51 protein-coding genes (2 of these 51 only partly in view) are annotated in these 56,878 nt (G+C 69.6%); 31 read left to right on the top strand and 20 right to left on the bottom strand.

Going from position 1 to position 56,878, the window contains the following annotated elements; all coding sequences use genetic code 11:
• The 5 genes from tesB to NQK81_RS10165 all read left to right on the top strand — a co-directional run.
• Positions 1-677 carry the 3' portion of an acyl-CoA thioesterase II gene (gene tesB, locus NQK81_RS10185; RefSeq protein WP_126734854.1) on the top strand. The gene continues 223 nt to the left of window position 1, outside the view, so 677 of the gene's 900 nt are visible here — the last part of the coding sequence; its start codon lies beyond the left edge, outside the window; it ends in the stop codon at positions 675-677.
• Positions 678-1,127: 450 nt separating this feature from the next.
• Positions 1,128-2,042 carry a helix-turn-helix domain-containing protein gene (locus tag NQK81_RS10180; protein ID WP_192745500.1) on the top strand — a complete coding sequence of 305 codons (915 nt, stop codon included), beginning with the start codon at positions 1,128-1,130 and terminating at the stop codon, positions 2,040-2,042.
• On the top strand, positions 2,026-2,235 hold the full coding sequence (locus tag NQK81_RS10175) for a DUF397 domain-containing protein (RefSeq protein ID WP_257487992.1): 210 nt from the start codon (positions 2,026-2,028) through the stop codon (positions 2,233-2,235). Before NQK81_RS10180 ends, NQK81_RS10175 begins: the two co-directional genes overlap by 17 nt.
• Positions 2,236-2,395: 160 nt before the next feature.
• Positions 2,396-2,608 (top strand): hypothetical protein, encoded by a 213-nt coding sequence (locus NQK81_RS10170; protein WP_257487991.1) that lies wholly within the window; start codon positions 2,396-2,398, stop codon positions 2,606-2,608.
• A 63-nt stretch (positions 2,609-2,671) separates the two neighbouring features.
• Positions 2,672-5,695: a helix-turn-helix transcriptional regulator gene (locus NQK81_RS10165; RefSeq protein WP_257487990.1), complete on the top strand. Its 3,024-nt coding sequence runs from the start codon at positions 2,672-2,674 to the stop codon at positions 5,693-5,695.
• 201 nt (positions 5,696-5,896) lie between these two features.
• Here NQK81_RS10165 and NQK81_RS10160 read toward each other — a convergent pair whose 3' ends face one another.
• The 3 genes from NQK81_RS10160 to NQK81_RS10150 form a co-directional block, all read right to left on the bottom strand.
• A complete protein-coding gene (locus NQK81_RS10160) occupies positions 5,897-7,510 on the bottom strand; it encodes a succinic semialdehyde dehydrogenase (protein WP_257487989.1) in 1,614 nt (537 codons plus the stop codon).
• A gap of 117 nt (positions 7,511-7,627) precedes the next feature.
• Positions 7,628-8,416, bottom strand: a complete 789-nt coding sequence (locus NQK81_RS10155) for a hypothetical protein (RefSeq protein ID WP_257487988.1) — start codon at positions 8,414-8,416, stop codon at positions 7,628-7,630.
• A gap of 103 nt (positions 8,417-8,519) precedes the next feature.
• A complete protein-coding gene (locus NQK81_RS10150) occupies positions 8,520-9,128 on the bottom strand; it encodes a TetR/AcrR family transcriptional regulator (protein WP_126734848.1) in 609 nt (202 codons plus the stop codon).
• A gap of 111 nt (positions 9,129-9,239) precedes the next feature.
• Here NQK81_RS10150 and NQK81_RS10145 point away from each other — a divergent pair, with 111 nt between their 5' ends.
• Entirely contained in the window at positions 9,240-10,391 is a 1,152-nt protein-coding gene (locus NQK81_RS10145) for an acyl-CoA dehydrogenase family protein (protein WP_126734982.1), read from the top strand.
• A gap of 28 nt (positions 10,392-10,419) precedes the next feature.
• Positions 10,420-11,568, top strand: coding sequence for a CaiB/BaiF CoA transferase family protein (locus NQK81_RS10140; RefSeq protein WP_037343411.1), 1,149 nt, complete (start codon positions 10,420-10,422; stop codon positions 11,566-11,568).
• On the opposite strand, the gene NQK81_RS10135 is transcribed toward NQK81_RS10140, so the two are convergent.
• A complete protein-coding gene (locus NQK81_RS10135; protein WP_257487987.1) occupies positions 11,565-12,101 on the bottom strand; it encodes a GNAT family N-acetyltransferase in 537 nt (178 codons plus the stop codon). The genes NQK81_RS10140 and NQK81_RS10135 overlap by 4 nt on opposite strands.
• Positions 12,102-12,111: 10 nt before the next feature.
• Complete coding sequence (locus NQK81_RS10130) at positions 12,112-12,897, bottom strand: crotonase/enoyl-CoA hydratase family protein (RefSeq protein WP_257487986.1); 786 nt, start codon at positions 12,895-12,897, stop codon at positions 12,112-12,114.
• A 133-nt stretch (positions 12,898-13,030) separates the two neighbouring features.
• Between NQK81_RS10130 and NQK81_RS10125 the strand changes: the two genes are divergently transcribed.
• The 5 genes from NQK81_RS10125 (at position 13,031) to NQK81_RS10105 (ending at position 16,010) form a co-directional block, all read left to right on the top strand.
• On the top strand, positions 13,031-13,186 hold the full coding sequence (locus tag NQK81_RS10125; RefSeq protein WP_162182762.1) for a hypothetical protein: 156 nt from the start codon (positions 13,031-13,033) through the stop codon (positions 13,184-13,186).
• A 350-nt stretch (positions 13,187-13,536) separates the two neighbouring features.
• On the top strand, positions 13,537-14,019 hold the full coding sequence (locus NQK81_RS10120; RefSeq protein WP_257487985.1) for a helix-turn-helix transcriptional regulator: 483 nt from the start codon (positions 13,537-13,539) through the stop codon (positions 14,017-14,019).
• Between the two features lie 131 nt (positions 14,020-14,150).
• Positions 14,151-15,035: a lytic transglycosylase domain-containing protein gene (locus tag NQK81_RS10115; RefSeq protein WP_257487984.1), complete on the top strand. Its 885-nt coding sequence runs from the start codon at positions 14,151-14,153 to the stop codon at positions 15,033-15,035.
• 226 nt (positions 15,036-15,261) lie between these two features.
• On the top strand, positions 15,262-15,633 hold the full coding sequence (locus tag NQK81_RS10110) for a hypothetical protein (RefSeq protein WP_257487983.1): 372 nt from the start codon (positions 15,262-15,264) through the stop codon (positions 15,631-15,633).
• A gap of 23 nt (positions 15,634-15,656) precedes the next feature.
• The gene (locus NQK81_RS10105) at positions 15,657-16,010 is read left to right on the top strand and encodes a DUF3817 domain-containing protein (protein ID WP_034322453.1); all 354 of its coding nucleotides are present in this window, start codon (positions 15,657-15,659) and stop codon (positions 16,008-16,010) included.
• On the opposite strand, the gene NQK81_RS10100 is transcribed toward NQK81_RS10105, so the two are convergent.
• Positions 16,007-17,428 (bottom strand): MFS transporter, encoded by a 1,422-nt coding sequence (locus NQK81_RS10100; RefSeq protein ID WP_257487982.1) that lies wholly within the window; start codon positions 17,426-17,428, stop codon positions 16,007-16,009. The two genes, NQK81_RS10105 and NQK81_RS10100, sit on opposite strands and share 4 nt — an antisense overlap.
• A gap of 137 nt (positions 17,429-17,565) precedes the next feature.
• Between NQK81_RS10100 and NQK81_RS10095 the strand changes: the two genes are divergently transcribed.
• Complete coding sequence (locus NQK81_RS10095) at positions 17,566-18,135, top strand: TetR/AcrR family transcriptional regulator (protein WP_126734840.1); 570 nt, start codon at positions 17,566-17,568, stop codon at positions 18,133-18,135.
• 180 nt (positions 18,136-18,315) lie between these two features.
• Here the strand turns inward: NQK81_RS10095 and NQK81_RS10090 are convergent, their stop codons facing one another.
• Complete coding sequence (locus NQK81_RS10090) at positions 18,316-19,890, bottom strand: monocarboxylic acid transporter (protein ID WP_126734839.1); 1,575 nt, start codon at positions 19,888-19,890, stop codon at positions 18,316-18,318.
• Entirely contained in the window at positions 19,887-20,309 is a 423-nt protein-coding gene (locus NQK81_RS10085; protein ID WP_126734838.1) for a DUF485 domain-containing protein, read from the bottom strand. The genes NQK81_RS10090 and NQK81_RS10085 overlap by 4 nt, the downstream gene beginning before the upstream one ends.
• Before the next feature lie 978 nt (positions 20,310-21,287).
• On the opposite strand from NQK81_RS10085, the gene NQK81_RS10080 reads away from it, so the two are divergent.
• From NQK81_RS10080 to NQK81_RS10065, 4 genes are read left to right on the top strand one after another with little or no spacing between them, the layout of a single operon-like run.
• Entirely contained in the window at positions 21,288-24,695 is a 3,408-nt protein-coding gene (locus NQK81_RS10080; protein ID WP_257489732.1) for a sensor histidine kinase, read from the top strand.
• Positions 24,692-25,144, top strand: coding sequence for a roadblock/LC7 domain-containing protein (locus NQK81_RS10075; RefSeq protein ID WP_005166055.1), 453 nt, complete (start codon positions 24,692-24,694; stop codon positions 25,142-25,144). The genes NQK81_RS10080 and NQK81_RS10075 overlap by 4 nt, the downstream gene beginning before the upstream one ends.
• A 7-nt stretch (positions 25,145-25,151) precedes the next feature.
• Positions 25,152-25,898, top strand: a complete 747-nt coding sequence (locus NQK81_RS10070) for a DUF742 domain-containing protein (protein ID WP_185927429.1) — start codon at positions 25,152-25,154, stop codon at positions 25,896-25,898.
• Positions 25,899-25,926: 28 nt separating this feature from the next.
• Positions 25,927-26,490: a GTP-binding protein gene (locus NQK81_RS10065; RefSeq protein WP_007033694.1), complete on the top strand. Its 564-nt coding sequence runs from the start codon at positions 25,927-25,929 to the stop codon at positions 26,488-26,490.
• Positions 26,491-26,527: 37 nt separating this feature from the next.
• Here the strand turns inward: NQK81_RS10065 and NQK81_RS10060 are convergent, their stop codons facing one another.
• The 3 genes from NQK81_RS10060 to NQK81_RS10050 form a co-directional block, all read right to left on the bottom strand.
• The gene (locus NQK81_RS10060) at positions 26,528-27,085 is read right to left on the bottom strand and encodes a dihydrofolate reductase family protein (protein ID WP_126737626.1); all 558 of its coding nucleotides are present in this window, start codon (positions 27,083-27,085) and stop codon (positions 26,528-26,530) included.
• 569 nt (positions 27,086-27,654) lie between these two features.
• On the bottom strand, positions 27,655-28,308 hold the full coding sequence (locus NQK81_RS10055) for a DUF899 domain-containing protein (RefSeq protein WP_257487981.1): 654 nt from the start codon (positions 28,306-28,308) through the stop codon (positions 27,655-27,657).
• Positions 28,301-28,639 (bottom strand): ArsR/SmtB family transcription factor, encoded by a 339-nt coding sequence (locus NQK81_RS10050; protein ID WP_257487980.1) that lies wholly within the window; start codon positions 28,637-28,639, stop codon positions 28,301-28,303. Before NQK81_RS10050 ends, NQK81_RS10055 begins: the two co-directional genes overlap by 8 nt.
• 135 nt (positions 28,640-28,774) lie before the next feature.
• Between NQK81_RS10050 and icmF the strand changes: the two genes are divergently transcribed.
• Genes icmF through NQK81_RS10035 form a run of 3 tightly spaced genes read left to right on the top strand, consistent with a single transcriptional unit; the run spans position 28,775 to position 33,886 of the window.
• On the top strand, positions 28,775-32,011 hold the full coding sequence (gene icmF, locus NQK81_RS10045) for a fused isobutyryl-CoA mutase/GTPase IcmF (RefSeq protein WP_257487979.1): 3,237 nt from the start codon (positions 28,775-28,777) through the stop codon (positions 32,009-32,011).
• Positions 32,012-32,054: 43 nt separating this feature from the next.
• Positions 32,055-32,900, top strand: a complete 846-nt coding sequence (locus NQK81_RS10040) for an LLM class F420-dependent oxidoreductase (RefSeq protein WP_257487978.1) — start codon at positions 32,055-32,057, stop codon at positions 32,898-32,900.
• Positions 32,897-33,886: a TIGR03557 family F420-dependent LLM class oxidoreductase gene (locus NQK81_RS10035; RefSeq protein ID WP_034322416.1), complete on the top strand. Its 990-nt coding sequence runs from the start codon at positions 32,897-32,899 to the stop codon at positions 33,884-33,886. The genes NQK81_RS10040 and NQK81_RS10035 overlap by 4 nt, the downstream gene beginning before the upstream one ends.
• Positions 33,887-34,187: 301 nt before the next feature.
• Here NQK81_RS10035 and kstR read toward each other — a convergent pair whose 3' ends face one another.
• A complete protein-coding gene (gene kstR / locus NQK81_RS10030) occupies positions 34,188-34,835 on the bottom strand; it encodes a cholesterol catabolism transcriptional regulator KstR (protein WP_038523880.1) in 648 nt (215 codons plus the stop codon).
• Between the two features lie 145 nt (positions 34,836-34,980).
• On the opposite strand from kstR, the gene NQK81_RS10025 reads away from it, so the two are divergent.
• The 3 genes from NQK81_RS10025 to NQK81_RS10015 all read left to right on the top strand — a co-directional run bounded on the left by NQK81_RS10025 (position 34,981) and on the right by NQK81_RS10015 (position 41,121).
• Complete coding sequence (locus tag NQK81_RS10025) at positions 34,981-37,056, top strand: acyl-CoA dehydrogenase family protein (RefSeq protein WP_257487977.1); 2,076 nt, start codon at positions 34,981-34,983, stop codon at positions 37,054-37,056.
• A gap of 115 nt (positions 37,057-37,171) precedes the next feature.
• Complete coding sequence (locus NQK81_RS10020) at positions 37,172-39,937, top strand: SCO1167/SCO6262 family helicase (RefSeq protein WP_257487976.1); 2,766 nt, start codon at positions 37,172-37,174, stop codon at positions 39,935-39,937.
• Positions 39,937-41,121: an SWIM zinc finger family protein gene (locus tag NQK81_RS10015; RefSeq protein ID WP_257487975.1), complete on the top strand. Its 1,185-nt coding sequence runs from the start codon at positions 39,937-39,939 to the stop codon at positions 41,119-41,121. Before NQK81_RS10020 ends, NQK81_RS10015 begins: the two co-directional genes overlap by 1 nt.
• Before the next feature lie 223 nt (positions 41,122-41,344).
• On the opposite strand, the gene NQK81_RS10010 is transcribed toward NQK81_RS10015, so the two are convergent.
• On the bottom strand, positions 41,345-42,592 hold the full coding sequence (locus tag NQK81_RS10010) for an alpha/beta hydrolase (protein ID WP_257487974.1): 1,248 nt from the start codon (positions 42,590-42,592) through the stop codon (positions 41,345-41,347).
• A gap of 66 nt (positions 42,593-42,658) precedes the next feature.
• On the opposite strand from NQK81_RS10010, the gene NQK81_RS10005 reads away from it, so the two are divergent.
• The 7 genes from NQK81_RS10005 (at position 42,659) to NQK81_RS09975 (ending at position 49,495) form a co-directional block, all read left to right on the top strand.
• A complete protein-coding gene (locus NQK81_RS10005; RefSeq protein WP_257487973.1) occupies positions 42,659-44,050 on the top strand; it encodes a WS/DGAT/MGAT family O-acyltransferase in 1,392 nt (463 codons plus the stop codon).
• Positions 44,051-44,138: 88 nt separating this feature from the next.
• Positions 44,139-45,203, top strand: coding sequence for an acyl-CoA dehydrogenase family protein (locus tag NQK81_RS10000; RefSeq protein WP_257487972.1), 1,065 nt, complete (start codon positions 44,139-44,141; stop codon positions 45,201-45,203).
• 4 nt (positions 45,204-45,207) lie between these two features.
• On the top strand, positions 45,208-46,380 hold the full coding sequence (locus tag NQK81_RS09995) for an acyl-CoA dehydrogenase family protein (RefSeq protein WP_257487971.1): 1,173 nt from the start codon (positions 45,208-45,210) through the stop codon (positions 46,378-46,380).
• On the top strand, positions 46,377-47,291 hold the full coding sequence (locus tag NQK81_RS09990; RefSeq protein ID WP_257487970.1) for a bifunctional MaoC family dehydratase N-terminal/OB-fold nucleic acid binding domain-containing protein: 915 nt from the start codon (positions 46,377-46,379) through the stop codon (positions 47,289-47,291). Before NQK81_RS09995 ends, NQK81_RS09990 begins: the two co-directional genes overlap by 4 nt.
• Entirely contained in the window at positions 47,288-47,683 is a 396-nt protein-coding gene (locus tag NQK81_RS09985; RefSeq protein ID WP_126737613.1) for a MaoC family dehydratase, read from the top strand. Before NQK81_RS09990 ends, NQK81_RS09985 begins: the two co-directional genes overlap by 4 nt.
• Positions 47,683-48,852, top strand: a complete 1,170-nt coding sequence (locus NQK81_RS09980) for a lipid-transfer protein (RefSeq protein WP_257487969.1) — start codon at positions 47,683-47,685, stop codon at positions 48,850-48,852. Before NQK81_RS09985 ends, NQK81_RS09980 begins: the two co-directional genes overlap by 1 nt.
• Before the next feature lie 73 nt (positions 48,853-48,925).
• Positions 48,926-49,495 carry a DUF5134 domain-containing protein gene (locus NQK81_RS09975; RefSeq protein ID WP_257487968.1) on the top strand — a complete coding sequence of 190 codons (570 nt, stop codon included), beginning with the start codon at positions 48,926-48,928 and terminating at the stop codon, positions 49,493-49,495.
• Positions 49,496-49,714: 219 nt separating this feature from the next.
• Here NQK81_RS09975 and NQK81_RS09970 read toward each other — a convergent pair whose 3' ends face one another.
• The 7 genes from NQK81_RS09970 to kstD all read right to left on the bottom strand — a co-directional run bounded on the left by NQK81_RS09970 (position 49,715) and on the right by kstD (position 56,035).
• Positions 49,715-50,173, bottom strand: coding sequence for a riboflavin kinase (locus tag NQK81_RS09970; RefSeq protein WP_257489731.1), 459 nt, complete (start codon positions 50,171-50,173; stop codon positions 49,715-49,717).
• A 101-nt stretch (positions 50,174-50,274) separates the two neighbouring features.
• Positions 50,275-51,024: a class I SAM-dependent methyltransferase gene (locus NQK81_RS09965; protein WP_257489730.1), complete on the bottom strand. Its 750-nt coding sequence runs from the start codon at positions 51,022-51,024 to the stop codon at positions 50,275-50,277.
• Between the two features lie 52 nt (positions 51,025-51,076).
• Positions 51,077-51,940 carry an enoyl-CoA hydratase ChsH3 gene (chsH3, locus tag NQK81_RS09960; protein WP_257487967.1) on the bottom strand — a complete coding sequence of 288 codons (864 nt, stop codon included), beginning with the start codon at positions 51,938-51,940 and terminating at the stop codon, positions 51,077-51,079.
• 9 nt (positions 51,941-51,949) lie between these two features.
• On the bottom strand, positions 51,950-52,975 hold the full coding sequence (locus tag NQK81_RS09955; protein WP_257487966.1) for a ferredoxin--NADP reductase: 1,026 nt from the start codon (positions 52,973-52,975) through the stop codon (positions 51,950-51,952).
• Positions 52,972-53,232: a hypothetical protein gene (locus NQK81_RS09950; RefSeq protein WP_126737608.1), complete on the bottom strand. Its 261-nt coding sequence runs from the start codon at positions 53,230-53,232 to the stop codon at positions 52,972-52,974. Before NQK81_RS09950 ends, NQK81_RS09955 begins: the two co-directional genes overlap by 4 nt.
• A complete protein-coding gene (locus NQK81_RS09945; RefSeq protein WP_257487965.1) occupies positions 53,229-54,368 on the bottom strand; it encodes a 3-ketosteroid-9-alpha-monooxygenase, oxygenase component in 1,140 nt (379 codons plus the stop codon). Before NQK81_RS09945 ends, NQK81_RS09950 begins: the two co-directional genes overlap by 4 nt.
• Positions 54,365-56,035, bottom strand: a complete 1,671-nt coding sequence (gene kstD / locus NQK81_RS09940) for a 3-oxosteroid 1-dehydrogenase (RefSeq protein WP_257487964.1) — start codon at positions 56,033-56,035, stop codon at positions 54,365-54,367. The genes NQK81_RS09945 and kstD overlap by 4 nt, the downstream gene beginning before the upstream one ends.
• Before the next feature lie 99 nt (positions 56,036-56,134).
• Between kstD and NQK81_RS09935 the strand changes: the two genes are divergently transcribed.
• Positions 56,135-56,878, top strand: the 5' end (the start) of a protein-coding gene (locus tag NQK81_RS09935; protein ID WP_257487963.1) for an FAD-binding protein. The gene runs 855 nt beyond the window's last position; 744 of the gene's 1,599 nt are visible here — the first part of the coding sequence; it begins with the start codon at positions 56,135-56,137; its stop codon lies off the right edge, out of view.

The following is a 56,878-nucleotide window of genomic DNA, read 5'->3' as shown; positions in this document are numbered from 1 at the left end:
AGGTCCACTCGCTGCACGCGTACTTCATCCGCGGCGGCGACCCGAGCGTCCCGATCGTCTACGAGGTCGACCGCATCCGCGACGGCCGCTCCTTCACCACGCGCCGCGTCGTGGGCATCCAGCACGGCAAGGCGATCTTCTCCCTGTCCGCCTCGTTCCAGAAGGACGAGGGCGGTATCGAGCACTCCGAGACCATGCCGGACGTCCCCGATCCCGAGTCGCTCCCGACGCTGCAGGAGCGGGCCGAGGGGTACTTCATGGGCCATCTCGACCGGCCGCGCCCGATCGACCTGCGCTACGTCAACGACCCGCCGTGGGTGACCAGGAAGTCGGGCGACCGGCCCGCCAGGAACCAGGTCTGGATGCGGGCCGACGGCAAGCTCCCGGACCAGCAGCTGCTGCATGTCTGCGTGCTGACCTACGCCTCCGACATGACCCTGCTGGACTCGGTCCTCGCACGCCACGGCGTCTACTGGGATCTCGACAAGGTGCTCGGCGCGAGCCTCGACCACGCGCTCTGGTTCCACCGCCCGTTCCGGGCCGACGAGTGGTTCCTCTACGACAGCGCGTCGCCGACCGCGTCGGGTGCCCGGGGGCTGGCGACCGGCCGGTTCTTCGCCGCGGACGGAACGCATATCGCCACCGTCGTGCAGGAAGGTCTGCTCCGAGTCGTGTGACGTTCCGCATCGGAGTTCTCTTCTCGTCCACCCTTTAGAGGGAATGACGAAACGCTTTAACATCTGGAGCCAGAGCATTACGGGAATGCGGGCATAAAGGGAGGGCCGGAACCGATCGGGGGACGGCTCCGGCCCTGCACCGGGGGTGAATCCGGCTTCGACGGGTATCCTTCCGAAAGCCCATCGGTGCAGCTCGCGGCCCCGCGCCCGTGCCGCGAGCGGATCCGCTGCCGCCGGTGAGGGCGGGCGTACCGCGTTGCACAATGCTCAACCTACAACGGCAATCTGCAAATTGCAGGATGAAAATCGACGCGTGGGTGAAAATGGTCGTGTGACCATCTCACCGAATGTGTCTCGGGCTGGTTAGATGTGCTTCGTGCGGGGTTCCTGAACACTGTTCTCCGCGATGTCGCGATCGTTGGTGCTCGGACAGCTTGTGGAGGTGCCGTGATGACGAGAGGTCAGGGACCCACCGTGCGCCGCCGGCGGCTGGCGAGCGAGCTGAGGCGGTTGCGCGAGGCGGCCGACCTCACCATCGACGAGGTGAGCGAGAAGCTCGAATGCTCGGCGTCGAAGGTCAGCCGGATCGAGACGGGGCACGTCGGCGTCACCCCGCGCGACGCGCGCGACATGCTCGAGCTGTACGGCATCGCGGGCGACGAGCAGGAGGCGCTCGTCCAGCTGGCGAGGGAAGCCCGCAAACGCGGCTGGTGGCACGCGTATAACGAAGTGTTCACCGGCACGTTCGTCGGCTTGGAGGCGGACGCGAGTTCGCTGCGAGCGTTCCAGGCGCTGCTGGTGCCGGGCCTCCTGCAGACCGAGCGCTACGCCAAGGCCGTGATCAGGGCGATGCGGCCCGACGCCGAGGACGCCGAGATCAGGCGCCGGGTGGCGGCGAGGATGGCGCGGCAGGAGCTGCTGACCGATCCCTCGCCACCGGAGTACTGGGCCGTCATCGACGAAGCGGTCCTGCACCGCGTTGTCGACGGGCCCGAGGTCATGGCGGAACAGCTGTACCGGATGGTCACGATGGCGGGGAGGGCGAACGTGACCGTCCAGATCGTGCCGTTCGGCGCGGGTGCCCATCCCGGGATGGAGGGTCCGTTCCTCATCATGGGCTTCCCCGAACTGGCCGACACCGACGTGGTCTACGTCGACAGCACCTCCAGCGGGCTCTACCTGGAGGAACCCCCGGACGTCCGGCGATACGCGTTGATGTTCGACCATCTGCGTGCCGCCGCGTTGAAGCCGGACGACTCGGTCGAGGTGATCGCCGAGGCCGCCGGGAGGTTCGCCGAACAGGCGGCCCTTCCGGAAAGTCACTGGAAACAAGTAAGGAGTGGGGAGCATGACGCCCAACGATGACCTTTCCCAGGCCCGGTGGTTCAAGAGCAGCCACAGCGGTGGCGGCAACGACTGCGTCGAGGTCGCCTTCACCGGTTCCGGTGCCGCGCTGAGGGACTCCAAGGACCCTGAGGGAGGTGCCTTCCGCCTCTCCCCGCAGGCTTGGCGGGGGCTGCTCGGCGCTGTGCGCACGAGTGGCCCGGATCACGGCTAGAGACCATCGAACTCGACCCCTTACGCCCCCCGAGCAGGGGATGGGCCGGCGTAAGGGGTCGAATCACGTCCGGGTGTAGGTGATCACCCGATGCCTCAGGGCACCCCTCAGGACGAATCTCGTCACTACCAACAAGGCAGTGAGTTCCTAAGGGGAAAAGATGAACACGAATGACGCTCTGCTCACCGGCGTACTGGCCGAGGTCGAGTACCGGCGCGAAGAGCTGCAGCGAGCGGGCCGCAGCGTATGGGTCGACCGGGCCCGCCGGGCGGGCAAGCGGATGCGCGCGCAGCGTGCCGAAGTCCGGGTGCCCGCCCAGGAGCGCCGAGAGGTCCGGCAGGCGCCCGCCCGCAGCGGCGACGTCACCCGGTAGAGGTCGAGTGCGATGAAGCTCTCGGCGAAAACACAGGCGAAGTTGTCGGCCCGGTAGGCAAGAATGCACCTCGTGCCCCGTCTTGGCTCCGGAATCCCGATCGTCGCCCGCACTCAGGAGATGCGGCAGCTCCGCGCCGCCTTCGCCCGTGCAGAACGGGGCGAGGCCGGCGCGGTGCTGCTCTCCGGTGACGCCGGCGTCGGCAAGACCCGCCTCCTGACCGCGCTCGGCGAGTACGCCGCCGGCACCGGCGCCCTGGTGCTCACCGGGCGCTGTATCGACGTCCATGAGGGCGGTCTTCCTTATCTTCCGTTCGCCGAGGCGCTGGCGCCGCTGGCGACGACGTCCGATCCCGCGGTCACCGCCGCGCTCCGGGCCCGGCCGGCGCTGGGCAGGCTGCTCCCGCAGATGCAGCAGGCGGAGGACTACCCCGCCATCGAAGACGGTCAGCTCACCGCGAGCGAACGCGTGTCGACGCAACGCCTCGGGCCCGAACGGGACCTCGGCCAGCTCCAGCTGTTCGACGCGGTACTGGGGGTGCTGACCGTCATCGCGCAGCGCCGGCCCGTGGTGATCCTCCTGGAGGATCTGCACTGGGCCGACGGCTCCACCCGGAACCTCCTGTCCTTCCTCCTGACCAGGCTGCGCACCCAGCGGTTGCTGGTGGTGGCGAGCTACCGCGAGGAGGACGTCCACCGGCGGCATCCGCTCCGGGCGGTGCTGTCCGAGGTGGTGCGGCTCGGCGCCGTCGAACGCGTCGAGGTCAAGCCGTTCGGCGCCGAGGACGCGCGCGCGTTCGTCGAGGCGCTGGCCGACGAGCCGATCGGCCAGGACTTGATCGCCGACATCGTCACCCGGTCCGAAGGCAATCCGTTCTTCGTCGAGGAGCTGCTCGCGTCCGCGAAGGACTGCCGCGAGCTCCCCGCCGGGCTGGCCGAAGTACTCCTCGCCAGGGTGGAGCAGCTTTCCCAGATCACGCGCCGGGTGCTGCGCGTGGTCTCGGTCGCGAAGGACGCGGTGGCGCACGCCGCGCTCGCCGAGATCTCCGGGCTGGACGAGCTCGAACTCGACGAGGCGCTGCGCGAGGCCGTGCAGCATCACGTGCTGGTGATCGAGAACGGTTTCTACACCTTCCGCCACGCGCTGCTGCAGGAAGCGGTGTACGGCGACCTGCTGCCGGGGGAGCGGGTGCGCATGCACGCGGCGTACGCGGCCCGCATCCGCGACCGGGCACAGGGCCGCGGCCAGGACGCGCGGCTCGCGCACCACAGCATGGAGAGCAAGGACTTCGTCACCGCGCTGGCCGCGCTGCTGCGCGCGATGGAGGAGGCGGAGAAGCTGGGCGCGCCCGGTTCCGCGCTGCGGCACGTCGAGCAGGCACTGTCCATTTGGGACGCCGTCCCCGCGGCGGACCGGCCGCCGGGTGTCGACGAGCTCCGCCTCCTGCACGAGGCGTCGTATTTCGCGAGCACGTCGGGGGAGCCGGAGCGCGCGGTGGCCTACTCGCGGTCCGCGACCGAGGCGCTCGGCCCGGACACCGGCAACGAACGGGCCGCCAAGGTCTGGCGGCGGCACGCGGAAGCGCTGCTTTCGGTCGACGGCACGATCGACGAGGTCGTCGAGGCGATCGACAAGGCCTGGAAGCTGGTCGAGCACACCGAGGCGAGTGCCGCGCGGGCGTGGGTGCTCGCCACCCGCGCCGGGATCCTGCGGCTGATCGACCGGCACGACGAGGCGCTGCAGTGCGCGCTGGCCGCGGTCGCCGACGCCAGGGCCGTCGGCGCGGGCGGGGCGGAGGCGGCGGCGCTGGTCTCGCTCGGGACGCTGGCCGATTCGGCGGGCGACGTCGAGGAGGCGCGGGAGCGGCTGCGCGAGGCCGAGCGGAAGGCCAGGGATTCCGGCGCGCTCAACGGTGAGCTACGGGCCCTGCATTTCCTCGGGCTGAGCTACGACGACCGGGCCGAGATCCGGTCCGCGCTGAAGTACTACGCCAAGGGCATCAAGCGGGCCAAGGAGACCGGGCTGACCTGGAGCTCGTTCGGCATCGAGCTGCGGACCAAGCACCTCACGCTGCGGTACGTCAGCGGCGATTGGCCGGAAGACGACGACGCGGGCCGCGCGGGCCGCGGTGTTTCGAGTGTCGTCGCCGGGCGGTTCCTGAGCATCTGGGCGCAGTTCGTCGTCGGCAGGGGCCGGTTCGCGGACGCGGACAAGATCCTGCCGAGCCTGCGGCAGCACTGGAGCGCGGACTACTCGATCGCGCTCGCGTCGGCCGACGCCGCGATCCAGCTCGCGTCGTGGCGAGGGGACCACGCGGGCGCCGTGCGGCAGGCGCACGAGCTGATCGACTGGCTCGAAGAGCTCGAACCCGCCGTGCTCGGCGGGATCCGGATCAGCGTGCACGGCCTCGCGGCGGCCGTCGCCCAGGCGGCCGAAGCACGGGTCCGCGGCGATCTGGCGACGGTCGAGGAAGCGGTGGAGTCTGGCGAGAAGTTCCTCGCCCACGGCCGCCACTGCGCCGAACACGGCATCCCGCGTTCGGTGACGCTGGGCCCGGAAGCGCTGGCGTGGCTCGCCCGGCTGGAGGCGCTCGGCAGCTGCCTGCGTGGCGCGGGGGATCCGGCGCTGTGGGCGAAGGCCGTCGAGGCGTTCGGGTACGGCGCGGTGTACGAGCAGGCCATGTGCCGTCTGCAGCACGCGAAGTCCCTGCTGGCTTCGGACGGCGACACCGCGCTCGCCACGTCGGAGCTGCTGGCCGCGCACGCGGTGGCCGATCGGCTGGGCGCCTGCCCGCTGCGCGAAGCCGTCCGCGAGCTCAGCCACCGGGCGCGTGTCGAGCTGCCCGGGGAGGCCGTGGCGCCGCGTCGTGACGTCGTGGATCCGCTCACCGATCGGGAACGCGACGTGCTGGAGCGCGTGGCGCTCGGCCGGACCAACCGGCAGGTCGGCGAAGAGCTGTACATCAGCGAGAAGACGGTGAGCGTCCACCTTTCGCGCGTGATGGCGAAACTCGGCGCGAGCCGCCGGGCCGAGGCCGTCGCGATCGCCTACGACCGGGGCCTGCTGGCCGCGCCCACCTCTCCCTAGCCGCGTTTAGTCCTCTGAATGTGGCGGCATGGGTCGCAGGTCCGTGAGGGCCTCCTTACCTACCCTGAAGGTAGGGAAGGAGGCCTTCACGGACTTACGCGACCGCCCTCCGTGGCGCCAGCAACACCACCAGCCCTACAAGTCACAGCGGCTGGCGCGTGAAGGACCCCTTCCCTCGGCTGAGCCGAGGAAACTCGACCTTCAGCGGCGGGGGAGGCGGCGGAGCGCCTTGAGACCGGCGCTCAGCCCTCGCGCCCAGAGCTTCGGCGGGATTCCGCGGCCGGGGCGCAGCGGCATCCCGCGCTGCACCGCGATCGCCTGGGCCTCGGTGTACTTGAGCAGGCCTTCGGCACCGTTGCGCCGCCCGACGCCGGACTCCTTCATCCCGCCCATCGGCAGTCCCACGGTCCCGAAGGTCGCCGCGAAACCCTCGTTGACGTTGACGGTCCCGGCCTTCAGCCGCGCCGCGACCTCCCAGCCCGCCCGGCCGTTGCGCGACCACACGCTCGCGTTCAGCCCGAACTTCGTGTCGTTGGCGCGTTCGATCGCGTCGGTGACGTCGGTGTAGCCGTAGATCGACACGACCGGCCCGAAGGTCTCCTCCGCGAACAGCTTGACGTCCTCGGTGACGTCGGTGAGCACGGTCGGCTCGTAGAACAGCGGGCCGAGGTCGGGCCGGGCCTTACCGCCGGTGAGCACCTTCGCGCCCTTGGACCGGGCGTCCTCGACATGCGCCGACACCGTCTCCAGCTGGGCCTCCGAGGTCAAAGATCCCATCTGCGCCTGGTAGTCCAGGGCGCCGCCGAGCCGCAGCGCGGCGGTCTTGGCGACGAAGGCGCGGGTGAACTCCTCGCGGATCGACTCGTGGACGTAGATGCGTTCGACCGAGACGCACAGCTGCCCGGCGGAGGAGAAGCACGCGGTCACCGCGCCGGTCGCGGTCTTGGCGATGTCCGCGTCGGGCAGCACGATCATCGGGTTCTTGCCGCCGAGTTCGAGCGAGTAGCTCGTCAGGCGCTCCGCCACCTTCGCGGCGAGACCCTTGCCCGTGGGCGTGGAGCCGGTGAAGCAGAGATAGTCCGACTCCTCGACCAGCGCGTCGCCGATCTGCGAACCCCGGCCGAGCACGATCTGCCAGACACCGGCGGGCAGCCCGGCCTCCTCGGCGACCTCCTGCAGCCACAGCGCCGAGAGCGCGGTCTGGTTGTCCGGCTTCTGCACGACGGTGTTGCCCGCCGCGAGCGCGGGGAGGACGTCCATCGCGGTCAGCGCGAGCGGGTAGTTCCACGGCGAGATGATCCCGACGACACCCTTGGGGTGCCGGATTTCGCCGACCTTCGTCAGCACCGGGATCAGCCCAGCGGCGCGACGCGGGGAGAGGATCTTCGCGCTGTGCTTGCCGTAGTAGGCGGCGACGAGGGCGGTGGCGCTGACCTCGTCGAAGGCGTCCATCCGCGCCTTGCCCGCCTCGATCTGCACGAGGTCGAGCGCCTCTTCCTGCCGCTTCAGCACCAGGTCGTGCAGGCGGATCAGGATGCGCTGGCGGTCTTCGACCGGCCGCTCGGCCCACGCACGCTGAGCTTCACGCGCCTGGTCGAACACGGCGCGGACGTCGGCGTCGGTGGCTTGGGGCAGCGTCGCGATCGGCTGCCCGGTGAAGGGCGCGCGCATCTGGACCGGCGCGGAATCCGCCCCGCCCACGACCCGGCGCACGAGCCGTTCCGCCCTGGCCGCGGCCGGGGCGCCGGGGACGTCGCCGATGGTGGCCGGTCCTTCGGTGTGGTGGCCCGCGCTCGCCGGTGTCGTGCTCGTCATGCCGTCTCCGTTCCATACCGCGCGGAGCCGGGGAGGCGCCACGCAGAGCCCAGGTGTTACCGACGAGTACAGCATACCGCCGGTATGGAGACTGTCCACCGCTGATGTGAATCAGTTTCACGTATTGCCCGGCTGAGGCGGGTTGCCGGGGGAGGGACGGAGGATGTCCTGCTGCTGCAACGCGGATCCCGCGGGCGGGGTCGGCGGCGACGGCGGCTCGTAGGCCTGCTGGTATTGCCGCGGAGGAACGCCGGGCGGGTAAGGGGTGTAAGCGGCGGGGTAAGGGGCCTGCCGGGGTGACGCCGGTTCACGACGGTTGGCCACGACCGCCAGCCCGATCGTGAGCAACGCCACGAGCCCGCCGGCGAGCAGGATCCAGAATCCGCTCCCGGTCCCATAGCGCGAGACGAACCGGCCGGTGTCCTGGCCGAAGCTCAGGCTCGCCGAGATGTCCATGCCGAGCATCCAGACGCAGGCCGCGGTCCCCGCTCCGCCCGCGATGAGCAGCGTCCTCGACGTCGTCGCGGCGGGCGAACCCGAATTGCGCTGGTACGCGGCGAAACCCACCGCGGCCCCGGCAAACAGGGTCAACGCGGCGGCGGACAACGGGATGCCGTAGCGGGCGACATGCGTCTTGTCGTAGAACTCCTTTTCCTCCGCCGACGGTTCGATGTCGAAGGTCCGCGTCCAGCCGGTCTCGGCGAATTTCGACACCGTCTTGCCGTCGGAGACCTGCTCGTACGTCGACTGCGGGAGAAAAGTCGCGATGAGGACCAGCAGGCCGGCGAAAACCCCCATCATCGCGGCGAAAAGGCGGGGGAGCCGCAGATCTGACGGCGGTCGCGGGGGCGGTGTTGCGCCGAACGGGCCAGTCGGTTGGTACGGCTGCTGCTGCGGCGCGTTCATGGTCGACTCCTCCGCTGGTTCCGTTGTCCAGCAAGGAATTCCACCACGGATCGGCCGACGGGATAAGTGTCAGCTGTGCTCTGGTCAAGGGCTTTCGCGCGTGCTACGCGGAGCTGTCCTCGTACAACATGACCGCGACGCGTTTCCATTCGTCGAGCAATTGCCGGCGCCGCTTCGGATCGCCGCCGAGTTCGGCGTCCAGCGCCAGCCCGCGCGTGAGATTCACGGTCAGCCAGAACAGGATCTCCGCGCGTTCCTTCGGGAGATCCCCGGCGACGGCGGTGACGTGCTCCAGCGTCGAGCGGCCCAAAGCCTTGTCGACCGGGCGGATCGCTTCGCGGAGCTCGGGGTCGGTGCGCGCCGCCACCCACAGCTCCGTGGCCGCTGTGGACAGCGTGCCGGAGTAGCCCTCCCACAGCAGGTCGATCGCCGCCGCGACACCCGAGGCGCCGCCGGGGAGCGCCGTGATCGACGCCGCGAGGCGTCCGCGCAGTTTCTCCGTCAGATGCTCGACGGCGGCCGCCATGAGCTCGGCCTTCGCCGAGAAGTGATGCTGCACGGCGCCCTTCGAGACGCCGGCGCGGGCGCAGATCTCCTGGACCGAGGTGCGCGCGTAGCCGAGATCGACCAGGCAGTCGATGGTCGCGTCGAGCAGGGCGGCGCGGGTCTGCTCGCGCCGCTCGGCCTGGGTGCGGTGGGTCCTGCCGAGCACACTCACCGGATCCTGCCCCCCTTTACGTGCAGCTCGGTACGGATGTACATTCCGCATGGAACTTACATTCTAAGCGTCATGTTTTCCAGGTCCGATCAGGAGGCGTTGGCCGTGCCCTTGCAGATCCAGAAGAGTTCGTGGAGCACGACGGAGCTCGAAGACCTCCGGGACCTCGCCCGGACCTTCTGCCAGAAGGAACTCGTGCCGAACCAGGAGCGCTGGGCGGCCGAGAAGAAGGTCGACCGCGAGCTGTGGACGAAGGCGGGCGAGGTCGGCCTGCTGGCCCTGTCCATCCCGGAGGAGTACGGCGGTGGCGGCGGCACGTTCGCCCACGAGGCCGTGCTCTACGAAGAGCAGGCCCGCTCCGGCGACAGCGCATGGGGCGTCACCGTCCACAATGGAATCGTCGCGCACTACATCCTCGAGTACGCGAACGAAGAACAGAAGAAGGCGTGGCTGCCGAAGTTCGCCTCCGGCGAGATGGTCGGCGCCGTCGCGATGACCGAACCCGGCACGGGTTCGGACCTGCAGAACATCAAGACCCGCGCGGTCCGCGACGGCGACCACTACGTGATCAACGGCGCGAAGACGTTCATCACCAACGGTTTCCACGCCGACCTCGTCGTGGTCGCGGTGAAGACCGACCCCGACGCCGGAGCGCAGGGTGTCTCGCTGATCGCCGTCGAGACCGACACCCCGGGCTTCAGCCGCGGTCGCGTCCTCGACAAGATCGGCCTCAAGGGCCAGGACACCGCGGAGCTGAACTTCGACGACGTCCGCGTCCCCGCCGCCAACCTCCTCGGCGCCCAGGAAGGCCTCGGCTTCATCCAGCTGATGCAGCAGCTTCCGCAGGAACGGCTGATCATCGCCGTCACCGCGGTCGCCGGGATGGAGGCCGCGATCGACCAGACCATCGCCTACACCAAGGACCGCCAGGCGTTCGGCCGTCCGGTCTACAACTTCCAAAACACGAAGTTCAAGCTCGCCGAGGCGGCGACCGAGGCCGCGGTGTCGCGCGCGTTCCTCGACCAGTGCATCGAACGGCACCTGCGCAAGGAACTCGACGTGCAGGGCGCGGCGATGGCGAAGCTGTGGACCACCGAACGGGTCAACAAGGTCGTCGACGACTGCCTGCAGCTCTTCGGCGGCTACGGCTACATGACCGAGTACCCGATCGCGCGCGCGTGGGCCGACATCCGGATCTCCCGCATCTTCGGCGGCACCAGCGAGATCATGAAGGAAATCATCTCCCGCACGCTGTAGCGGAACCGTTGGCGCAGAAAGGAAAGACGTGGCGAAAAAGGCCGGCCCGCTCAGCGGGCTCAAGGTCGTCGAACTGGCCGGGCTCGCCCCGGCGCCGTTCGCCTGCACGATCCTCGCCGATCTCGGCGCGGAGGTCGTCCGGATCGACCGGGCGACACCGGGCAACGACGTCATCGGGTTCCCGAACGATCCGCTCGCGCGCGGCAGGCGGTCGATCGGGATCAACACCAAGACCCCCGAGGGCGTCGAACTGGTGCTGAAACTCGCCGACGACGCCGACGTGCTCATCGAGGGTTTCCGCCCCGGCGTCGCCGAGCGGATGGGCATCGGGCCGGAACAGGTCCACGCCCGCAATCCGCGGCTGGTCTACGGTCGGATGACCGGCTACGGCCAGGACGGCCCGCTGGCGACCGTCGCCGGGCACGACATCAACTACATCGGTATCTCCGGCGCGCTCGAACCCATCGGGCACGCCGGGCAGCGGCCGGTGGTGCCGCTCAACCTCGTCGGTGACTTCGGCGGCGGTGGCCTGCTGCTCGCGATGGGGGTGCTGGCGGCGCTGTTCGAGCGCCAGACGTCCGGCAAGGGCCAGGTGGTCGACGCGTCCATGGTGGACGGTGCGGCGCTGCTGACCACCAGCCTGCACGGACTGCTGGATTCCGGGCTGTGGTCCGGTGGGCGCGGCGAGAACATGCTCGACGGCGGCGCGCCGTTCTACGACACCTACGAGACCGCCGACGGCAAGTACGTCGCCATCGGCGCGATCGAGATGCGGTTCTGGGGCGACCTGGTGAAGGTGCTCGGTCTCGACCCCGAGGAGACCCCGGTCCACGTCGACAAGAACGAGTGGCCGAAGCTGCGCAAGATCGTCGCCGAAGCCGTCGCGAAGCACACTCGCGACGAGCTGGTCGCGAAGGCGGAGGGCACCGACGCGTGCCTGACGGCGGTGCTCTCCCCGAAGGAGGCTCCGTCGCATCCGCACAACGTCGCGCGCAAGACCTTCGTCGACGTCGGCGGCATGCTGCAGCCCGCGCCGGCGCCGAGGTTCGACCGCACGCCGGCCGAGACGCCGGAACCGCCGCGGCCCAAGGGCGGCGACACCGCCGAGGTCCTCGCCGAACTCGGCGTGGACGCCGACGGGATCGAACGGCTCCGGGCCGCCGGGACGATCGCCTAAAGGTGTTCCGGGTCGGGGCCCAGGTCGGACCGCACCACCGAATAGAGGATGTGGTCGCGCCAGGCCCCGTCCCGGAACCCGTAGCCGCGCAGCACACCCTCCCGGGTGAAGCCCGCCTTCGTCAGGGAGCGCTGCTCGGCGAGGTTGCCCGCCTCCGTCGACGCCTCGACCCGGTTCATCTGCGTGTGCGCGAAGAGGTAGCGGACCAGAAGCCGCTGGGCCTCGGTCCCGTAGCCGTGGCCGCGCGCCTCGGGGATGAGCACGAGCCCGGCGTTCCAGCAGTACGACGTCGAGCCCGTCCTGGTCTTGTGCCAGGAGACGAAACCGAGCCGCTGCCCGCCGAGGTCGATCATCAGCATCCCGTTGTCCGCGGCGAGCATGCCGGTCTCGGCCCAGCGGCGGCGCAGGAAATGCGGATCGTGCCAGCCATGCCACTCGAACGGGCCCGCGGCCCGCGGATCGTTCGTGAGCGCTTCGAGCATCGGCAGGTCGTCTTCGGACACCGGTCTGAGTGCGACTCCGGTTTCTGTCATCCGACAGACCTTAGGACCGATCTCCCTCGAAGCTGCCGTGACGCCCCGCGCCGCCACTGAACCGGCCGGCGCCTTCGACGGCCTCTTCGGCGAGCCCGCCGTCGATCAGCGCGTTCGAGAACTCGGCACGCAACGCCTCTTCTTCGGTGAGCCCGTACTGGCCGTACGCGGATTTGCGATCCGCGCGCAGGCACGCCTGGGGGAACGCGGCCAGATCGCGTGCCAGCGCTTGCGCGGCCGCCAGTGCCTCGCCGTCGGGCACGACCCGGTTCGCGAGCCCGATCGCGAGCGCCTCGTCGGCGTCGACCGGCCTGCCGGTGAGGATCAGGTCCATCGCCCGTGAATGCCCGATCAGCCGGGGGAGGCGCACCGTGCCGCCGTCGATCAGCGGCACGCCCCAGCGGCGGCAGAACACGCCGAAGACGGCCGTGGTGTCGGCGACGCGCAGGTCGCACCACAGCGCCAGCTCCAGCCCGCCCGCGACGGCGTGCCCGCGGACCGCGGCGATCACCGGCTTCGACAGGGCCATGCGTGACGGGCCCATCGGCCCGTCACCCGCCGGGCTGAGCGAGTTGGAGCGGCCGGTGCCGATGGCCTTCAGATCGGCTCCGGCGCAGAAGGCGTCACCCGAACCGGTGAGGACGGCGACCGCGGCCTCCTCGTCGGAGTCGAAGGCACGGAACGCGTCGGCGAGAGCGTTCGCGGTCGGTCCGTCCACGGCGTTGCGCGACTCGGGGCGGTTCAGCGTGATCGTCGTGACCGGCCCGTCCCGGTGGACGAGAACGTTTTCGCTCATCGATCGCTCCCTCGAGGAAATCCGGGTGGGCAACAGGGCCCGATTCTCCTTAAAGTGGTGACAAAGTCCGCAGTGCGCGCGGAGTCATCGTCTGGACACTACGGTGTGATGGGATGGAGCCATGTCGCCCGGCTTGAAGAAATTCGTTGTCATCGCCGTCGTCGCGCTCGTGCTCTTCTTTCTGATCAGCAGGCCGACGCAATCCGCCGATGCCGTCCACACCGCGCTCGGCTGGCTCCGGTCCGGCGCCGAAGCCATCGTGACGTTCGTCCGGAGCCTCTTCTCCTGACCCTCGCGCGACGATCACCGGTGTCCTGGTGGCGCCGGTGATCGCTGTGCGCGACCACCAGCCGTTATCACTCAGCGTCACCCGTCTCGCATTTCGGTCGGACGACTCGACCATCCGGGTGGATTGCCCCCGAAAACCCGCTGGTCGACGAATTCGTGCCCGGGAAGCTCTGGCGGAAGAGACCTCCGCGCCCCTACGGTGCTCACATTGCGTGATCGGTTGGTCCTCCAGGCGCCGGAGCCGGCCTCCTGGGCGAGGAGTTTCCGCAGGTGCGAGCCTCACGGCAGCGGAACTTTCAGCCGGGCAAGTAAGTCAGGGCTTGTCAGTCGGGGAATCATGAGGAGGCAGGGATGACCGGAGATCCCGGAGTCGATGCGTTGATCCGGCAGTGGGCGGCCGAGCGTGAGCAGACCCCCGAGGAGCAGGAAGCCGATCGCATCGCGTCGGCGTGGCTGGCCGAGGTGCCGAGGCAGGCCCCCGGAATCCCCGGCCAGCGTCAGCAGTCCGGCCAGGGCCGCTGGGCGCCGGTCGAGGCCGCCGACCCCGGCTACCTCGACGCGATGCGCCGCCGTCTCCCGGAGGTCCCGCAGGACCTGCTCGTCGCGGCCGCCGGCTGGTGGCAGATGGTCGGCGGGGTCGCCGAGGCCGAAGCCTGGTGGGACGCCGGCATCAGCCCGCTCGACCAGCGCGCGCTCGACTACCGCGCGGCCGGGCTCGCCCCGTCCGACCTGAGCCGCCGTCTCGGCCCGATGACCGTTCTGCAGCACCTCCGCCGCGGCAGCGCCCCGGCCTGGTGCGTGGCTCGGCTGGCGAGGCAGCAGAAGTCCGCCTGATGAGAACTTCTCGCACGCGCGGGTGAACCGGCGTGGCAAGGGCGATTCCGGCGACCGCGTAACGCTAACCTGCGCGGGCTCGTTGTTCGAGCATCGGTCGTGATCGCCGCCCACGCTGGAGGACCCGCTTCGTGCGCACCACCCCGGAAAACGACGCGCTCGTCGCCGACCCGGCCACGCCCGCTCCGCGCCGCCGCGTGGCGGGCGCCGCCGTACTCGGCAGGCTGGTGATCGTGCTGGCCGTGCTCGCCCTCGCCGCGGGCGGGATCTGGCTGGTGACCAAGGCGTCCGCCCCGGTCGCGAGCCCCACGACGATGGAGATCCCCGCCCTGCAGGTCAAGGCGGCGGACGTCAAACCCGGTTCGGTCGCCCCGGTCAACGCCACCGTCGCCGGCGGCGCGACCCAGCAGACCGCGCCCCAGCAGGCACAGCCGAAACCGGGCAAGGACCCCCTGACCGCCTGGACCGAGCGGGCGGCGCAGGCCACCGGCATCCCGGCCAGGGCGCTGCTCGCCTACGGCAACGCCGAACTGGCGATGCGGCAGATGCAGCCGAACTGCAAGATCTCGTGGGCGACCCTGGCCGGTATCGGCCGGATCGAGTCGAACCACGGCCAGTACGGCGGCGCCGTCCTCGGCCAGGACGGGCGGCCGTCGAAGCCGATCATCGGCGTCCCGCTCGACGGATCGCCCGGTGTCAAGGCGATCGGCGACACCGACGGCGGCCAGTTCGACGGCGACGCGGCCGTCGACCGCGCGGTCGGCCCGATGCAGTTCATCCCCAGCACCTGGCGCCGGTACGCCGCCGACGGCAACCGCGACGGCCTCGGCGACCCGCAGCAGATCGACGACGCGACGCTCGCGGCGGCGCGCTACCTGTGCGTGAACAACCGGGACATGGCGGCCGCGTCGGGGTGGTGGCAGGGAATCCTGTCGTACAACAACTCGACCGAGTACGCGCAGAAGGTCTTCGGGCTGGCGGACGACTACGCGAAGGCCGTCGCCACCCGCTCGTGAGTGGTAAGACGTTCTAACCGAGGTCCAGTCGGTGAAGGCCTGGGCGTGTCGCGAAAGCCACTTTCGCGACATCAGACGTCTCGAAAGTGGCTTTCGCGACATGCTCGCCAACGCGACCCGGCAGGCCCTGACCGTCCTTGCCACTCACGAGGCCGGTGGTAGGACCAAGGTCCCGAGCGTGCAGGTCGGCGAGGATTCGCCGCGCGCCCAGTGCTAGCGTCGATGTGTGTCCGCTTCGCCCGTCATCCTGCGCCGTCTCGGCATCGCCGGCGTCTGCCTGGTGAGCCTGGCGCTGTGCTGCGGGCTCGCGTGGTGGCAGTGGGAGCGGTTCTCCTCGGCCAGCGGGACGTTCCAGAACCTCGGCTACGTCCTGCAGTGGCCGCTGTTCGGGCTGTTCCCCGCGTTCATGTTCTGGCGGATCCGCAAGCTTCGCCGCCAAGCCGCCGAGGCCGACACCCCGGAAACGGTGGCCGAGACCACCGCCCCCGAGGTTCCCGCGCCCCGGCAGCGGCGTGCCCCGGCGCCGCCGCCCCCCGAGGACGACGAGCTCGCCGCGTACAACCAGTACCTTCGCGAACTCAACGCCCGCGACAAGTAGTCCCCAGAGAGGTTCGAGACCCTATGACCACCCGAACTGACGACGCCGCCCCGGCCCGCCCGGTCTCGCTGGGCGGACCGCTGATCCGGTTCCGCGTCGCGGCGTACGCCACCGGTGTGGCCCTGCTCGGGCTGGTCGTCGAAATGCTGCTGCAGTACGTCTTCCGCGTGGAACTTCCCCAGTTCGTGAAGATGATCCCCATGGTCCACGGCGGGCTCTACCTGATCTACCTGCTGCTCGCGGTCGACCTCGCGATCAAGGCCCGCTGGTCGATGAAGGGCACGCTCCTCGTGCTGATCGCCGGCTGCATCCCGTTCTTCTCGTTCGTGATGGAGCGCAAGGTCACGCACAAGGTCCAGGCGGGCGTCAAGCTCTAAGCCCGGCGCCGGAAGGTCAGGGCCACCAGGAACGACACCGCCGTCACGACGGCCGCGGCGGTGAAGGCCGCGGTCATCCCGGCGACCGTGGTCTCCGCCGGGTTTCCGGACGGGGTCCGCGTCGCCGCGCCGAACACGGTGATCAGGATCGCCAGCCCCAGTGTCGCCCCGACCTGCTGCAACGTCTGCAGCGCGCCGCCCGCGGCACCCGCGTCGTCCGTGGGCACCGTCGCCATGATGATCACGCTGAGCGGGGAGAACGCCAGCCCGGCGCCCACGCCCATCAGCAGCATCGGCCCGAGCAGATGCGAAAAGTAGCCGCTGTCCGTGGTCAGGGTGGTCAGCCAGACGACGCCGCCGGTCATCAGCGCGGTCCCGGTCAGCGCGAGCGGTTTCGGCCCGAACCGGGGGAGCAGTTTCGGGATCAGCCTGCTCAGCAGGAACATGCAGACCGCCATCGGCAAGAACGCGAAGCCGGTCTCCAGTGCGGCGAAACCCGCGATGTCCTGCAGGAACTGGGTCAGGAAGAAGAACATCGACATCATCGCCATCGGCCCGAGGAAGAAGTTGACGTAGGCCGCGGCCCGGTCGCGTTCGGCGAACAGGCGCAGGGGGATCAGCGGTTCGCGCACCCTCGTCTCGATGAGGACGAACGCGGTCAGCAACGCCAGCCCGGCGGCGAGGCCGCCGAGGGTGATCGTGTCGCCCCAGCCGTGCGACGCGGCGTGGGTGAAGGCGAACACGAGCGAGCCGACACCGAGGGTGCCGGTGAACGCGCCGGGAAGGTCCAGCCGGGCGCGCCGCCGGGGCGGATCGGCCACGTACCGCGAGGTGAGCAGCACGATCGCGAGCCCGAACGGGACGTTGATGTACAGCGCCGCGCGCCACGAGATCCATTCGGTGAGCAGGCCGCCGAGCAGCAGGCCGATCGCGAAACCGCTGCTGGACATCGCCGAAAACAACGCCAGCGCGCGTACTCGCGCCTTGGCTTCGGTGAACGTGCTGGTGATCAGCGCGAGCGTGCTCGGCCCGGCGAGCGCGGCGCCGACGCCCTGCGCGACCCGGGCCGCGATGAGCAGTTCCGCCGAACCGGCGAGACCGCCGAGCAGGGAGGCGGCGGTGAACACGGCCGTGCCGGCGACGAACGTCCGGCGGCGGCCGAACAGGTCGCCCGCGCGTCCGCCGAGGAGCAGCAAGCCGCCGAAGACCAGGCTGTACGCGGTCATCACCCAGGACAGGCCAGTATCGGTGAAGCCGAGTTCGGACTGGATACGGGGGAGCGCGACGTTCATCACCGTCGCGTCGAGGATGAGCATGAGCTGACAGGTCAGGATGATGGGGAGGACCAGCCGGTGCGGAGGTGACGGGGCCCCGGCCGTTTCCGGCCTCGGCTCGGCACGCAGGGTTCGCTCGGTCAAGGAATACTCCGAAGACGTAACGAGATGAAGCGGAGAGACTCTCCACTTGAGGTCGTGAGCGATGATATGGAGACGGTCTCCGCTTACGCAAGTGAATTCGGAGAAGGTCTCCGTTTTCGTCGCCCGAGGAGGTGCAGATGGTCACGGCCGATCCGGCCCGCCCCATGCGCGCGGACGCGCGGCGCAACTACGAGCGCATCGTGGCCGTGGCGAAGGAGGCGTTCACCGCCGACGGTGTGGACGTGCCCGCCGACGACATCGCCAAACGCGCCGGTGTCGGCGCGGGCACGTTGTACCGGCACTTCCCGACGCGCGACAAGCTGATCGAGGCCGTCTACCGCGACGAGATCGACGGTCTGGCACAGCAGGCGTACGACCTGCTCGACGAATTGCCGCCGGGCGAGGCGCTCGAGACGTGGCTGGCCACGCACGTCATCTACGTGGTCGAGAAGCACGGCCTCGCGATGACGCTGAAGGCGTCCGTCGACGCGGGCTCCGAAGTCTTCGCCTGGTGCCAGGCACGGTTGCGGGCCGCGGCCGACACGATCGTGAAGGCGGCTCAGGACGAGGGCGTGCTCCGGCCCGACGTCGCGGGCGTCGACATCCTGCGGCTCGGGCACGGGCTGGGTTCGGCCGCGAGCAAGGCTTCGGAGGAGGACACGAAGCGGCTTCTCACGATCGTGCTGGACGGTCTCCGAACGCGATGAAGGGTCCTTGCGAATTCTGCAAGGACCCTTCATCGCACGCGTCGGGAGGTGCCGCGCGTTGGCCTGCCGGCTGGATCGCAGCCCACGCGCCGGCGACCAACGTCGGTGTTGCGAAAGCCACTTTCGCAACCTTCAACGTTGCGAAAGTGGCTTTCGCAACGTGTCGCGGGTCGAGGCGCGTCAGGAGCCGATCCCGGTGAGGGACCGCACCTCCATCTCCGCGTGCTTGACCGGATCGGCCTTCGACCGGCCGACGAACGTGCCCACGAACCCGCACAGGAACGAGAACGGGATCGACACCAGGCCCGGATTCTTCAGCGGGAACCAGTGGAAGTCCACGCTCTTGATGATCGAGTCCGCGGCCCCGGACATCACCGGTGAGAAGAACACGAGCACCAGGCTGGCGATCAACCCGCCGTAGATGCCCCACAGGGTGCCGGTGGTGTTGAAGCGTTTCCAGAACAGCGAGTACAGCAGCGTCGAGAGGTTCGCCGACGCCGCGACGGCGAACGCCAGCGCCACCAGGAACGCGATGTTCTGCCCGTTCGCCAGGATGCCGCCCACGATCGCGAGCGCCCCGACGGCGACCGCGGTGAGCCGGGCGACGCGGACCTCCGAGGCCGGTTCCGCCTTGCCGCGTTTGAAGATGTTCGCGTACACGTCGTGCGCGAAGGACGCCGAAGCGGTGATCGTCAGCCCGGCGACGACGGCGAGAATGGTCGCGAACGCCACCGCCGAGACGATGCCGAGCAGGACGGTGCCGCCGATGTTCAGCGCGAGCAGCGGCGCCGCCGAGTTCTCCCCGCCGGGCGCGTTCTTGATCGCCTCGGGGCCGACCAGCGCGGCCGCGCCGAAGCCGATGACCAGCGTGCACAGGTAGAAGATCGTCATGCACGCGGTCGCCCACACGACAGAGCGGCGCGCCTCGCGCGAGTTCGGCACCGTGTAGAAGCGCATCAGCACGTGCGGGAGCGCGGCGGCGCCGAGGACCAGCGCCAGCGCCAGCGAGACGAAGTCGAGCTTCGTGACCTCGCTCTTGCCGTAGGAGCCGCCCGGCTCCAGCAGCTCGTCACCGAGTGGGCTGTTGTCGGCGGCGGCCGCGAGCAGGTTCGAGAAGCTGAAGCCGAACTTGCCGAACAGGAACACCGTGATCAGCGCACCGGTCAGCAGCAGGATCGTCGCCTTGATGATCTGCACCCACGTGGTGCCCTTCATCCCGCCGACCAGCACGTACAGCACCATGACGACACCGACGACGCCGATCACCAGCGCCTGGCCGATACCGCCGTGGATGTCCAGCAGCAGTGCCACCAGGCCGCCGGCGCCCGCCATCTGCGCGAGCATGTAGAAGAAGGAGATCACCAGGGTCGACGTCGCGGCCGCGGCGCGGACCGGGCGCTGCTTCATCCGGAAGCTCAGCACGTCGCCCATGGTGAAGCGGCCGGTGTTGCGCAGCAGCTCCGCGATCAGCAGCAGGTCGACCATCCACGCGACGAGGAACCCGATCGAGTACAGGAAGCCGTCGTAGCCGTGGATCGCGATCGCCCCGGCGATGCCGAGGAACGACGCCGCCGAGAGGAAGTCACCCGAAAGCGCGATGCCGTTCTGCCGCCCGGTGAAGGCGCTGCCCGCGGCGTAGTAGTCCGAAGTGGACGAGTTGCGCGTGCTGACGCGGTACACCACGAACAGGGTGATCGCGACGAAGAGCGCGAAGACCGCGATGTTCAGCACCGGGTCGTTGTCGGGGAGGCTCATCGCTCACCCGCCCCGACGGAGGCCCGCAGGGCTTCGACCTTGGGGTCGAGCCGCTTCTTGGCGAACTTCAGGTAGGCGACCGTGATCAGGATCGTGCTGGCGAACTGGCCGAGCCCGAGCAGCATGCCGACGTTGACCTCGCCCCACACCTTCCGGCTCATGAAGTCGTGCGCGTAGGCGGCCAGCAGCACGAACGTCATGTACCAGGTGAAGAACAGCAGGCTCATCGGGAACACGAACCGGCGGAAGGTCTTGCGCAGCGCGACGAACTCCTTGCCGTGCTGGATCCGGTCGAAGTCCGGGCCGGTGGCGCGCGGCGGCGGGGGAGTGGGCTGGCGCTCGCGGACGAACAGCGCGGGCATCTGCCCGGTGTCCTCCAGGGCGTTGCTCGCCGCGTAAGGACGCGCGACGTCGGGCATGGGTTCCTCCGGGGCTTGCATCCGTGGCGCGGTACGGGGAGCGCACATACTAACTACGGCTTCACCCGCTCTGAATAGGCGACCCCGGTTCCACGAAGGCGTGGGGAGGTATTCGGTTTTACCTTCCATTGGTGTTTCCGGAAATCGTTTCGGCCGGAATGAACCGCCTTTATCACTCGTCGTAGTGAGCAGGATTGTCACGCGCGGTCGTCGCCCGAACGGCCCACTGCGGCAAACGATGGACGACGACCACGCTCTGTCGCCCATTTTGGTGACAGATCGTAGTTTCGCTACCTCGGAGCGACGGGTTCCGATACCGTGCCCGCCATCCCGGTCCGGGGAAGATCCCCCGCTTCACCGGGCGTCTCGAAAGAAATCACCATGTCGGGCGACATCGAACCGGCTTGGGGGTCAAGGCCACAACATCGGGCACATATTTGGGCTTGACCCACCCGTTGGGGGCACGGAAAGTAGTTCGTACGGGCGACGCGGCTACCGTACGTAGGCTGATCGGGTGATTAGGGCACCCTGTGTATCCACGCAACCCGTAACCGGAATTCCCTCGTTTGTGACGCGCGAGCGGTTTTCCTGCCCCGCGGATCGTTCGGGCGCACGCTTTTCGCTGGTCAGCACCCGTGTACTGAACGGAATTGACGGCACCCGGATTGGTGTACGATTCTTTGGCCCGGCTGACCCGCAGTGACCGATTGGCAAAGAAAAGTTGATCTCGACGACCATGCACTTCGCAGGTTGCGACCTGCACGTGCAGGTGCAAGAACTTCCGAAGCGGACCGGTGTGCCCAGTGACACCAGGGACACCAGGATCGCCGGACCGATTTCCCCACGTCGCGATCGGTCACGCGGCCAGACCCGGGCCGAGTTCCCCGCAGGCGGACACCTTGCGGGAACGGACGCCTCAGACCGAGCCAGGACGCCGGACAGGGAGTCACCTACGTGACCGTTGCAGGAGAAGGCCAAGTGCCGGTCGGGGAGCTGCTGGGACGCACTCCCCGGCCATCTCGGTGGGCCACCGGCTGGCGCACGCTCGTGCGCTGGCGGGACTGGAGCCTGCCGGTGAAGCTGTCGGCCGTGACGCTGGTACCGATCCTCATCGCGCTCGCGCTGGGCATCGCCACCATCGCCGGCCAGGTCGGCCGGTCCGACGGCTACCAGCGGCTCGACCGTCTCGTCGCGCTGAGCGGGCACATCCGCACCCTCGCCGACGGCCTCGGCCGCGAACGCACCCAGTCCGCCGCGGGACTGACCGCCGGCACCGTCGGGGGAACCCTGGAGCTCGCTTCGGCACGCGCCGACGTCGACACCGCCATCCCGCTCTACGGCGCCGCGGCGACGCGTGCCGTGGAGAACGAGCCGTCGCTCCGTCAAGCGCGTGAAGCGGCGGCCGCCCAGCTCGACCGGCTGCCCGACATCCGGCAGCGGGCCTCCTCCGGGCAGCTCGATCCCGTCCAGGCGATCGGCGAGTACACCGACGTCACCACCGCGCTGCTCGCCCTCGACACCGCGCTGGCCGCCGGTGCCGGACAGGACGTCCTCGGCGGCACCCCCACGGCGTTGCACGACCTCGCCATGATGAAGGAACAGCTGTCGCTCAGCCAGGCTCTGGTCTCCTTCGGCATCGCCCGGTCGAGCCTCGCGCCGAGCGAGCTCGACCAGGTGCGCACCGCCGAACTCCGGCTGGCCGACCGCCTCACCGACTTCCGTGCCGCCGCTTCGGAACAGCAGCGTCAGGAGTTCAGCGCCGCCGTCACCGACCAGGCGATGGAAAACCGTGACAGGCTCGCGAAAACCGCCCTCGGCGAACAGGGAACCCCGTCCGCGCAGGCGTTCCGCTCGTTGTCCGCGCAGGGCTGGACCGACGCCTCGACCGCGGTGATCGGGAAGGTCGGCGAGGTCGCGAACAAATTCGGCGCCGAGACGAGCGCGGTGTCGGCCGAACTGGTCGACGACGCCAGCAGCGGCGCGGGCCTGCTCGCGGTCCTGCTGTTCGGCGCGATGGTGCTCGCCGTCGCCGTCGTCTTCCTCATCACGCGCCAGCTGCTGCGCTCGCTGAAAGTGTTGCGCGCCAGCGCACTCGACGTCGCCGAGAAGCAATTGCCCGACGCTGTCCGCAACATCCAGGAGGGGCGTTCGCAGGGCACCGACGTGCGGCCGGTCCCGGTCGGTGGCGACGACGAGATCGGCGAGGTCGCCAGGGCCTTCGACAAGGTGCACCACCAGGCGCTGCGGCTGGCCACCGAGCAGGCCTCGATGCGGACCGGCTACAGCAACGTGTTCGTCAACCTCTCCCGCCGCAGCCAGAGCCTCGTGCAGCGGCAGCTTCAGCTGATCGAGCGGCTGGAGCGCGACGAGGAGGACGCCGACCAGCTCGCCACGCTGTTCCAGCTGGACCACCTCGCCACCCGCATGCGCCGCAACAACGAGAACCTGATGGTCCTCTCCGGCGCCGAGCCGGGCAGGCGCTCCGGGCAGCCGGTCTCCGCCACCGACGTGGTGCGCGCGGCGGTGTCCGAGATCGAGCAGTACCAGCGGGTCACCGTGCAGAACCCGCCGCCGGTGCGGCTGGTCGGGTACGCGGCCAACGATCTGATGCGCCTGATCGCCGAACTGCTGGACAACGCCACGGCCTTCTCCGCCCCGGAAACCCAGGTGACGGTCGCGACCAGGCTCGTCGAAGACGGCTCGTTCGGCATCGACATCCTCGACAAGGGCATCGGCATGAACGAGGCCGAGGTCGCCGAGGCCAACGCCCGGCTCACCGAGGCACCCAACGTCGACCTCACCACCTCGCGCCGGATGGGCCTGTTCGTGGTCGGACGGCTGGCCAGCAGGCACCGCATCGGTGTCTCGCTGCACGGCGGCAAGGACATCGTCGGCGTGCGCGCCACCGTCTCGGTCCCGGCGGACCTCGTGATGGCCCCGCCCGGGGGAGACCCCGGCCCCGCCACCGGCCCGATCACCCAGCGCCTCGCGCCGCTGCCGCCACAGCAGCCGGGCGGCCTGCCCCGCCGCCAGCGGCCCGCGAACGGTTCGCGCCCGGCGATGCCGAGCGTGCCCTTGCAGGGAGGGGAGCGGTGGCCGTCGGCGAACGACCTGGCAGGTCACACCAAGCCCGGGGTCAACGGGCACGGCCCCAAGGATTCGCGGCCGCCGTCCGATCTGGAGATCTCCGGAACGGCGCTGTTCAGCCCCATTCCCCAGGACGAGACGACACCGCCGCCCGCGCCGGAACCGCGCCGCCCCGAACCGGAACCCGCCGCAGAGCCCGAGCCGGTCGCCAAGGAAGCGGAGAAACCCGCCCCGGCGGAAGGCGATCTGCCCAGCGGCAAGGAACTGTTCGAGGCCAAGAACACCGGGACCACGCTGAGCGAATGGTGGAGCCAGGCGACCACCCCGCCCGCCCCGGCGGCCCCGCCGCCCACCGCAGCGCCCAAATCGGAGACGACGCCGATCTTCGACGAGATGCTGTCGGCGTGGTTCCGTTCGCCCGCGCCCGCTCCGGAAAAGCCCGCGGAGAAACCCGCGGCCAAGAAGGAGAAGCCGGGGGCGAATGAGCCCGAGGAGAAGACGGCCGAGCCCGCGCCGACCGCCGAGCAGGAGGCCCGCACCTGGGACTTCGCCAGTGACAAGGCCTTCCGCACGGTACAGGAGGTCTCCCAGAACGCCCCGTCGACGTTCACCCAGGCCGGGTTGCCGCGTCGCCGCAAGGGCGAGCAGCTCCTGCCGGGCAGCGCGGCGTCGTCGGTCCCGGCCGCCGAGCCCGCCGCCAAGTCGGAGCTGCCGGTCCGCGACCCGGCGAACGTACGCGGCAGGCTGAGCAGCTTCCAGCAGGGCGTCAAGCGGGGCCGCAAGGAGGCGGCGGACAAGGGCACGCCGGCCGCCGCCACCGCCCAGCCGGACACGAAGCCCGAACAACCGGCGGCCACCGAGCAGGCCGCGGCGCCCGAGCCGTCGAAGGCACCCGAGCCCGCGAAGGCACCGGAGACGGCCGCGCGTCCCGCGGCCCCGCCCGCCGCACTGCCGAGCAGGAAACCGCAGGCAGCGAGCCCGGAACCGGAACCGGTCGCCGCCACCGAGCGGACGGACGCCTGGAACTTCGGCTCCGACGAAGGCTGGAAAGCCGCCCAAGCGGTGTCCCAGTCCGTGCCCTCGCGGATGACTTCGGCAGGATTACCCAGGCGCCGTCGCGGGGAGCAGCTGCTCCCGGGCAGCGCGGGACCGCCCGCCGGGGCGGTCACCCCCCGACCACAGCGAGACGCGCACGACGTGCGCGGTCGCCTGAGCAGTTTCCAGCAGGGCATCCAGCGCGGACGGCACCACACAGCCCAGGCGACCGAAGCCAACCACGAAACCCTGGAGGGTGAATGACCTCGCCGAACCCGGCCCAGCCCCAGCAGAACCAGTTCGGGTGGCTGGTGAACGACTTCGCCGAGCGCGTACCCGGAGTGGCGCACGCCGTGGTGGTGTCGGCGGACGGCCTCCTGCTCACCGCGTCCAGCAGGCTCCCGCTGGACCGCGCCGACCAGCTGGCCGCCGTCGCGTCCGGCCTGGTCAGCCTGACCCAGGGCGCCGCGCGGTGCTTCGAGGCGGGCGCGGTCAACGAGACGGTCGTCGAGATGGAACTCGGCATCATGGTGCTGATGTCCATCAGCGACGGTTCCTGCCTGGCCATCCTCGCCGCCCCGAACTGCGACATCGGGCAGGTCGCCTACGAGATGACGATGCTCGTCGATCGCGTCGGCCAGATCCTCACCCCGGAACTTCGCGCGCAATTGCAGGGCGCCGGTGGGTCGCTGATCGGCGAACCGGTGGGATGATGTCCCGATGAGCACCGGGTCCGGATCCTTCGGCGAACCGCCGGGGACGGGTGAACACCAGCCCCCGCACGCGGGGGCTGCCAATGCCGCCGGTTCACGGGACGACGGTACCTTCGCCGACGTCCTGAACGGCTTCACCCTGGATTCGGGACGTGGTCGTCGGAAGCGCAAGAAGAACAAGCACCCTCAGGATTCCCGGGCGGGCGGAGCACCCGCCGCCGGGGAATCGGCAGTCCCGCAGCCGACCGATCAAGGAGACCGCGTGACCTCACTTGCTTCTCCACCCGACAGCGGCGCAGGCGCCGTCGGGCCGAGACCAGGTGGTCTTTTCGACCCGGGTCCACCCAGTGGCGAGTTCATCATGCCCGCCGTCTTCGAGCAGGCGCCGTCGCCGCTCGAGGAGACGGCGATCGTCCGTCCCTATGCCCTCACCGGGGGCCGGACCAAGGCGAACTACGCTCTCGAGCTGGAGACCCTCATCTCCACCAAGGACCACGTCGACTCGGGTAGCCTCCCCGCGATCGCCGCGGACCAGATCGAGTGCGTTTCGATCATCGAGGAGTGCCGCACCCCGCGTTCGGTCGCCGAGATCGCGGCGACCCTGCGTGTGCCGCTGGGTGTGGCACGCGTGCTGATCAGCGACGCGGCGGACGCGGGGCTGGTCAGCGTGCACAAGACGATTTCGGGCAATGACGGCGCCGAGGCACATCTGGTGTTGATGGAAAGGGTTTTGAGTGGACTCCGTCGGCTTTAAGGCACCGCGGGAAACCGCGCCCCCGACCATGACATCCGCGAAGATCGTCGTGGCGGGTGGCTTCGGTGCGGGTAAGACGACCTTCGTCGGTTCGGTGTCGGAGATCGTCCCGCTCACCACCGAGGCGATGATGACGGACGCCAGTCGGGGGATCGACAACCTCGACCAGACGCCCAACAAATCGACCACCACGGTCGCGATGGACTTCGGCCGGGTCTCCCTGGACGCGGACCTGATCCTCTACCTGTTCGGCACGCCCGGGCAGCAGCGGTTCTGGTTCATGTGGGACGACCTCGTCCGCGGCGCGATCGGCGCCGTGGTGCTGGCCGACACGCGACGGCTGGCCGACTCGTTCGCGCCGATCGACTTCTTCGAGGACCGGGGCCTGCCCTACATCGTCGGGGTGAACACCTTCGACGGCATCCTCGAGCACGACATCAACGACGTGCGTGAAGCGCTGTCGATCGACCCGAACATCCCGATCGTCCGCTGTGACGCCCGGGAACGGGAGTCGACGAAGCAGACACTGATCACGCTGGTCGAGTACGCGATGCGGCAGTGGATCGCCTTGCGCGCGAGCAACGCGAGGTGAACCTGACGGCGGCAGCGTAGGGGCTGCCGCCCGGGTTTCACTTCTTTTCGTAGGTCAGCAGGACCGCGCGCCCGTCCATCGTCCGGGTGCCGGTCAGGCGCAGATCCGTGCGCACTCCGCCCCCGAACACCTGCTTGCCGCCGCCGAGCACCACCGGGTGCACGACGACGTGGAACTCGTCGATCAGGCCGTGGTCAGCGAGCGCGGTGGCCAGTTCGGCCCCGCCCATCAGCAGCAGATCCTTGCCGGGCCTGTCCTTGAGTTCGGCCACGCGTGCGGCGAGGTCGCCGCCGATCACCTCGGTGTTCCAGTCCGCCTCCTCCAGCGTCCGGGAGAAGACGATCTTCGGCGTCTTCCGCCAGATCGGCGCGTACTCGAGATCGTGCGGGTGGTCGGAGATCTCTTCCGCCTGCGGCCAGTAGGAGGACATCATGTCCCAGACCCGCCGTCCGTAGAGGAGAGTGTCGGCGCGGTCGGTGAGCTCCTGCGAGTGGGCGGACAGCTCCGGGCCCATGTCGGCCCAGTCGAACTCGCCGCCCGGGCCCTCGATGCGGCCGTCGAGCGAGGTGTGGACGGCGTAGACGAGCTTGCGCATGGCTTGATCCCTCCGGTGTGGCGCCCGCCTTCCGGGCGCCGGACACCGAGGGGTCGGAACGGCCGCTGGGTTCTCGACATGCTCCGCGAAAAGTTCCGTGAAGGCCTCCTTGCCTACCCTGAAGGTAGGGAAGGAGGCCTTCACGGACTACGCATCGCCACCTCAGCCTCGGCAACACCACCAGGCCCAGCAGTCACAGCGGTCGCGCGTGAAGGACCCCTTCCCTCGGCTCAGCCGAGGAAACTCGACCTTCACACCTTCCCCAGTACATGAAGGGGGCCATTACGTACTACGGGGCGAGCAAACGCGGCGGGTCTGGTGGGTCACGTCTCGTGAGTGGTAAGGGCGATTAGAACCGTCCTTACCACTCACGACCCCTGTCCGAAACCGTAAGGACACCGATCCGTCCTCTGGTGTCCTTTGCGGACATTGCCCGTTCGGACCCGCTGGCAGCTGCCCCGCCGGAGGTCCAGTTCGGATCATCAAGAACGGCACCGCCGGCGTTCATGCGACTTTGCCGGGGCCCTGACCGTCAGGGTAGGCAAGGAGGCCTTCACGGACTTCCGGGCTCAGTACTCGTCGTGGCGCTTCCACCAGTGCCCGGGGCCGTCGGTCCCGCGGCCGGACTCCTCCCAGGCCTCCTGCCGTCCGAGCGGCGTCAGGTCGAGGTAGCGCAGCGTCCCCACCAGCTGGTCCCCGCCGCGGTCGGTGGTGAAGTACGTCCGGAACACGTCGTCACCGTCGCGCAGGAAGACACTGACGCCGAACCCGCCGTCGATGCCGCAGGCGGGGTTGAAGCCGCCGACGGTCGAGACCCACGGGACGGTCCAGCCCATCCGCTCCTTGTACCGCTCGATCTCGGGCAGGGTCGCCGACGCGACCACGTACAGCGTGGTGTCGCGGGCGTGCAGGTGCGCGAGGTGGCCGATGTTGTCCACGAGCATCGAGCAGCCGGGGCAGCCCGCCTTCTGCCCGGGGGCGAGCATGAAGTGGTAGACGATCAGCTGCCGCCGTCCCTCGAACAGGTCGAGGAGGGTGACCCGGCCCTGGGGCCCGTCGAACTCGTAGGTGCTGTCGAAGCGGACCATCGGCAGCCGCCGCCGCTCGGCGGCGATCGCGTCCGCGGCGCGGGTGAGCTCCTTTTCCTTGGCCAGCAACGCGTCTCGGGCGATCTGCCAGTCGGCCGCCGAGACGACCTCCGGCAGGGTGACGGTGTCAGTCATTTCGTTCGCCTTTCCTCAGTTCCGCGAGGTGTTCTTCCATGCGGTCGAAACCGCCTTCCCAGAAGCGCCGGTACCGCTCGACCCACTCGGAGACGTCGCCGAGCGGGGCGGCCTCCAGCCGGCAGGGCCGCCATTGCGCGGTCCGGCCCCGGCTGATCAAGCCTGCGCGCTCGAGGACCTTGAGATGTTTGGAGATGGCCTGGAGGCTGACCGGAAAGGGTTCGGCCAGCTCGTTGACGCTGGCCTCGCCGGTGGCCAGCCGGGCGAGGATCGCCCGCCGGGTGGGGTCCGCCAACGCGGCGAACGTGGCGCTGAGCTGATCAGTGGTCATCGCTGCTCAATCAATCGGTTGTTTAACCCTTGGGTTGAATATACTGGTGCGCGTCGATCTGTCAAGGACGAGTGAGAGCGCCATCACGCGAGTGGATGGGTTTAAAACAGTAGGAAGTCCAAGTATTTTGGAGGGATGAGCAGCGACCTGCACCGCCCGGTGAACCCCGTTCGTTTCGTGACGGCGTCGAGCCTCTTCGACGGGCACGACGCGTCCATCAACATCATGCGGCGGATCCTCCAGTCGCAGGGCGCGGAGGTCGTGCACCTCGGGCACAACCGGTCGGTCGACGAGGTCGCCACCGCGGCCATCGCCGAGGACGTCCAGGGGGTGGCCATCAGCGCGTACCAGGGCGGGCACGTCGAGTACTTCAGCTACCTGGTCGAGCTGCTCAACGAGCGCGGCGCGGGGCATATCAAGGTGTTCGGCGGCGGTGGCGGGGTCATCGTCCGCGAGGAGATCGACCTGCTGCACTCGCGGGGCGTGGCGCGGATCTTCTCGCCGGAGGACGGCTACGAGATGGGCCTCCCCGGCATGATCAACCTGATGATCAAGGCCTGCGACACGGACCTGTCCGCGCAGTCGCCCGGCTCGCTGGACAAACTGCTTTCGGGTGACATCCCGGCGCTCTCACGGGTCATCACACAGCTTCAGCGCGAGGCGCTGCCGCAGGACGCGCTGGCCAAGATCACCGAAGCCGCCAAGGCGCGGACGGTGCCGGTCCTCGGCATCACCGGGACCGGTGGTTCCGGCAAGTCGTCGCTCACCGACGAGCTGATCCGCCGGTTCCGGCTGGACCAGGAGGACAAGCTCCGCATCGCCGTGCTCGCCGTCGACCCGTCGCGCCGCAAGGGCGGGGGAGCGCTGCTCGGCGACCGCATCCGGATGAACTGCCTCGACGGCAGCCCGGTCTACTTCCGTTCGCTCGCCACCCGGACCACCAGCGGCGAGATCCCCACCGGGCTCTCGGAGTCCATCCTCGCGTGCAAGGCCGCCGGGTTCGACCTCGTGATCGTCGAGACGCCCGGTATCGGCCAGGGCGACGCCGGCATCGTCGACTACGTGGACCAGTCGCTGTACGTCATGACGCCGGAGTTCGGCGCGGCGTCGCAGCTGGAGAAGATCGACATGCTCGACTTCGCCGACGCGGTGGCGATCAACAAGTTCGAGCGCCGCGGCGCCGAAGACGCTCGTCGCGACGTCGCGCGCCAGCTCGTGCGCAACCGCGAGGCGTTCAGCTCCTCGCCCGAGGACATGCCGGTCTACGGCACCAGCGCCGCGAAGTTCAACGACGACGGCGTCACCGCGCTCTACCAGCACCTGCGCGACACCCTCGCCGAGCGTGGCCTGACCGTTTCGCCCGGCGTGCTCCCGAAGGTCGAGGGCAAGGTCTCCACCGACGCCAGCACGATCATCCCCGCCAACCGGACGCGCTATCTCGCGGAGATCTCCGAGACCGTCCGCGGCTACCACGCCAAGACCGAGCAGCAGGTCGCCGCGCTGCGCAAACGCGAGCACCTCGCCGCCGCCAAGGAGGCGCTGGCCGCCGTCGACGCGAGCACCGACGCGCTCGACGGCCTGCTCGCCGCCGCCGAGTCCGATGTGGACGGTGAGTCGACGAACCTGCTTGCCCGCTTCCAGGAGCTGGCCGAGTCCTACCGGGCCGACGAGCTGGTCGTGAAGATCCGCGACAAGGAACTGCACACCCAGCTCTGGCGCGACACGCTCTCCGGCAACCGGATCCCGCGGGTGGCGCTGCCGCGCTACACCGAACCCGGCGAGCTGCTGTCGTTCCTGCGCCGCGAGCACCTTCCCGGGTACTTCCCTTACACCGCGGGCGTTTTCCCGTTCAAGCGCGAGGGCGAGGACCCGGCGCGCATGTTCGCCGGCGAGGGCGACCCGTTCCGGACCAACAAGCGGTTCAAGCTGCTGTCGGCCGACTCCGAGGCGAAGCGCCTTTCGACCGCCTTCGACTCGGTGACGTTGTACGGGCACGACCCGCACACCCGCCCCGACATCTACGGCAAGGTCGGCACCTCGGGTGTCTCCATCGCGACGCTCGAAGACATGAAGGTGCTCTACGACGGTTTCGACCTGACCTCGCCGAGCACCTCGGTGTCGATGACGATCAACGGCCCGGCGCCGACGATCCTCGCGTTCTTCCTCAACACCGCGATCGATCAGCGGATGGCGGCGTTCAAGGCCGAGCACGGCCGCGAGCCGTCCGAAACCGAGGCCGCCGAACTGCGTGAATGGGCGCTGCGCAACGTCCGCGGCACCGTGCAGGCGGACATCCTCAAGGAGGACCAGGGGCAGAACACCTGCATCTTCTCCACCGAGTTCAGCCTGCGCATGATGGCCGACATCCAGGAATGGTTCATCGAGCACGGAGTCCGGAACTTCTACTCGGTGTCGATCTCCGGCTATCACATCGCCGAGGCCGGGGCGAACCCGATCTCGCAGCTGGCGTTCACCCTGTCGAACGGTTTCACCTACGTCGAGAGCTACCTCGCGCGCGGGATGGACATCGACGACTTCGCGCCGAACCTGTCGTTCTTCTTCTCCAACGGCATGGATGCCGAGTACTCGGTGCTGGGCCGGGTCGCGCGCCGGATCTGGGCGGTCGCGATGCGGGAGCGCTACGGCGCCAACGAGCGTTCGCAGAAGCTCAAGTACCACGTGCAGACCTCGGGCCGGTCGCTGCACGCGCAGGAGATGAGCTTCAACGACATCCGCACCACGCTGCAGGCGCTGTGCGCGCTGTACGACAACGCGAACTCCTTGCACACCAACGCCTTCGACGAGGCGATCACGACGCCGTCGGAGAGCTCGGTGCGGCGCGCGATGGCCATCCAGATGATCATCAACAAGGAATGGGGCCTGTCGAAGAACGAGAACCCGTTGCAGGGCTCGTTCATCATCGACGAGCTGACCGATCTGGTCGAAGAGGCCGTGCTGCTGGAGTTCGACCGGATCTCCGAGCGCGGCGGTGTGCTGGGCGCGATGGAGACCGGCTACCAGCGCGGCAAGATCCAGGACGAGTCGATCCTCTACGAACGCCAGAAGCACGACGGCACGCTGCCGATCATCGGCGTCAACACCTTCCGCAACCCGAACGGCGGCGAGGACGATGTCGAGGTCGAGCTCGCGCGGGCGACCGAGGACGAGAAGCGCTCGCAGCTGGAGCGGCTCGAGGACTTCCAGCGCAGGCACCAGGCCGAGGCGCAGGTCGCGCTCAAGACGCTGCGCGAGGCCGCGACCCGGGGCGGCAACCTGTTCGGTGTGCTGATGGACGCGGCGCGGGTGTGCTCGCTCGGCCAGATCACCGAGGCGTTCTTCGAGGTGGGCGGGCAGTACCGGCGCAACGTCTAGCGAGGCGGGAATATCGCGGCGCGTGTCCGGGTAGTTGCTGGACATGGAGATCGGAATCGCCACCTTCATCACCGATGAAGGCATCAGGCCGGACGTCCTCGCCGCAGCCGCCGAAGAGCGCGGGTTCAGCTCGCTCCACATCGCCGAGCATTCGCATATCCCGGTCAGCCGGGAAACGCCGTACCCGGGCGGTGGCGAGCTGCCGCGGATCTACTACCGGACCCTGGACCCGTTCGTCGCGCTGACCGCGGCGGCCGGGGCCACGTCGAAGCTGAAGCTGGGGACGGGCGTCGCGTTGCTGCAGCAGCGCGACGTCATCCACACGGCGAAGGAGGTCGCTTCGCTGGACCTGGTCTCGCGGGGCCGGTTCGTCTTCGGTGTCGGCGTCGGGTGGAACCGGGAGGAAATGCGCAATCACGGCACGGATCCGCGCACCCGCGGCGCGCTCGTCGACGAGCAACTCGCCGCCCTGAAGGAGATCTGGACGAAGGACGAGGCCGAATTCCACGGCGAGCACGTCGACTTCGACCCGATCTTCGCGTGGCCGAAGCCGGTGCAGAAGCCGCATCCGCCCATTTACATCGGTGGCGCGGGGCAGAAGGCGATGGAGCGGATCGCCAAGTACGGCGACGGCTGGCTGCCGCACGCGCACACCCCGCCGGAAGAGCTTCGCCGGGCGCGGCAGTGGCTGGCCGACAAGGGCCGTAGCGACATCAGGTTCTCCGCCTTCGGCGCCACTCCCGAAGAGGACGCGCTGGGCAGGCTCGCCGAGGGCGGCGTCGACGAGGCGACGCTCTTCCTGCCGACCGAGCCCGAAGCGGCGACACTGGAACGACTCGACCAGTTCGCGAAGGTCGCCGAGAGCTTTCGAAAGGGGCAGCAGGCGTGACTGAGGTTCAAATCGGCTTGGCGGCGGCACTGGAGCAGTTCTCGCCACGCGAGTCGATCCGGCTGGCGGCGCTGGCCGAACAGCACGGATTCTCCGGCCAGATGGCCGCCGACCACTTCCAGCCGTGGGTCCCTCAACAGGGTGAAGCGTCATTCGTGTGGAGCGTGCTCGCGTCGTTGGCGGAGAACACCACCGGCGATCTCGGGCCGGGCGTGACCTGCCCGTCGTTCCGGCTGCACCCGTCGATGGTCGCGCAGGCCGCGGCCACCCTGGAGGCGACCTACCCGGGCCGGACCTGGCTCGGCATCGGCTCCGGCGAAGCGCTCAACGAGCACATCATCGGCGGCTACTGGCCCGAGGCGCCCGAGCGCGTGCGGCGGATGTTCGAGGCGCTGGAGGTCATCCGGAAGCTGTTCACCGGCAAGGACGTCAAGCACAGCGGCGAGTTCTTCAAACTGCACACCACCAGGCTGTGGACGCTGCCGGACGAGCCGCCGCCGATCTACATCGCGTCGGCGGGCCCGTACACCTCACGCAAGACCGGTGAGCTCGCGGACGGGCTGATCACGCCGGGCGCGTCGATCGAGAAGCTGGCGGGGATCCTCGACAACTTCGGCACCGGCGCGCGGAAGGCCGGCAAGGACCCGGACTCGATGCCGAAGCTGCTGCAGGTGCACCTGTCGTGGGCCGAGGACGACGAGACGGCGTGGGCCAACGCGCTCGACCAGTGGCCCAACGGCGGCATGAAGTTCCCGAAGGCCGACATCCGCTCGCCGTTCGACTTCGCGCAGATGGCGAAACTGGTGCGGCGCGAGGACTTCGAGGGGCGCATGGTCGTCTCGTCCGATCCGGACGTGCACCGCGCGGCGCTGCAGAAGTACGTCGACGCCGGGTTCAACCGGATCTACATCCACAACGTGGGCCGGAACCAGGACCAGTTCATCGAGACGTTCGGGCGGGACGTGCTGCCGAAGCTGACCGCCTGACCCGTCTCGACGGTTCTGGCCTCAGGTACCTACTGGCTTCCGGCCGCTGGCGATCTCCGGGCCTGGTCCGTGAAGGCATGAGGGTCTGGAGCCGGGCGTCGCGAAAGCCACTTTCGGGACATCAGACGTCTCGAAAGTGGCTTTCGCGACATGATCACCAATGCGGTGCCGGCCCGGCCACGGCCGACGTTGCGAAAGCCACTTTCACAACGTCGAAGGTTGCGAAAGTGGCTTTCGCAACCGGGCCGAGCCCAGCACCCGGCAGAACCCCGGTACCGAGTGGATCTGGTCTCGTGAGGTTTCAGACGTTCTTGTCCAGCAGCAGGTGCACCGACAGTTCCAGCCGGTTCGCCACATCGGCCGCCGACGCGCGCCGCGTCACCCAGGCGACCAGGTTCGCCATCCAGACGTCGGCGATGACGTGGAAGATGTCGCGATCGGCCTCGGTCGGGTCCTCGATGCCCATGGCCTTGGCGAACATGTTCTCCATCAGCCGCCCGACCTGTTCGACCTCGGCGGCGGCGGTCGTGTCGGCGAACATGAACGCGCGGACCATCGCCTCGGTGAGGTGCGGATCCCGCTGCATCAGCCGGGTGTTGCGGCCGAGGACGAACATCAGCCGTTCGCTCGGGGTGTCGCCGGGGATGGCCGCGCGGTCGAGTTTCTCCTGCGCGCGCTCGAACTCCCTGGCCAGCCCGGAAACCAGCAGGTGGATCTTCGAGGGGAAATAGCGGTACAGCGTGCCGAGCGCGACGTCCGCCTTCTCGGCGACCGCCCGCATCTGGACCGCGTCGTAGCCGCCCTTCGCGGCGAGGGTGAGGGTCGCGTCGATGATGCGGCGCCGCCGGTCGCGTTGTGCCGCGGAGCCGAGTTCCTCGCCGCCCAGCGCGGAGAGACCATTGCCGCTGCGCGCTTTCGCGCTCGTGGGTGCCTTGGCCTTCCCTGGCATCGCCACGTCCCCCTTCGTCGGAACTTGTTCCACTTTCCTCACGTAGCGTACCTAAGCGGACGAACTGTTCAAGACGTGACCCACTGGGCAAGAAACTGCAACACGTTCTACACTCGCGGGTAGGTCCGGCGAGGAGGTCTCACCCGTGTCGATCGCGCTCACCGAAGAACAGGCGGCCCTGGCCGCGTCGATCCGGGCTTGGGCGGCTTCCGCCCGTCCCGTCGACGCCGTCCGAAGTGGCCGGATCGCCGAGCCACCATCGGGGCTGGCGGAACTCGGCTTGTTCGGCGTGGCGATTCCCGAAGACGTCGGCGGGGCGGGCGGCACGCTGGCCGATCTGGCCGCCGGGCTCGCCGAAGCGGCCGAAGCGCTCGTACCCGGTCCGATCCTCGGGACCGCGTTGGGTGGCGCGTTGCTCGCGACGGTTCCCCAGGCCGCCAAGGGGATCCTGCCCGACATCGCGGACGGGACGGAACGGCTGGCGGTGGTGCTCGGCGGCGGCTTCCGTATCGCGGATTCGGTGGTCGACGGCGAATCGGGCCCGGCTCTGGACGTCCACTCGTCGGCGTGGACGCTGGTCTCGGACGGCCCCGTCTCCGCGCTCGTCCCACCCGGAGCGTCCGGAGTGGACATCGAGCCGGGCGAGCCGTTCGACGTCTCCCGGCCGGTCGGCCGGATCCGGTGCGCGAAGGTGCGGGCCGAAGCGGTTTTCGAGGCGCTGCCGGTGGATTCCTACGCCGCCACACTCGGCGCCGCGGAGGCCGCGGGAATCGCTCGATGGTGTCTTCGGACCGCCGTCGAGTACGCGAAAGTGCGGGAACAGTTCGGCCGTCCGATCGGGTCGTTCCAGGCGATCAAGCATCTGTGCGCGGAAATGCTGTGCCGGGCCGAAGCCACCGACGCGCTCGCATGGGACGCGGCGAGGGCTGCCGAAGACCCGGAACAGCACGCTTTCGCGGCGGCGACCGCGGCGGCCTACGCGCTCGACGCGGCTGTGGCCAACGCGAAGGACTGCATTCAGATCCTCGGCGGTATCGGCTTCACCTGGGAGCATGACGCGCACTTCTATCTTCGGCGCGCCGTGGCCCTGCGGCAGTGGCTCGGCGGTTCGGCCCGCTGGCGTCGTCGCGCCGCCGAACTCGCCCTGCGCGGCGACCGCCGGACGTTGGGCGTTGACGTCGGTGAGGACGCCGGACTCCGTGACCTGGTAAGCGAAATCGCCGCCCTGGCCGAGCCGGAGCGGCGGGTCGCACTGGCCGATTCGGGACTGCTGGCCCCGCATTGGCCCGCGCCGTACGGCAGGGGCGCCACCGCGGCCGAGCAGCTGCGGATCGATGCCGCGCTCGACGGCGCGGGTGTCCGCCGACCGGATCTGGTCATCGGCGGCTGGGCCGTGCCGACGTTGCTGGAACACGGCTCGGAGGAGCAGCGCGAGCGGTTCGCCGCGCCCACGTTGCGCGGCGAGATCACCTGGTGCCAGCTGTTCAGCGAGCCCGAGGCGGGCTCCGATCTCGCGTCGCTCCGCACGACGGCCCGTCGCGTCGACGGCGGATGGCTGCTGAACGGCCAGAAGGTGTGGACCTCCCTCGCGCGCGAAGCCGATTGGGCGATCTGCCTGGCGCGCACCGACCCGGACGCGCCGAAGCACAAGGGGATCACGTACTTCCTCGTCGACATGACCGCCGGCGGGATCAGCACCCGCCCGCTGCGCGAGATCACCGGAGACGCCGTCTTCAACGAGGTGTTCCTCGACGACGTCTTCGTCCCGGACGAGATGGTGGTCGGGGAGGTCGACGGCGGCTGGCGGCTGGCGCGGACGACGCTGGCGAACGAGCGCGTGGCCCTCGGAAGCGGATCCGCGGTGGGGGAGGGCGTCGAGAATCTGCTCGCCACGCTCGGCGAGGACGCCGACCGGGAGCGGCTCGGCGCGCTGATCGCCGACGGAAGCGCGTGTTCGGTGCTGGACCTGCGGGCGACGCTGCGGCGGCTCGACGGGCAGGACCCCGGCGCCGAGTCGAGTGTGCGCAAGCTGCTGGGAGTGCGGCATCGGCAGGCGGTGGCGGAGTTCGCGCTGGAGTCGCTCGGTGAGCGCGCCCTCGTGGACGGTGACCCGGCGCAGCACGAGTTCCTGCTGACCCGATGCCTCAGTATCGCGGGCGGGACGACGCAGGTGCTGCTGTCGCTGACGGCGGAGCGGTTGCTGGGGCTGCCTCGGTCCTGAAAGTCCCTGTCACGCCCTTCTCACGTGCCATGAAAGGTCCCTTCCTCGCGAAATCTGCCAGGAAAGGACCTTTCACGACACCGGCGACCGAGGGCTGTCGGTCCCGTGCTCTAACGTGCGGGTCGTGGAGTTCGGCACAGGAACCCAGGCCACCTTCGTCCCCTCGGATCCCCCGCGGGACGGTGTGCTGGCGCTCTGGGGAGACGGCGTAGCGGGTGACACCGCGATCGAACTCGTGCTGCCGGTGGGAAAGGTCTTCCGGCGCACGAAGGTCGACGCGGCACTCGTCCCGTTGTCACGCGCGATTCCGCGGCTGCTGACCGCCGACGGCGACCTGAGCCCGGCCATCGCCGCGTGGTCGGCCGTCGCCGAAGCCGGGGTGAACCTCATCGCCCGCGGCAGGCTGCTGCCCGCCGCCTCACCCGGCGGGGTGGATTCGTGGCGGGTCGGGCCGCTCGACGTCGCCGACGAGGAGATGTTGCGCGGGCTCGCCGCCGCGCTGCCTCCCGAGGCGCACGCGCTGCCGTTGTCCGGGCTGAAACGGATCCGGCTGCATTCGCCGGAGTCACTGATCCGCGCGCTCTGGGACGCGACGGCGGACGTGCTGGTCCGCACACCCGCCGCGAGTGTCGCGGCGGGCGGCCCGGCGTTCGCCGCGGCCGAGCCGACGCTGGTCGGGCCGGACGGTGCCGCGTGGTTGGCGGAGCTGAGCGCCCGCCAGGCACAGGGCGCGCATCTCGTCCTGCGCATGGAGGTGCACGAATCCGAAAACCCCGAGGAAGAGCCCACGTTCGCCGCCGTCCTCGCCGTGCGGAGCGCAGCCGACCCGAGCTTGATCGTCGAGGCGGCGACGCTGTGGGACGCGCCCGAAGCGGTGCTGGAACGGATGGGCGAGCAGGTCGAGACGCAGTTGCTGCTCGGCCTGCGCCGGGGTGCCAGGGCCTGGGCGCCGCTCGGCCGCATGCTCCGGTCCGCCGCGCCGACCGGGCTGACGCTGGAGTACGACGAGGTCGTCGACCTGCTGACCCACGGGGACGCGGCGCTCGGCGGCGCCGGCATCGAGGTGCAGTGGCCGAAGGACCTCTTCGCGGGCGAGCTCAAGGCGAAGGCGAGCGCGACGCAGGCCCCGGGCAGTGTCACCGGGCCGGAGTTCACGCTCAAGAGCCTGCTGCAGTTCCGCTGGCGGCTGAGCCTCGGCGACGAAGACCTCACCGACGCCGAGGTCACCGCGCTCGCGGAGGCCAAGCGGCCGCTGGTGCGGCTGCGGGGGAAATGGGTCAAGGTCGACGCGCGCCTGCTCGCCAAGGTGCGCGCCCACCGCGCGAAGAAGCTGTCCGGGGCCGAGGCGCTGGCCGCGGCGCTCACCGGCGAACTGGAGCTGGACGGCGAAAAGGTCGAGTTCACCGCACCGTCGGCGGTGACGGGGCTGCTCCAGCGGATCCGGGAAAGCGCGGCGGAACCGATCGAGCAGCCTGCGGATCTGAAGGCCACCCTGCGGCCCTATCAGAAGGCGGGTCTGGCTTGGCTCGCGACGATGACCGGGCTCGGTCTCGGCGCCTGCCTCGCCGACGACATGGGGCTCGGCAAGACGATCCAGCTCATCTCCCTGCACCTGCACCGCCGTCCCCTCGGCGAGGGCCCCACCCTGGTCCTGTGCCCGACGTCGTTGCTGGGCAACTGGGAACGTGAGTTCGCCCGGTTCGCGCCGGGCATCCCGGTACGCCGGTTCCACGGCGGTGGGCGGCATCTCGACGAGGTCGCGCCGGACGAGGTCGTGCTCGCCACGTACGGCGTCCTCCGCCGGGATCGCGAGGCACTGTCCGAAGTGGACTGGGGGATGATCGCCGCCGACGAGGCGCAGCACGTCAAGAACCCGCTTTCGGTCACGGCCAAGGAGCTGCGGAAGATCCCTGCCGCCGCGAAGGTCGCGCTGACCGGGACACCGATGGAGAACCGGCTCACCGAGCTCTGGTCCATCGTGGACTGGACGACGCCTGGACTGCTCGGCTCGCTCGACGGGTTCCGCCGCAAGGTCGCCCGCCCGATCGAGCGCGACCGTGACGTCGCCGCCACCGAACGCCTCGCCACGACCGTGCGCCCGTTCCTGTTGCGCCGCAAGAAGACCGACCCGGACATCGCCCCCGAGCTCCCGCGCAAGACCGAGACCGACCGGTTCGTCCCGCTCACCGCAGAGCAGACGACGCTGTACGAGGCCGTGGTCCGGGAGAACCTCGCGATGATCCGCGAGCTCGACGGGGTGGCGCGGCGCGGGCAGGTGCTCAAACTGCTCACCGAGCTCAAGCAGATCTGCAACCACCCGGCGCAGTACCTCAAGGAGCCGGGGGTGCTGCACGGCCGGTCCGGCAAGCTGGCCGCGTTCGAGGAGCTGCTCGACGTCATCCTCGACGAGGGCGACAGCGTCCTCGTGTTCAGCCAGTACGTCCAGCTGTGCCGCCTGCTGGAGAAACGCCTCGCCGAACGCGGGCTGCCGACCATGCTGCTGTCCGGGTCGAGCACGCCCCAGGTCCGGGAGGACATGGTCGCCCGGTTCCAGGCGGGCGAGGTACCGGTGTTCCTGCTCTCGCTCAAGGCGGGCGGTGTCGGGCTCAACCTGACCAAGGCCACCCACGTGATCCACTACGACCGCTGGTGGAACCCGGCGGTCGAGGACCAGGCCACCGACCGCGCGTACCGGATCGGGCAGGACCGGCCGGTCCAGGTGCACCGGCTGATCGCGGAGGGCACGCTCGAGGAGCGCATCGCCAAGGTGCTGGAGACCAAACGCGGCCTGGCGGACGCGGTCATCGGCGCGGGCGAGAACTGGATCACCGAACTGTCCGACGACGAGCTCGCCGATCTCGTCCGGCTCGGGGAGCCCTGATGCCCGGTGTGACAGGACGGAAACGGCGCACCTTCGGCAACACGTGGTGGGGCAAGGCGTGGGTCGAGGCCCTGGAGGAACGCGCCAAACTCGATCCGAACCGGCTGCCGCGCGGGCGGACGTACGCGCGCAAGGGCACGGTCAGCAAGCTCGCGGTCGGCGCGGGCGAGGTGACGGCCTGGGTGCAGGGCAGCCGGGCGGTGCCGTACCGGGTGACCATCCACATGCGGGCATTCACCGATTCGCAGTGGGAGAGCCTGCTCGGCATGGTCGGCTCCCGGCTCGGGCACGTCGCGGCCCTGCTCGACGGCGAGCTGCCCGGCGAACTGGCCGAGGACGCGCGAGCCGCCGGCGCGGATCTGCTGCCGGGTCCCGGCGATCTGCGCCCGAAGTGCTCCTGTCCCGACAGCGCGAACCCGTGCAAGCACGTCGCCGCGGTGTACTACCTGGTCGCGGACGAGGTCGACGCCGATCCGTTCGTGCTGTTCCTGCTGCGCGGCAGGTCGAGGGAGGCCGTACTCGCGGAACTGCGGGCCCGCCGAGCCCCCGCGAGCACGCCGGGCAAGCGGGTGCGCGCCCCCGCCGCGCCCGGGGTGGACCCGAAACGCGCATACACCCGGCGGATCGCCGCGCTCCCGCCGCGGCCGGCCGTCCCCGCCACGGTCGGGCCGCCCGCGGTCCTCGACCTGGACCCGCCGCATCGCACCGGCTGGAGCGGTGAGATGTTCGTCGAACTGGCGGCCGACGCCGCCGCGAGGGCTTGGGAACTGCTGGTCATGGGGCCCGAGCGCGAGGTGGGGCTGTCGTTCGAGGAAGACCTCGCCCGCCGCGCGGCGGCGAGCGACCCCGATGTGGTCGCCGAACTCGCCGAGGCGGCGGGTGTCGCGGTGCGGGATCTCGCCCTCTGGGCACAGGCCTGGCGTGAGGCGGGCCGGGGCGGGATGGCGGTGGTCAGGGAGGCCTGGCGGCCCGGGCAGGCACCACTCGCCCAGGCCAGGGCGGACCTCGCCGAATCGGGGCTACCGGGGACGCCGAAGACCTGGCGGAACCGGATCACCCAGGGCGACCTGCAACTGCGCTACGGCCGGGACGAACGGTGGTACCGCTTCGTGCGCGACGGGGAAGGCTGGCGGGTCGACGGCCCGTCTTCCGCCCGCCCGACGGACGTGATCTACCCGCCCTGACCCTCGTGTCCCAGTCGGAAGTGCTGCCGCGAAAGCCACTTTCGCGACGTCTGGTGTCCCGAAAGTGGCTTTCGCGACGCCCGGCGGAGAGCGTTGGGGCAGCTCCGGACCCACGCTTGGCCGCGCCGGCCCCGCCTCAGGCGAGGTTGCGAAAGCCACTTTCGCAACCTTCAACGTTGCGAAAGTGGCTTTCGCAACCTCGCGCCGCGGCGACAACCGCCACTCACGCCCCGCCGGACCGGCGCCGCCACGTGCGATAGCTCCACTCGAGGAACCGTTCCACCCCGCGCACGACGTGGGCGCTGCGGATCGAGGGGAAGACGTCGAAGGCGTGCTGCGCGCCGGAGATCTCCGCGTACGCGACCTCGCGCCGGGACTTGTCCCGCAGGCGCCGCACGAATTCGCGGGCCTCGCCCACCGGCACCAGCGAGTCGTGGACGCCGTGGATGACGAAGAACGGCGGCGCGTCCTCGGTGATCCGGTCCAGCGGTGACGCCGCGATGTAGTCGTCGAGGAAGTTCTCCGGATCCCGGTCCGCCTCGAAGACGTGCCGGGCGATCAGCGTCTTCAGCCGGGCCTGGCTGGAGCGCCGCCCGCTGGTCGCGGCGAAGTCGTACACGCCGTAGTGCGGGGCGCACGCCTGGATGCTCGTGTCCGCTTCGGTGAAGCCGGGCTGCAACGCCGGGTCGTTCGCGGTCAGCGCCAGCAGCGCGGCGAGATGCCCGCCCGCGGAACCGCCGGTGACGGCGACGAACGACGGATCGCCGCCGTAGGACTCGGCGTTGTCCCGGATCCAGGCCAGCGCGCGTTTCGCCGCGACGATATGCGCGGGCCAGCGGGCGGCGGGGGAGAGGGGGTAGTTGATCGCGATGCAGATCCAGCCGCGTTTGGCCATGTGCAGCATCAGCGGCAGGCCCTGCTGGTCCTTGTTGCCGATCACCCAGGCACCCCCGTGCACCTGCAGCAGGATCGGCGCGCCGGTGACGGGTTCGCGAGGGGCGTAGACGTCGAGCAGGAACCGCTTCCCACCCGGCGCGTAGGCGATGTTGCGGGTCCGCCGCACCGCCGGGTCGCGCATGCGGAACGGCATGGCCAGCTGGCCCCACGGCGTCGCGAGGTCGGTCGGGCTCGGCGGGTGCTCGAGTTCGTCGATGTAGGCCTTGCCGACGCCTTCGGTGAGCGCGGTCTCGATCTCGCCGCGGGCCCGCTGGGACTGTGCGATCAGGGTGCCGAGCCCGGCCGCGGACGCCGCCGCGAGGGCGAGGCCGGCCTTGCTCGACCCGCCCCGGTGCCGGGCGACATGCGCCGCCGCGTCGGCCGCGGTGAGCGCGAGCAGATGCGGGGCGAGTTCCCCGGTGAGCCAGCCCGCGAAGAACGCCGGGATCGCCGTACGCGCACCTCTCGGCGGCTTCAGCGCGTTCGCGGTGAGCGCGAGCTGGAGTGCCTGGCGGACGACGAAACTCGGCTGCATGGGCACCGATCCTACCGCCGGGTGACCGCCTAGAACGGGTTGCAAAGTTCACTTAAGGTGCTTCTCATGCAGAGATTGAGCGGTCTGGACGCGAGTTTCCTCTACCTGGAGACACCGGCCCAGGTCCTGCACATATGCGGGCTGCTCACCGTGGACGGTTCGACCATGCCCGGCGGCTACGATTTCGAACGGTTCAAGGAGAAGCTGGCCGAACGGGTCGAGCTGATCCCGGCGTTCCGGCGCAAACTGCACAATCCACTCTGGAATCTGGCGCATCCGGTCTGGGTCGAGGACGAGGACTTCGACCTCGAAGCCCACGTTCACCGGATCGGCGTACCCGCGCCCGGTGACCGGCGGGAACTGGCCGAACTCTGCGCCCACATCGCGGGACAACGACTGGACCGCGCACAGCCGCTGTGGCAGTTGTACGTGATCGAAGGCCTGGCCGGCGGCGAGGTCGCGGTCCTGCTGAAGATGCATCACGCCAGCGTCGACGGGGTCGGCGGCGCCAGCCTGATCAGCTACCTCGCCGGGCTCGAGCCGGACGCCCCGCCGCCGGAGATCGCGAAGGACGAACGTGACAACGCGGGCGTTCCCGGCAGGCGCGCGCTGTTCGGTTCCGGGCTGACGTCGTTCGCGAAACGGCCGGTCGAGCTCGTGAAGCTGCTGCCCGACCTGCTCGAACTCGTACCGAGATGGCTGGGTAAAGCGTTGCAGGGCAAGGGAATGCCGGTCCCGTTCACCGCGCCGCGCACGTCGTTCAACGGGACGATCACCGCACACCGCAGCGTCGCCTACGCCTCTCTCGACCTCGATGACGTCAAGCAGGTCAAGGACGCCTTCGGGGTCACCGTCAACGACGTCGTCCTCGCCGTGGTTTCCGGCGCGCTGCGGCAGTTCCTGCGGGACCGGGGCGAACTGCCGGAGGATCCGCTGGTGGCGACGGTGCCGGTCTCGGTACACGGCCGGACCGAACGCGAGCACGGCAGCAACAAGGTCTCGGCGTTCTTCGCATCGCTGCCGACCCATCTCGACGATCCCGCCGCGCGATTGTTCATGCTGGCGGAATCCAACCGGCTGTCGAAGGACCATCACCACACCATCGACGCCGACATGCTCCAGGACTGGGCGCAGTTCTCGGCGGCGACGATGTTCGGCCTCGCGGTGCGCGCGTATTCCGCGCTGCGCCTGGCCGAACGGCATCCGGTGGTGCACAACCTGGTGGTCTCCAACGTACCGGGGCCGCCGATGCCGTTGTACCTGCTGGGCTGCCGGATCACCGGGCTCTACCCGCTCGGCCCGGTCTTCCACGGCGCCGGGCTCAACGTCACCGTGCTGTCCAACGCGGGCCGGGTCGACGTCGGCCTGCTCGGCGCCCGCGAACTCACCGGCGACCTGTGGCCGCTCGCCGACCACTTCCCCGACGCGCTCGCGGAACTGCTCAAAGCGACCTCCTAGATCCCCACCCCTTGCCGTCACGGCTCCTTCCGGTTAAGACTAGAACAGGTTTCAATATTGTGCCCGTTCGCCCCGGTGAGGAGCCAGTGTGGACTTCCAGTTCGACGAGACGCAGACCGAGGTCACCGCGCTGGCCGCGCGCGTCCTCGGCAAGGAGCGCGAGCCCGCGGACACGTGGCGCGCGCTGGCCGACGCCGGTCTGCTCGCCCTGGCGCTGCCCGCCGAACTCGGCGGTGACGGGCTCGGCGTCGCCGAAGTCGCCTTGGTGCTGACCGAACTCGGGCGCGTCGCCTCGCCGACGCCCGCGCTGGCGTCTCTGGCCTTCGGCGTCCTGCCGGTCACCGCGCTGGGCGGGCCCGATCAGCGCTCGGCGCTGCTCCCGCCGGTCGCCGCGGGCGAAGCCCTGCTCACCGCGGCACTGCACGAGCCTTCCGCGCCGTTCACCACCCGGCCCGCGACGGTCGCGGAGTCGGCCGGGGACTGGCGCCTCAGTGGCGTCAAGGTCGGCGTGCCGTTCGCGGCGGAGGCGACCCGGATCCTGACCCCCGCCTCGATGCCGGGCGGCACCGGCGTCTTCCTCGTCGATCCCCACGCGGACGGCGTGACGCTGACGCCCACGAGAACCTCTTCCGGCACGCCGGACTACACGATGACGCTCGATTCGGTGACCGTCACCGACGCCGATCTCCTCAACGGGCACGGCCCCGGCGAGTCGATCGCGACGCTGCACCGGTTCGCGCTCGCGGGCGCCGTGGCGTTCGGCGACGGGCTGCTCGCCGGCGCGCTCGCGCTGACCACCAAACACGTCGGCGAACGGGAGCAGTTCGGGCGGCCGCTGGCGGCGTTCCAGGCGGTGGCGCAACAGATCGCGGACGTCTACGTCGCCTCGCGGACGGTCCAGCTCGCCGCGCGGTCGGCGGTGTGGCGGCTCGCGGCGAGGCTCGACGCCGAGGCGGAACTCGACATCGCGGCCTACTGGCTGGCGGAGGAGGCGCCCGCGGCGCTGGCCGTCTGCCATCACCTGCACGGCGGGATCGGCGTGGACGAAACGTATCCGCTGCACCGGTTCTCGTCGGCGGTCAAGGATCTGGGACGAACGCTCGGCGGCGCCACGCATCGGCTGGCCGGCCTGGGCGAACTGGTGGCGGGGTGAACCGATGCTGATCGAACTGACAGCGGCGCAACACCAGTTGCGCTCCGAACTGCGAAAGTACTTCGCCGGACTGGTGAGCGCCGACGAGCGGCGCGCGATGCTGCGGGAGCGGCACGGCCCGGTGTACCGCGAGATCGTGCGGCGGATGGGCCGAGACGGCTGGCTCGGCGTCGGCTGGCCCGAACAGTACGGCGGCCGGGGTTTCGGCGAGATCGAGCAGCACATCTTCGTCGACGAGGCCGCCCGCGCCGACGTCCAGCTGCCATCGGTGACCTTGCAGACCGTCGGGCCCACGCTTCAGGCGTACGGCACCGAGGAACAGAAATCGCTGTTCCTGCCCAAGATCCTCGCCGGTGAAGTGCATTTCGCCATCGGCTACACCGAGCCCGACGCGGGCACCGACCTCGCCGCGCTGCGCACGACGGCGGTACGCGAGGGGGACGAATACGTCGTCAACGGCCAGAAGATCTTCACCACCGGCGCGCACGACGCCGACTACATCTGGCTCGCCGTCCGCACCGCGCCGGACGCGCCGAGGCACAAGGGGATGTCGATCCTCATCATGGACACCCGCGATCCGGGCTATTCGTGGACGCCGATCATCACCTGCGACGGCGCGCACCACGTGAACGCCACCTACTACTCGGACGTCCGCGTGCCCGCGAACATGCTGGTGGACAAGGAGAACGAGGGCTGGCGGCTGATCACCACCCAGCTGAACCACGAACGCGTCATGCTCGGCCCCGCCGGGCGGATCGGCGGTCTCCACGACCGCGTCCGCGACTGGGCGGCGTCCAGGAAGGCGCCGGACGGGACACCGTTGCTCCAGCTGCCCGACGTCCGGGCCGTGCTCGCGGAAACCCTGGCGACCGCCCGGGTCAACGAACTGCTGAACTGGCAGGTCGCGGCGTCGTCGGCGACCGGACCGGTGGCGGTGGCCGACGCGTCGGCCACCAAGATCTTCGGTTCCGAACGCATCCAGCGGCTGGCCAGGAGACTGGAGGAGATCGTGGCGCGACATGGCGATCAGGCCGACGCTGAAACCGCGGAACTGGCGCTGTGGCTGGACGTGGTGGCCAAACGCAATCTGGTGCTGACCTTCGGCGGCGGCGTCAACGAGATCCAGCGCGAGCTGATCGCCACCGCCGGGCTCGGCCTGCCGAGGGTGCCGCGATGAGCATCCAGGAAGCCGCCGAACGCATCGCCGCGCGCGGGGAATCCGCGCCGAGGGCCGCGCGCGACGCGGTCAACCAGGCGATGGTGAACAACTGGGTCGAAGCCATCGGCGACCGCAATCCGGTGTACGTGGACGAGGAGTTCGCCGCCAAGAGTGTCCACAAGGGACTCGTCGCGCCGCCCGCGATGGCGCAGGTGTGGACGATGGGCGGGCTGCACTGGACGAGGGCGTCGGACGACCCGCTCGGCGCGATGATGGAGGTGCTCGACGAAGCCGGGTTCACCTCGGTCGTCGCGACGAACTCCGAGCAGAACTACTTCCGCTATCTCCGTCACGGTGAACGGGTCGAAGCGACCGCGAAACTCGAAAGTGTCGTCGGGCCGAAGCGGACCGCGCTGGGCGAGGGCTGGTTCGTGACGACGAAGACCACCTGGTACGTCGGTGACGAGGCCGTCGCAGACATGGTGTTCCGGGTGCTGAAGTTCCGCCCGCCGGGCACCGAACCCGCCAAGGCGGCCGCCCCGGTCCTTCGGCCGGTGATCAGCAAGGACACCGAGTTCTTCTGGGCCGGACTGCGTGACGGGGAACTCCGGATCCAGCGGTGGGGCGAGACCCTGCGGCATCCGCCCGGCCCGATGCCGCCGGACGGCGACTTCGACGCGAAGCCGGACTACGTCGTCGCGTGCGGCCGGGGAACGGTCTACAGCTACGTGGTGCACCACCATCCGAAGGTGCCCGGCAAGGATCTGCCGTTCGTGGTCGCGCTCGTCGAGCTGGAGGAAGGGGTCCGGGTGATGGGCGAGCTGCTCGACGCCGATCCGGAAACCGTCCACATCGGACTCCCGGTGGAGGCGGCCTTCGTGAAGATCGACGAGGAACTGACGTTGCCCGCTTGGAGGGTCGCGCGATGAAGGACTGTTCGGTCGGCACCGAGCTGCCGCCGCTGAAGATCGAGGCCACCCCCACGTTCGTGGTGAGCACCGCGCTGGCGACGCGGGATTTCCAGGACGTCCACCATGACCGCGACGCCGCCGTCCAGCGCGGCTCGAAGGACATCTTCCTCAACATCCTCACCGACACCGGCCTGGTGCAACGGTTCGTCACCGATTGGGCGGGGCCGGAGGCGTTCGTGCGCTCGATCAAGATCCGGCTCGGCGTGCCCTGTTACGCCTATGACACCCTCACCTTCACCGGCCGCGTCACGGAACGGGACGGCGACGACGTGGTGGTCGCGGTGTCCGGTGTGGACAGTCTCGGTGAGCATGTGGTCGGAACCGTGGCGATCACGCTGGGAGGCGAGTGATGACCCTGTCCGGACGTGCGGCCATCGCCGGGATCGGTGCCACGGAGTTCTCGAAGGATTCCGGGCGCAGCGAGCTGAGGCTGGCGGCGGAAGCGGTGTCGAGCGCGCTGAAGGACGCCGGACTCGCTCCGTCCGATGTGGACGGTCTGGTGTCGTTCACCATGGACGGCAACAGCGAGATCGCCGTCGCGCGGGAACTCGGCATCCCCGAGCTCAAGTTCTTCAGCCGGATCCATTACGGCGGCGGGGCCGCGGCCGCGACCGTGCAACAGGCCGCGATGGCCGTCGCGACCGGGGTCGCGGACGTCGTCGTCGCGTACCGGGCGTTCAACGAACGGTCCGGCATGCGGTTCGGCCAGGTGTCCTCGGCCGCGGCGGGGCAGGTGAACTCCTCCGGCGTCGACAACGCGTTCCACTACCCGATGGGGATCGCGACCCCGGCCGCGACCGTCGCCATGCTCGCCCGGCGGTACATGCACGAGTACGGCGCGACCAGCGAGGACTTCGGCCGGGTGGCCGTCGTCGACCGCGCCCGCGCGGCGACCAACCCCAAGGCGTGGTTCTACGGAAAGCCGATCACGCTCGAAGAGCATCAGGCCTCCCGCTGGGTCGCCGAGCCGTTACACCTGCTGGACTGCTGCCAGGAGAGCGACGGCGGGGTCGCCCTGGTCGTCGTCAGCGCCGAGCGGGCGCGCGACCTGCCGCACCGGCCCGCCGTGATCGCGGCGGCCGCGCAGGGGAGCGGGCCGGACCAGTACGTGATGACCAGCTACTACCGCGACGATCTTCCGGCGCTGCCCGAAATGGGCGTGGTGGGGCGGCAACTGTGGGAGCAGTCCGGGCTGGGGCCGGGTGACATGGACCTCGCCGTGCTGTACGACCACTTCACCCCTTATGTCCTGATGCAGCTGGAAGAACTCGGTTTCTGCGGGAAGGGTGAGGCCAAGGACTTCATCGGCGGCGGCACGCTGGAACTCGACGGGAAACTCCCGCTCAATCCGCACGGCGGGCAGCTGGGGGAGGCCTACATCCACGGGATGAACGGGATCGCCGAGGGGGTCCGGCAGCTCCGCGGTGACGCCGTCAACCAGGTCGACGGGGCGTCGCGCGTGCTGGTGACCGCCGGCACCGGCGTACCCACGAGCGGATTGGTCCTGACCGCGGGCTGACATCACCTCAATGCCCGATGGTGTACTAGAGCGGTACCTGCCACGGTGAAGGGGTTACCGGCCGGGAGGTGCCATGTCTGGACCAATCGTCGTCGCGTGGACCCTGACTGCGGTGTTCGCCGCACTCGTCCTGCCCTGCGTGCTGAGGCTCGTCCGCCTGGACTACGGCAGGCAGGGCACGGCGGTCCGCAACGGCGACCTGGCCGAACTGCTGCTCGTCGTCGCGATGGTCGCGATGCTGTCCCCGGTCGGCGGCCCGATCCCGGCGGCAGGCTGGCAGGCGGTGCTGGCGCTGACCGCGGGCTGGTTCGCCGTCTCGTGGTGGAAGGGGCGGCGGTCGGGGCACACCTCGTGCGGGCACCACGCCGTCTCCGCCACCGCGATGCTGTTCATGGTGACGTTCATGCCGCACAGCGACGTGACCCACGGTCCGTGGCTGGTGATGTCCGGCCCCGGCGCCACCTCGGCACTGTGGCTTTCGCTGATCTTCGGTGCCGTGGCCGCGTACTTCGCGGCGGACGCCGTGCGCGCCGGGGTGCTCGCGGCGCGCGGCGACGGGGGCTCCGGTCAGACGTCGCGGCGGGTGTGCCGGGTGATCATGGGACTGGGGATGGGTTACATGCTGCTGGGCGCGGCGGTCTGATTTCTCGGTGTGTGTTGCGAAAGCCACTTTCGCGACGCCACCGGCACGGGAGCAAGTGAGGCCAGGCAGACGTGTCGCGAAAGCCACTTTCGCGACGTCTGATGTCTCGAAAGTGGCTTTCGCGACATGGGCGCGTCGGTGTTGGCGATGCAGACGGTTCTCTTGAGGGGTACGGCAAGGGTCGTGAGTGGCGATTCGGCTTCTAACCCGAATCGCCACTCACGAGGCCGGGACGCGGCGCACGACGCCCGCCTCGGCGTTGCCCGCGTCCGGCAGGCCCTCGGCCGGGTTGTCCGACGCCCACTTGCGGGCGTCGGCGATGTCCTTGTTCAGTGCGACGATCAGCGCCTCCGACGACGGGTACGCCTCCTGCTCGCGCAGGTGATGGCCGAGCCACACGGTCAGCACCTCGCCGTAGAGGTCGCCGCTGAAGTCCAGCAGATGCGCCTCGACGAGCCGGTAGCCGTCCGCGCCGTAGTAGGTCGGCCGCCTGCCGACCGAGACCGCCGCCGCGATCCGGGTGCCGTCGGCACGTTCGGCCCAGCCCGCCCACACTCCGTCGCCGACTTGGCCGTCCTGGTCGCGCAGCGCGATGTTGGCGGTCGGGAAGCCCAGTTCCCTGCCGCGCTGATCGCCCTTCTCCACCTGGCCACGGACCACGAAGTACTCCGCCGTCATGCCGCTCCCGTCCCCTGCCGTCACGAAAGCCATGAATACCATGCCTCGCGGCCGGGGTCGACCGCCGCTCACGCCGCGGGAGACGTCCACTGTGTACTGAATCACGCGGTGACGAGCCGGTACCCCAGGTCGAGTTCCGTCCGGCCGAGCAGGGCGACGTGATGCCGGTGCCAATGCCCGTCCGCGAGATCGGCGCGCAGCCGCTCGACCGCCGTCGCGACGACGTTCCGGTCCAGCAGCGCCACCCCGGACATCCCCGCGCGCACACGCTCGGACAGGTAGGCCTCCGGCCTGCGCCAATACGCGCCGAGGAACCCGTCGACGCAGTCCGACGGCACCGGCAGCGGAGCCACCGAAGGCGCCTGCCCGGCGGCGGTCAGTTCCTCGACGACCCGGTCGAGACAGGCCAGCCTGCTTTCGTGTTCGGCGATCTCCGGCAGGTAGTCCCGCACCAGCCAGAACCGTGCGAACACCGCCTGGTCCCAGGTCACGATCACCTGGCGGCGGGACACGCGCCGCAGCTCGGCCAGTCCGGCGGTCACGTCGGTCCAGTGGTGCACGGTCAGCACCGCCAGGGCGGCGTCGAAGGCGCCGTCGGGGAAGGGGAGCCCTTCCGCGCACGCCTGCACGGCCGGGGCCGCGGTGGACGGGCGCTGCGCGATCATCCGCCGCGACGGCTCGACGGCCACCACGTCGCGGTCTTCCGGCTCGTAGGAACCGGCTCCGGCCCCGACGTTGACCACCGAGCGCGCGTCGCCGAGAGCGGCGGTGACGGCGGCCGCGATACGGGGATCCGGGCGTCTCGATCGCGCGTAGTCCCGGCCGAGTTCGGCATACGGGTCCGAGATCAAGGGGCGCACCTGCCCGAGTCTAGCCAGAGCCGCTACCTGCGGGAACGAGGATTCAGTCTGTCGTGGTCAAGAAAGTGTCGGAAAGGACCGGTGCCTCGTCCCGGTCCGGTGCCGTGGTGGTGACGAGCAGCCCGGCCGGCTCGCGCCAGACCCGGGTCCGCAGCGGCTCGCCGGGGAAGACGACGCCGGCGAACTTGGCCGAGAACGACGCGACGCGGGCGGTGTCGCCGTCGAGGAATTCGTCGGTGACGGCCTTCGCGATGACACCGTAGGTGCACAGGCCGTGCAGGATCGGCTTGCCGAACCCGGCCGCCGCGGCGAACGCGGGATCGGCGTGCAGGGGGTTGCGGTCCCCGCAGAGCCGGTAGAGCAGCGCCTGCTGCGGCAACGTCGGCGTGTCGATGACCGCGTCCGGCTCCCGCGACGGGAGCTCGACGCGGTCGGACGGGCCGCGTTCGCCGCCGAAACCCCCTTCGCCACGGGCGAAGATGCTCGACCGCAGTGTCCACAATGGAGTGCCGTCTGAGTCGGTGGCGACCGTCTCGTTCACGATCACGGCCGCCTTGCCCTTGTCGAAGACGTCGACGATCCGGGTGCGCGCCACGGCCTTCCCCGAGACCGGGATGGGCCGGTGCGCGATCACCTCCTGCTTGCCGTGCAGCACTTTCCCGAGGTCGACCTCGACACCGGGGAACGAGACGGCCGGCGGCTCGAACACGCGCAGGTTCGCCGCCACGGTGGCGAACGTCGGCAGCACCTGGAGGCCGTCCTCGTAGGTGTAGCGCAGTTCGCGCGGGCTCATCGGGTCCGCTCCGGCGCCCAGCGCCAGGTGGTAGAGCTGCACGTCCGACGCGGTCCAGGCGAAGCTCACCTCGCCGAGGTCGGCGCCGATCGCGACCGAGGGATCGATGGGCACGGAAAGCTCCTACTCGTAGGTGACGGTGACGTCGTCGGTCAGCGGCAGGGACTGGCACGCCAGCACGATGCCTTCGGCGATGTCGTCGCCGTCGAGGACCTCGTTGTTCAGCATCTTCACCTCGCCGGAGGTGATCCGGCAGGCGCACGCGCTGCACTGGCCCTCGCGGCACGAGTACGGCGCGTCGAAGCCCTTTTCCAGCAACAGGTCCAGCAGTTTCGTCCGGCGCGGCCAGGTGAGCTTCTTCGTCTCGCCGTCGAGGGTGACCTCGACCGACGCCGGGGTCTCGGCCTCTTCGACGGCGACGGGTTCGGCCACCTCGAACGGGTTCCCGCCCAGGGACAGGAACCGTTCCAGGTGGATCCGCTTGCGCGGCAGCCCGAGGTCCTTGAGCACCGTGCGCGCGGCGTCCATGAACGGTCCCGGGCCGCAGATGAACGCTTCGTGCGCGGTGTACGGCGCCACCAGCGCGCGCAGGTGCGCCTCCGTCGGCAGTCCTTGCAGGCTCTCCAGCCAGTGCACCACGACCAGCCGGTCCTGATACCGAGCAGCAAGGTCCGCCAGCTCCCGAGCGAAGATCACCGAAGCTTCGTCGCGATTGGCGTACAGCAGCACCACCTTGCCGGTGCCGTGCTCCAGCGCGGACTTGAGGATCGACATCACCGGCGTGATACCGCTGCCGCCCGCGAGCAGCAGGAAGTCCTCGTCGAGCGACGCGGGACTGAACACCCCGGCCGGCGGAAGGACCTGGACCTCCTGGCCCGCCTGGAGGTTGTCGCAGAGCCAGTTCGACCCGTAGCCGTCGGCGGTGCGTTTGACGGTGACCTGCACCCGGCCCTCGTGCGGCGCGCTGGAGAGCGAGTAGCAGCGGGCCACCGAGCCGGTCCGGTCGCTCGGCACGCGCAGCGTGAGGAACTGCCCTGGGGTGTAAGCGAAAACCGAAGCGTGCTCGGCCGGGATCTCGAACACGATCGACCGCGCGTCGGCGGTCTCGGTGATCACCTCGGCCACGGTCACGGTGACGGGGCCGCTCATTCGGGCACCTCCAGCAGGCCGTCCTTCAACGCGGCGTCGATGCTGTCGCTGAGATTGCCGCAGGTGTCGAGCAACGCCGTCTGCGCTCCGGAGGCCTTCTGCTCGGCGAACACCGGGCAGCTCCGGGACGCGTCACTCGTCCACTGGATGCTGGTGTGCTGCATGCTGTTCTTCTTGACCAGCACGCACGTCCCGCACGCGCGGCAGCTCAGCGGCCGCAGCCCGGCGGTGAGGAACTCGACGGTCTCGGGCTTCACACCCCGGCCTCTTTCGCCTGCTGCCGTGCCAGGTTGTCGGCCACCTCCGCCGCCCAGACCTCGTTGGCGCGGCTGGTGTCCACTTCGAACTCGAACCGGCGAGTCATGTCCTCGGTGACGTCGGCCGCGTCCACATAGAACTGGTCGTACCAGCGGCGCAGCTGATAGACCGGCCCGTCCTCCTCACACAGCAACGGGTTGTCGATGCGGGTCTTGTTGCGCCAGATCTCGACGTCCTGCAGGAAGCCGACGCCGATGCCCTTGGCGAACTTCCCGGCGATCTTGTCCGCGTGCTCGTCCGAGACGCCCTCGAACTTCTTCACGCTCACGCCCCACTGCAGCACGAACGAGTTCTCGGTGACCGGGTAGTGGCAGTTGATCAGCACGTTCTCGATCTCGAAACCCTGGTACGTGTTGAGTAGCTTGTTGATCATGTACGACGGGCCGAAGTAGGACGCCTCCGACCGCAGCAGGTTTTCCTCGCCGCCGTAGTTCGACGCCATTCCCTTGTCCGGGCGGCCCTTCGTGTTCAGGTACTGCGTGGCGATATGCCCCTCGAACACGTTCTTGAAGTAGGTCGGGAAGGCGTAGTGGATGTAGAAGAAATGCGCCATGTCGACCATGTTGTCGATGATCTCGCGGCAGTTGGAGCCCTCGATGAGCACCGAGTCCCAGGTCCAGTTGCTCCACTCGCCGGTGAAGATGCCTTCGATCCGCGGGATGACGACGTCTTCCGGCGGCGGGTTGCCCTCCGGGTCGTGCCAGACGAACAACTGTTTGTTCTCCTCCAGCACCTGCCACGACTTCGTCCGCGCCCGCAGCGGAACCCGTTTGGCGTAGGGGATGGAGACGCATTTGCCGTTGCCGTTCCAGCGCCAGTCGTGGAACGGGCAGGCGATCTCGTCGCCCTTGACCTCGCCCTGGGTGAGGTCGCCGCCCATATGGCGGCAGTACCCGTCGAGCACGTTCAGCTTGCCGGACGAATCGGCGAAGACCACCAGTTTCGTCCCGAACGCCGTGATGGCGTGCGGCTTCCCGTCGCGGAACGACTCGGCGAGGCCGAGACAGTGCCACCCGCGCGCGAACCGCGTGGGGGGCGCGCCCGCGTCGATCTGCCGTACGGATTCCGTCGTCATCGGCTGCCTCCCGCTTTGGTGTGATCTTGCTGCGCGAGATGCTCGGCCGCAAGGTAGCCGAACACCATCGCCGGGCCGATCGTCGCGCCGGGGCCCGCGTAGGTGCGGCCCATCACCGCCGCGCTCGTGTTGCCCGCCGCGTAAAGCCCTTCGATCACCGACCCGTCCTCGCGCAGGACGCGCGCGTGCGGGTCGATCCTCAAACCGCCCTTGGTGCCCAGGTCGCCGGGCACGATCTTCACCGCGTAGTACGGCGCGACGTCCAGCGGGCCCAGGCTCGGGTTGGGCTTGTTCCGCGGGTCGCCGTAGTAGTGGTCGTATGCGCTGCGCCCGCGGTGGAAGTCCTCGTCCACGCCGCTCCTGGCGAAGCCGTTGAACCGGCGCACGGTGGCTTCCAGCGCGTCGGCCGGGACCTCGATCCGCTCGGCGAGTTTCGCGATCGTGCTCGCTTTGACCGCGATGCCCGCTTTGAACCAGCGGCCGGGCAGCGGCTGGCGCGGGCCGAGGCCGGTGAACATGTACCGGTTGCGGTTGCGCTGGTCGAACACCAGCCAGGTCGGGATATTCGCACCGGGGCCGTCACCGTCGCCGTACATCGCGTGCACGGCCTCGACGTACGGCGCCGATTCGTTGACGAAGCGTTCGCCCCGCGCGTTGACCATGAGGCAGCCGGGCCGCGACCGTTCGGCGAGCGCGAACCACGGGCCGCCGGTGAGCGGGATGGACGGGCCCCACCACGCGTCGTCCATCAGGTCGACGGCCGCGCCGAGTTTGAGCCCGGCGTCGATGGCGTCACCGGTGTTGGCCTCGGCGCCGACGGTCCATTCCGTACCGATGGGCGCCCGCTGGTACTTGATTCGCATCTCTTCGTTGCGCTCGAACCCGCCCGCGCCGAGGACGACGCCGAGCCGCGCACGGACCGTCTTCTCCTCGCCCTCGTGGCGGACGACGACGCCGGTCACCCGGTCGCCTTCGCTCTCCAGATCCACCAGCGGCGTGTTCAGCCAGACGGGGACATCCGCCCGCCGCAGCCCCTCACGCAGACCGGCCGCAAGCGCTTGCCCCATGGAAAGCAGCCGCTGACGGCGGATCCGGCCGGCGAGCCAGCGCCCGCCGAGACTCAGCACGCGCAGGACGCCGCGCGGATGCCGGGCGAGCAGGCTCAGCCACCGGTAGTCCGCCTGGGTGATCGGGGCGCCGAGCGGGGGAGCGCTGTACGGCGGCTCCAGATTCGCCAGCTCCGGGCCGAGCAGGTTGCCGTCGAGCGCGGCCGGCTCCACCGACCGTCCGCCCGCGCGCCCGCCGGGGGCTTCCGGGTGGTAGTCCGAGTAGCCGCGGACCCAGCGGAAGCGCAACGGCGTCTTGTCGCAGACGAAGGACAGCACCTCGGGGCCGCGGTCGAGGAAGGCCGACCGAAGTTCGGCGGGGACGACATCACCGACGATCGCTTCGAGGTACTCGCGTGCCCGTTCCGGGGACTCCTCGATCCCGGCCGCCCGCAGCGCGTGGTTGCCGGGGATCCAGACGCCGCCGCCGGAGCGCGCCGTCGAACCGCCGAAGTGGGCGGCCTTCTCCACGACCAGGACCTCGAGTCCCCGGTGGGCTGCGGACAGTGCGGCGGTCATCCCGGCGGCACCACTGCCGACCACGATCACGTCGTACTCCATACGCCCCTCACCTGAAACACGTTGTAGGAAGCATGTAGCAGCATCCGCGCTGCTCCAGTCACCATAGACGAGAACGTGTTCTAGTTCTAGGGTGGGGGCATGGACTCCCTCGTCGCGGATGTGGTGATCGTGGGTTTCGGTGCGGCCGGCGCCTGTGCGGCGATCGAGGCCGCCGATGCCGGTGCCCGGGTGCTGGTGCTGGACCGCTTTTCCGGCGGTGGCGCGAGCGCGGTCAGCGGTGGTGTCGTCTACGCCGGGGGCGGGACGGCGCAGCAGCGGGACGCGGGCGTCGACGACAGCATCGACGCGATGTACGACTACCTGCGGCTGGAGGTCGGTGACGTCGTCTCCGAGGAGACCCTGCGGCGTTTCTGTGCGGGCAGTACGGAGATGATCTCCTGGCTGGAAGGCAACGGCGTGCCTTTCGAGGGCAGTCTGTGCCCGTACAAGACGTCGTACCCGAGCGACAAGCACTATCTGTACTACTCGGGCAGCGAGGCGGCGGGCGGTTTCCGTGACGCCGCCAAGCCCGCGCCGCGCGGACATCGCGTCAAAGGGCCCGGCACCTCAGGGAAACTGCTGATGAAACGCCTGATGGAGGCGGTTCGGAGTCGTGGGATCCAGGTGCTGCCGCAGACCGCCGCGCGGAACCTGATCGTGGACGCCGACGGGACCGTGACCGGCGTCGTCGTGTCCACCCTGCGGGACGCTCCCGCTCGTGTGCGGGCGGCGCACCGGAGGCTCTCGGCGTATGCCGCCAAACCGGGGATCTACGTGCCCTCGCTGCGGAAGTCGCTGCACCGGCGGGCCGAGCGCATCGAACGCCGTTATGGCCGTGAGCTG

This window comes from Amycolatopsis roodepoortensis, from assembly GCF_024628825.1.
GTDB classification, from domain to species: domain Bacteria; phylum Actinomycetota; class Actinomycetes; order Mycobacteriales; family Pseudonocardiaceae; genus Amycolatopsis; species Amycolatopsis roodepoortensis.
Note: the sequence above shows the minus strand (reverse complement) of the source record. Positions and strands in the feature narration are given on the sequence as shown.

Bases quoted from the DNA above. Each gene is read 5' to 3' on its own strand.
- NQK81_RS09995 (WP_257487971.1), top strand. From the start codon at position 45,208: ATGCTGATCGAACTGACAGCGGCGCAACACCAGTTGCGCTCCGAACTG.
- NQK81_RS10155 (WP_257487988.1), bottom strand. From the start codon at position 8,416: ATGAACGCGCCGCAGCAGCAGCCGTACCAACCGACTGGCCCGTTCGGC.
- kstD (WP_257487964.1), bottom strand. From the start codon at position 56,035: ATGGAGTACGACGTGATCGTGGTCGGCAGTGGTGCCGCCGGGATGACC.
- NQK81_RS09985 (WP_126737613.1), top strand. From the start codon at position 47,288: ATGAAGGACTGTTCGGTCGGCACCGAGCTGCCGCCGCTGAAGATCGAG.
- NQK81_RS10135 (WP_257487987.1), bottom strand. From the start codon at position 12,101: ATGACAGAAACCGGAGTCGCACTCAGACCGGTGTCCGAAGACGACCTG.
- NQK81_RS10050 (WP_257487980.1), bottom strand. From the start codon at position 28,639: ATGACCACTGATCAGCTCAGCGCCACGTTCGCCGCGTTGGCGGACCCC.
- NQK81_RS10130 (WP_257487986.1), bottom strand. From the start codon at position 12,897: ATGAGCGAAAACGTTCTCGTCCACCGGGACGGGCCGGTCACGACGATC.
- NQK81_RS10075 (WP_005166055.1), top strand. From the start codon at position 24,692: ATGACCTCGCCGAACCCGGCCCAGCCCCAGCAGAACCAGTTCGGGTGG.
- NQK81_RS09975 (WP_257487968.1), top strand. From the start codon at position 48,926: ATGTCTGGACCAATCGTCGTCGCGTGGACCCTGACTGCGGTGTTCGCC.
- kstR (WP_038523880.1), bottom strand. From the start codon at position 34,835: ATGCCAGGGAAGGCCAAGGCACCCACGAGCGCGAAAGCGCGCAGCGGC.
- NQK81_RS09990 (WP_257487970.1), top strand. From the start codon at position 46,377: ATGAGCATCCAGGAAGCCGCCGAACGCATCGCCGCGCGCGGGGAATCC.
- NQK81_RS09945 (WP_257487965.1), bottom strand. From the start codon at position 54,368: ATGACGACGGAATCCGTACGGCAGATCGACGCGGGCGCGCCCCCCACG.
- icmF (WP_257487979.1), top strand. From the start codon at position 28,775: ATGAGCAGCGACCTGCACCGCCCGGTGAACCCCGTTCGTTTCGTGACG.
- NQK81_RS10085 (WP_126734838.1), bottom strand. From the start codon at position 20,309: ATGCCCGACGTCGCGCGTCCTTACGCGGCGAGCAACGCCCTGGAGGAC.
- NQK81_RS10065 (WP_007033694.1), top strand. From the start codon at position 25,927: ATGACATCCGCGAAGATCGTCGTGGCGGGTGGCTTCGGTGCGGGTAAG.
- NQK81_RS10175 (WP_257487992.1), top strand. From the start codon at position 2,026: ATGACGCCCAACGATGACCTTTCCCAGGCCCGGTGGTTCAAGAGCAGC.
- NQK81_RS10095 (WP_126734840.1), top strand. From the start codon at position 17,566: ATGGTCACGGCCGATCCGGCCCGCCCCATGCGCGCGGACGCGCGGCGC.
- NQK81_RS09970 (WP_257489731.1), bottom strand. From the start codon at position 50,173: ATGACGGCGGAGTACTTCGTGGTCCGTGGCCAGGTGGAGAAGGGCGAT.
- NQK81_RS10070 (WP_185927429.1), top strand. From the start codon at position 25,152: ATGAGCACCGGGTCCGGATCCTTCGGCGAACCGCCGGGGACGGGTGAA.
- NQK81_RS10040 (WP_257487978.1), top strand. From the start codon at position 32,055: ATGGAGATCGGAATCGCCACCTTCATCACCGATGAAGGCATCAGGCCG.
- NQK81_RS10170 (WP_257487991.1), top strand. From the start codon at position 2,396: ATGAACACGAATGACGCTCTGCTCACCGGCGTACTGGCCGAGGTCGAG.
- NQK81_RS10160 (WP_257487989.1), bottom strand. From the start codon at position 7,510: ATGACGAGCACGACACCGGCGAGCGCGGGCCACCACACCGAAGGACCG.
- NQK81_RS10010 (WP_257487974.1), bottom strand. From the start codon at position 42,592: ATGCAGCCGAGTTTCGTCGTCCGCCAGGCACTCCAGCTCGCGCTCACC.
- NQK81_RS10055 (WP_257487981.1), bottom strand. From the start codon at position 28,308: ATGACTGACACCGTCACCCTGCCGGAGGTCGTCTCGGCGGCCGACTGG.
- NQK81_RS10120 (WP_257487985.1), top strand. From the start codon at position 13,537: ATGACCGGAGATCCCGGAGTCGATGCGTTGATCCGGCAGTGGGCGGCC.
- NQK81_RS09955 (WP_257487966.1), bottom strand. From the start codon at position 52,975: ATGAGCGGCCCCGTCACCGTGACCGTGGCCGAGGTGATCACCGAGACC.
- NQK81_RS10105 (WP_034322453.1), top strand. From the start codon at position 15,657: ATGACCACCCGAACTGACGACGCCGCCCCGGCCCGCCCGGTCTCGCTG.
- NQK81_RS10090 (WP_126734839.1), bottom strand. From the start codon at position 19,890: ATGAGCCTCCCCGACAACGACCCGGTGCTGAACATCGCGGTCTTCGCG.
- NQK81_RS10005 (WP_257487973.1), top strand. From the start codon at position 42,659: ATGCAGAGATTGAGCGGTCTGGACGCGAGTTTCCTCTACCTGGAGACA.
- NQK81_RS10180 (WP_192745500.1), top strand. From the start codon at position 1,128: ATGACGAGAGGTCAGGGACCCACCGTGCGCCGCCGGCGGCTGGCGAGC.
- NQK81_RS10060 (WP_126737626.1), bottom strand. From the start codon at position 27,085: ATGCGCAAGCTCGTCTACGCCGTCCACACCTCGCTCGACGGCCGCATC.
- NQK81_RS09980 (WP_257487969.1), top strand. From the start codon at position 47,683: ATGACCCTGTCCGGACGTGCGGCCATCGCCGGGATCGGTGCCACGGAG.
- NQK81_RS10015 (WP_257487975.1), top strand. From the start codon at position 39,937: ATGCCCGGTGTGACAGGACGGAAACGGCGCACCTTCGGCAACACGTGG.
- NQK81_RS10165 (WP_257487990.1), top strand. From the start codon at position 2,672: ATGCACCTCGTGCCCCGTCTTGGCTCCGGAATCCCGATCGTCGCCCGC.